We start from the raw sequence: 57671 nt of genomic DNA, 5'->3' as shown, positions 1-57671 counted from the left end.
ATCAGTGTCTATGCTTGCTAATCCTTAAAGTGTCATCCCCATCCTATGGCTAGTTGATCTGAGGGTTGGGGATTGCACTTTAGGAAGTTGTTAACCTATGTGTTCCTACAAAACTATCTTCTATTTCGATTCACCAATTTATCACGAAGAATATTTAGTTGACTCATTATTTGCTCATATTCGGCTAATTCGATATTGCATGAATTTACTTCAGTTGCGATAGATTGATTGATGGCATCTTTTCCTTCAAAAGCTTTTGGCAGTAAGAAAACGCAAACTTTCCGTTCATCTATAGTGTTACGCTCCTTTTTAACCCATCCATTTGCTTCCATTCTTTTGATCATGGGTGTTAATGTTCCAGTACCCAGATTTAATCGCTCGCCTAACTCTTTGACCGTAAGTCCGTCTTTTTCCCAAAGTGCCAATAAAACTAAGTATTGGGGATACGTAATACCAAAGGGATGAAGCACTTTTGCATATAGTTTAGTAAATTGACTACTAGCCTCATAAATGGCAAAACAAAGTTGATTATCTAGTGTTAAAAAATCCTTCAAAGAACTCATCCCCTTTGAATTTATAGTTGTTTCATAATATCTTTTTCTATTTTACTTGGTTTTGTTGTTGGTGCATAACGTTCCACTACGTTTCCATCTCGATCAATTAAAAATTTTGTGAAGTTCCATTTTATCTCTTTTGATAGGACGCCACCTTTTTCTGACTTTAAATAACTAAATAAGGGATCTTCATTTTTCCCATTTACATCAATCTTGCCAAACATAGGAAAGGTTACACCATAATTTAATTGACAGAACTCTGTCGTTTCCTCTATATTATCAAATTCCTGGTTGTTAAATTGACCGCATGGGAATCCCAAAATCATAAGATCATCATCCTTATGTTTATCATAGATTTCCTGGAGTTCCTTAAACTGATCTTTTAACCCACATTTACTAGCAGTATTCACAATTAGTAGCGGCTTGCCTTCAAAATCCTTAAGAGATTGCTCAGATCCATTTGGCTTTTTAACGGTAAAGTCATAAACAGTTGTCATCATGATTCCTCCTAGTTTCATTTAAATCGCTTACGATTTAATCATAAACGATTTAATAATGGTATGCAATTATTGACCCCCAAGGAGGCGAGAACTTTATTTCAAAGGACAGTTCATTTAGAAAAAACATGTATTTTTTCTCCTAAATTTAACAGAATGTAAAAAGTTTGTAAAAAAATGTATTATTTTACAATATTTAAAGAAATGCAATAGAAAGAATAGTATGATAATAGAGTGAATTTTATTCCAAAAGATATAAAATTTAACAAACTTAAAATAAGTGATGGGGGTGAAGGAGCATTAATTCACAATCCTCGTTTTGGGGACTAAGTAACGTAGAAGCCGTTATTTAAAAACAGTATTTGCTTGTTTATATCAAGGTGAATTACCAAACTAAAGAGACCAAAGAAACCTAGAAAATTCTAGAGGAGGAATTTTTTTGAAATTATTCAAGAAAAAATGGTTTATTCTTACAGCTATATTCTCATTACTAGTAGGATATATAACACCAGTTTCACAAGTTGTAAATGCAGCAGAAGAAGGTTACATATCAGTTGAGCAAGCAATCAACAATAATACTGGCACCGCTGTAGTAAAGGGGTATATTGTTGGTACTACTGAGTCAAAAACAAGCTTTACACATAATGCACCATTTGAGACAAGTACAAACCTTGCGATTGCAGATAGTGCAAGTGAAACAGATCCGTCTAAACTACTTCCAGTTCAACTACCGAAAGGATCGGTAAGAGACGCCCTAAACTTACAGGACAATCCAGATTTACTAGGAAAAGAAGTTTACCTCAAAGGTAGTCTAGAAGCTTACTTTACAATCCCAGGCCTTAAAAATGTTTCGGAATATAGTTTTGATGGCCCCATCCCAGATAATGAGCCAATCGAAGGGATAGAAGGGCTAAAAATTAACGAAATTCAAGGTGCTACCCACGAATCTCCGTATGATGGACAGAATGTAAAAAATGTGGGAGGTATTGTTACGTTTGTAGAAGATGCTAATAACTTTTACATGCAAGACCCAAGTCCTGATAACAACCCAAATACATCTGAAGGTATTCTCGTTTATAAAAATAACCACGGTGTAAACGTTGGCGATCAAGTTAGTGTAAGCGGACTAGTTAAAGAGTGGGTTATCGCAGGGTATGATGATAAGTTAGAAACAGATTTAGCTACTACAGAAATTAATGCAGATTCTAGTTCCGTTGAAGTGATTGCTAGCGGACAACCTGTTCCTGCTCCCCTTGTTATCGGCGAAGACATCACCCCACCAACTCAAATAGTGGATAATGACCAATTTGGAACATTTGATCCAGAAGAAGATGGCATCGACTTCTTTGAAAGTATCGAAGGAATGCATGTTGCGGTCAATGATCCAATTGCAGTTGGACCACAGAAATATGGTGAAGTTCCTGTCATTGCAGAAAGAGTACAAGGAAAGACATACACTACACCTGGTGGAGTTCCACTACAAGCAGATAATGCAAACCCAGAAAGATTACACCTATTATTTAATGACTATGATTTTGTTGCAAAAATAGGTGATCGGTTTGACGGAACAATTAATGGTGTCGTCACATACACTTATCAAAATTTTAAAATTTTAACGGACGTTGACGCACTTCCTCAACTTATCGAAAGCGAATATAACCAAGAAGTAACAGATATAGTAAAAGAAAACGATGAGTTAACGATTGCTACCTACAATATGGAAAACTATCATGCTGGTGAAACAGAAAAGACAGAAAAGATCTCTGAATCTATCGTTACTAGCTTACACTCTCCCGATATTCTTGGGTTAGTGGAAGTACAAGATAATGATGGACCTACTGATAGCGGTACAGTAGATGCTTCTCAAAGCTATGAAGCTCTTATTCAAGCAATTGAAGCTAATGGTGGTCCTACTTATCAATGGACAGACATTGCTCCAGAAAATAAAGCCGATGGTGGACAGCCTGGCGGAAACATCCGTGTAGGATTCCTGTACAACCCTGAACGAGTTACCCTGGCTGAGGGGGATAAAGGTAGTGCAACAGAAGCAGTTGGTTATGAAAATGGATCTTTAACTTTGAACCCTGGAAGAATTGACCCAACTAATGGTGCATTTGATAGTAGTCGTAAACCACTTGCAGCTCAGTTTGAGTTTAATGGTGAGGATGTTATTGTCATCAACAATCATTTCAACTCTAAAGGTGGAGATCAACCAATCTTTGGGAAAAATCAACCACCAGTTCTTGGAAGTGAAGCTCAACGTTTGGATATTGCTAATGTTGTGAATGGATTTATCCAAGACGTACAAAATGAAAATCCGCAAGCAAATGTAGTGGTAATGGGAGATTTGAATGACTTTGAATTTTCAAAACCCCTTCAAACATTAAAAGGTGATATCCTTACTAGTTTAATTGAAACGGTACCTAATGCTGAAAGATTTACTTATAACTATCAAGGTAATTCTCAAGTGTTGGACCACGTGTTAGTAACGAATAATCTAGCTGCAGAAGCTGAAGTGGATATTGTTCATATTAATTCAGCCTTTATGGAAGAGCATGGCCGTGCAAGTGACCATGATCCTGTATTAGCCCAACTTGATTTAACTACTGAAACGGATAACTTTGATTTAACGGTTCTTCATACAAATGATGTACACGGATCTTTAGACGATATGCCTAAGACAGTAACGGCAGTAAAAGAGGAAAGAACAAAAGATCCGGAAGCACTTCTGCTGCATGCAGGGGATGAATTTACTGGAACATTATATTTTAATGAATTCCAAGGTGCAGCTGATCTATCTATGATGAATTTAATGGATTTTGATGCAATGACATTTGGTAACCATGAATTTGATTTAGGTTCTTCGGGTGAAGGACATAAGAAGTTAGTAGATTTTATCGAAGGTGCGGAGTTCCCATTTGTTAGTGCAAACGTTGATTTTTCAAAAGATCAGCAATTCGCTGGGGTATTTAATGACTTAATTAAAGCGAATGCTGAAGATGGACAAATTTACAATGGGATCATTAAAGAAGTAAAAGGTGAAAAAGTAGGTATCTTCGGTTTAACCACGGAAGAAACAGTCGATATCTCTAGCCCAGGTTCAATTGCTTTTGAAAACTATCTTCAAGAAGCTGAAAAGGCTGTTGAAGCTTTCGAAGCACAAGGTGTTAATAAGATTATTGCTTTAACACATATCGGATATGATGATAATGCAGCAGTCGATAATGATTTAACTCTTGCCAAGCAAGTAGAAGGTATAGATATTATCGTTGGTGGACATAGCCATACAGCGTTAGCAGAACCTACAGTAGTGGCAGAAGACGAAACGCCAACCGTTATCGTGCAAACGGGTAGTGGTAATAGCAACTTGGGTGTACTAGATGTAGAATTCGATAATAATGGCATAGTTCTAACGCAAACTGGTAAATTAATTGAGATCGGCGATCAGGAAGCAGATCCAGAAGCAATAAAGGTCCTTGCTCCATATAAGGAGAAAGTAGATCAAGTGGCGCAAGAAGAAATTGGGGTAGAACTTGAAGAAGAATTGAAAAATCCACGTACAAATGGAGATGATGCGAACCCAAGTGTACGTAAAAATGAAACGATTCTAGGTAACTTGATCACAGATGGAATGCTTGAGAAAGCAAGAGCCTTCACTGGTGAAAATGTTGTGATGGCATTCCAAAATGGTGGAGGTATCCGAGCGGCAATTGATGCTGGCCCAATTACAGTTGGTGAGGTAATTACTGTTCTTCCATTTGGTAATACTTTAGCAACAATGGATTTAACTGGTGCTGAGTTAAAACAAGCTTTTGAAACAAGCTTCAGTAAATATCCGGGAGAAAATGGTGGGTTCCTACACGTGGCTGGTGGTAGGGTGAAATTTGATTCAACGAAACCAGTAGGGGAACGTGTTATATCGATCGAATATCTAGATCAAGATGGTAAATACGTTGAAGTTCAAGACGAAGAAATGTACACAATTGCAACAAATGCATTCACAGCGAAAGGTGGAGACGGCTATGATGTCTTCGCAAAAGCATATGAAGAAGGGCGTGTAACAGACTTAGGTCTATCAGATTGGGAAAATTTTAGAGAATACCTAGTAAGCTTAGATTCTATTCCAACAGAAGTGGAAGGCAGAATTTTAGATATAAGTGAAAATAATGAGGAAGATCCAGGAGAAACTCCAGAAACCCCAGGAGACAATTCAGGGGAAACTCCAGAAAACCCGGGAGATAATTCAGGAGAAGGATCAGGAACTCCAGGAAACTCGGGAAATAATACCGGAGAAAGCTCAGATGGAAAAACTGAAAATAACTCTGGTAATTCGGAGCATGAACTTCCAACTACAGCTACAAACACCTTTAACATGATGATTATAGGATTGATGTTACTTCTAGCTGGTGGGATTTTTTACTTGGTTAAGAGAAAGAACTATTTTAAAGTAAAATAAGGTTCATTAAAAAGTTAAACAAGAGATCTCATAACTAGAGGTCTCTTGTTTTATTACTCTTAAATAAAATTAAGTAAGAGAATAGCTATCTATTGTTATAGTGTAAATCAATTTTCCCACTTTAAATTATGTCTAGGTGGATCATTATTCGAACAAACAAATCAGTAATTTAACATAATCTATTTTATTTGGTCTGATTCAAAAAAGTGATATAGTTTATATAGAATCATAGAAAGTGGGGAAAATTAATGGATACATCTTTCTTCAAGAACAATCGCAAGCGGTTTTTAGATACGTTAGAAGACAAGTCACTTGCTCTATTTTTTGCAGGTGAAGCACCACAGTCTTCTGCAGATCAGCTTCATCCTTTTGTACCGAATCGAAACTTTTATTATTTAACTGGGATTGATGAGCCTAAGATCATTTTAGTTTTTACGAAATACAATGGGAAGGTGACAGAGCATCTGTTTGTCGAGAAGCCTGATCCAGTTATGGCGAAATGGATTGGCGAAAGCATGTCCAAAGAACAAGCGACATCTGCTTCTGGTATTGAAACAATTCACTATCTCGATGAATTAACATCCTTTATCCAAATGCAACTTCTCAATAGGTCTTATCAACATGTGTATTTTGATTTGGAAAAAAGAGCATGGGATGCGCCAGAGAGACCTGCTGCGAGCTTTGCAAGGGAACTTACAAAGCGCTTTCCGTCGCTTCAGATACATAATGCTTATCACACCATCTGTGATTTACGACTTATCAAAACACAAGAAGAGGTGGATGAAATAAAAGAGGCAGGTCGCATTACATCTGAAGGAATTAAGCATCTGATGCGTCATGCAAAACCTGGAATGAAGGAATATGAGTTGGAAGCTTATTTCGATTTTGTGCTGAAATCAAATGGTGTTAAACATCATGCTTTCCATACGATTACAGCTAGTGGGAAAAATGCAACGGTGCTACATTATGAAGATAATGATGATGTTGTTAATGATGGAGAGCTTGTCCTTCTTGATCTTGGGGCACAATGGAATTATTATAGTGGTGATATTTCCTTTACTTTTCCTGTAAATGGTAAGTTTACAGAGCGTCAAAAAACAATATACAATATTGTACTTAGTGCGCTTCATAAAGTTAGCGACATGGTTAAACCAGGCGTTCCATACAGACAACTACAAGAAGAAACTCGTAAATTCCTTGCAGATGAATGTATCAAGATTGGCTTAATTGAGGAAGCAGAAGAAATTTCAAAGTATTACTTCCATGGCGTAAGTCACTCACTCGGGCTTGATACGCATGACGTGGGTGCAATATGGGACAGAGACTTAGAACATGGTATGGTTATTACGATTGAGCCTGGCCTTTATATTCCGGAAGAAGGTATTGGTGTTCGGATTGAAGATGATGTGTTAGTAACAGAATCGGGTAATGAGAATTTAACACCAGACCTTCCACGCACCGTTGAGGAAATCGAAGCCTTTTTAGCGGAAAATAAGAAATAAAACAGAATGTCTATAATTGCTAGACGGTCATCCCCTTTTTTAAAAGGCTTATGATCGTCTAACTTTTTGATTTTAAATTAAAGCAAGTTATACTTTCTTTTCTAATTTCCGAATAAGGTCGGGTAACCAGTCCATTAGATTAGAGAAGGAATAGCCAAGCTTAGTTGCCTTAGATGCGCTCATTGTCCAAGGTTCTTCTACATTATAAGGGGAGTAGGAAGGCTCACTTGTATAATTTACTTTTTGATTAGTGGCATCTTCTATTAAATCCATTAGGTCCTGTAATGTAATTGATCCAATGGAGCAAGCATTGATTGGTCCGGTAAAGTCAGCTGTTCCCATCCAGGCTAGAAAGTGTCCAGCCTCTTGTTCGGAAATAAAATTTAATTCAGCGGATTGAGGATTTGTTAGAAAAATATCTTCGTTATATTTTACTTTTTTAATATAGGTTAATAATCTTTCCGTATAATCCTTCTCCCCTAGTACAATTGGAATCCGAACTGCCGTTACAGGGAATGGAGCTTGTTGGAATAGGACGGCCTCTGTTTGCTGCTTTCCCTCCTCATAGGAAAGGTCCTCACGGCTAGCATAAACAATCCTTTTCCGATAGGGATTATAATCTTCTTCTACCAAAGGTTCTGTTTTCGTCTCCACGTACACGGATTGAGAGGAAGTAACTATATAGCGATCCGTTTTTCCTTCAAAAGCTTTGATGGCAATCCGTGCATCCTCAGAAGAATAACAAATTTGATCAAAAACGATGTCCCACTGTGTATTTTCAAAACAGTTTATTAGGCTTTGCTCGACGGAACGATCGCAAATGACACGTTTCACTGAATCCCCTAATGAGTCTTTTGTTAGCCCTCTTGTTGCTACAGTTACCTCGAACCCCTTGTCTAGTAAGGATTGTACCAAAAAAGTTCCGAAAAACTTAGTACCACCTAATACTAAAGCTTTTTTCATAACTTACACTCTCCTTAAAATATCTATTTTAATAAAAGATACTATTAATAATTCTATATGGGCATTGTATTTTCCTTGATATAATGGCTGAAAATAGTTGATTAAGTCTTCCTAAGGGTAAAAATCAATTCTATTTAATATACTAAAATGGATATAAACTTATTGGAGGGATAGTAATGCATATCGAAATGTGGACTGACTTTGCTTGACCGTTTTGCTATATTGGCAAAAAGCGTCTGGAGGACGCTATTCAGAAGATTGACTACCCAATTGAGGTAACATATAGATGCTTCGAGTTGGATCCAACGATGGAACGAGATGTCAACGTAAAAATGGATGAGGCTCTAGCTAAAAAATATGGCATGAGCATAGAGCAAGCGAAAGAAAATAATCAACGCATGGTTCAAATGGCGAAGGAAACAGGCTTGGATTATAATCTAGACACGCTTATCTTAACCAATACTTTCGACGCTCATCGCCTGACTATGTTAGCTAAAAAACATGGTTTGATGATAGAAATGACAGAAAGAATACTATATGCTTATTTCACGGAATCGAAGCATATTGGTGATCATCAAACATTAACAGAGCTTGCAGTAGAAGTTGGATTGGAACGAGAAGAAGTAGAGAAAATGCTAGCTAGTGATGAAATGGCGGAAGAAGTACGTGCTGATCAACAGCAAGCTATTCAGTACGGTATTACTGGTGTTCCATTCTTCCTCATTAATAAGAAATACGCGCTAAATGGCGCACAACCAACAGATGTTTTTATACAAGCGTTGGAAAAAGTTATAGCAGAGGAACAATCATAAAAGATTCTTATTTTGTTATGTAGTGTCAGGAGCCGAAGTGGTACCTGGCACTACTTTTTTCTTTGTTGAATGAATAGGCCCTCTTTCACAAACACTATTTTCATTAGGAAAAGGTAGGTGGGAGTCAAACTATGATACTCAGATTCGGTTACGTCTCAACGGCACTTTCTTTGTGGGAAGCTTCGCCATCGAGAACATTGACATACACGAATTGGAAAAAATTAGATCAGGATAGTAGAAAGGAAAAGCTGTACCAACTCACAGAACAAAATTTAAAAAGTACCATTCGTATCCTTCATTACAATATTGCACATGGCATTGATGTATATCGAATGTCCTCATCGATTGTCCCACTTGCTACACATCCAGAGGTGGCGTGGGAGTTTGTTACACCTTTTAACAAACTGTTCAAAGAGATTGGAGCTTTAGTTCAAGGACATAAGTTGCGTGTTAGCTTTCATCCAAATCAATTTACGCTGTTCACTAGTCCACAGGAACATGTCACAGCAAATGCTATAACAGACATGACTTATCATTATCAAATGTTGGAAGCAATGGGATTACATAAGGATGCTTCTATGAACATTCATGTTGGAGGGGCTTATGGGAATAAGGAAGAGGCACTAAATAGATTTAATCAGAACTTTATCAAGCTTGATGAACAGATTCGTGGTCAAACTACGTTAGAGAATGATGATAAAACGTACACAGCAGAAGAAACTCTTCAAGTTTGTGAGAAGCATGGTGTTCCTTGTGTGTTCGATTATCACCATCATTGGGCAAATCCTGGTGATGAGAATTTTGAGGAATTACTGCCTAGAATTTTTGCTACATGGGAAGGGACTGGGAGGCTACCGAAGTTTCACTTGTCCTCTCCAAAGTCAGAGAAATTAAAGCGGGCACACGCTGATTATGTTGCGTTTGATTTTGCGTTTCCATTTATAAAGGCATTGAAAGATTACGGGCAGTCTGCTGATATCATGATAGAAGCAAAAGCGAAGGATAAAGCTGCGTTAGCGCTTGTAGAAGAATTAGGCAAGCAAAGAGGGTATAAACGGATTAATGGAGGAGCGATAGAAATCTAAAGCCAAATCTCCATTATTTTCGTTAATTATAGTGTTTATGATTTTATAATTTTTTAAATTATTCGTACATGATTATTAATTACCGTTTTTCACACACTTGGAGAACGGCATATTTGTGTTAATTCGACAAAAAACGGGTGGTGACAGGCACCCTATTATGTTTCTTTATGTACTATTTGAGGTATGGTATAGGGGAATGGGTTAACGATAAATTCCCAGAGGCAAAGGAGATTATGATGATTACATTCGAGAATGTGACGAAAATATTTGCAGATGGCACGACTGCTGTTGATTCTATTAGTTTTAATGTGGAAAAGGGTGAATTCTTTGTTTTGATCGGACCAAGTGGTTGCGGAAAGACTACTACATTGAAAATGATGAATCGTTTAATTCCACTTTCAAATGGTACTATTTCTATTGATGATAAAAGAATAAGTGAGTATAACATTCATGAGCTAAGGTGGAATATTGGGTATGTATTACAGCAGATTGCGCTTTTTCCTCATATGACAATTGAGGAAAATATAGCCATTGTCCCTGAAATGAAGCGGTGGAACAAAGATAAGATAAGTGATCGAGTTACTGAGCTATTGGATATGGTTGGGTTAGACCCTTCCATCTACCGTGATCGTACACCTAGTGAACTTTCAGGCGGAGAACAGCAACGAATAGGGGTTGTTAGGGCATTAGCAGCAGATCCGGACATTATCCTAATGGACGAGCCCTTTAGTGCGTTAGATCCGATTAGCCGTGAGAAATTACAGGATGACATTATATCCTTACAGAAGCGAATAAACAAAACAATCGTGTTTGTTACACACGATATGCAGGAAGCAATGAAGTTGGCTGATAGAATTTGTTTGATGCGAAACGGAGAAGTTGTTCAGTTAGGTGCACCTGACGAGCTTATTAACGCACCAAAAAATGATTTTGTTCAGGAATTTGTAGGATCATCCAAGAAACTTGGTTCAGATTTCGATTTGAAGCAATACACGGAGTCATTGCTGGATGGGGATCCAGTACCTATAGCTGCAATCGATATATCAGCGACATTAGAAGAAGTGCTAGAAATGTTGTCAAAAGAAGATGAAATAAGTGTGTTTGCTGACGGCAAAATTTATGGCAAGGTAAACCGTCAGATGATTATCCACTATTTTTCGCAGAATATTGCAAAAGGTGGGGTAAAAAGTGTCTAATATATATCAAGCTTTTCAAAGTAGGCAAGATCAATTGTTTCAATCACTGTTTGAACATATTCAAATTTCATTTATCGCTTTGTTATTAGCTGTGATTATCTCTATTCCTCTTGGTATCTTTTTAACGAAGAAAGAGAGAATAGCAGAAGGTATAATTGGAATGTCTGCTGTATTCCAAACGATTCCTTCCTTAGCACTTCTAGGTTTGTTTATTCCTTTATTTGGAATTGGGAAGGTCCCAGCTATTATTGCTTTGGTTATTTACGCGTTACTTCCTATTCTACGTAATACATATACAGGGATAAAAGAGGTGGATTCCTCTCTAATTGAAGCTTCAACGGCGATGGGGATGAATACCAAGCAAAGACTTATAAAAATAGAGATACCGTTAGCGATGCCGGTGATTATGGCTGGTATCAGAACAGCTATGGTGCTTATTGTTGGAACTGCCACACTTGCCTCCCTAATAGGCGCAGGTGGGTTAGGTGATATTATATTACTCGGAATTGACCGAAATAATACGGCATTAATTGTGTTGGGTGCAATACCGGCGGCACTTCTAGCTATTATCTTTGATGTATTATTAAGGAAAATGGAAAAGCTTAGTTACAAACAATCTATTATTACTATTTTTGTTATTGGGCTAATTTCTGTCATGTTAATCGTAGTTCCAAACATGATGAAGGGTGATGATGAAACACTTGTTATTGGTGGAAAGCTGGGAACAGAACCAGAGATTTTAATAAATATGTACAAAATTTTAATCGAAGAAGAGACTGACATACAGGTTGAGTTAGAACCATCACTTGGAAAAACTTCCTTTCTATTTAATGCGCTGCAGTCTGGTGATATTGATATATATCCTGAATTTACAGGAACGGCAATTTCTCAATTTTTAAAGGAAACAGCTTCTAGTAACAACAAACAAGAAGTTTACCAAATGGCTCATGATGGATTAATAGAGAAATTTGATTTAAAAATGTTGAAGCCTATGAAATATAATAATACGTATGCCTTGGCAGTACCGAATAGCTTCGCGGAAGAATATAATCTAGAAAATATTTCTGATTTACAAGCAGTGGAAGATCAAGTGAAAGCTGGTTTTACTTTGGAATTTACTGATCGAGAGGACGGTTATTTAGGAATTCAAGAGCATTATAACTTAACGTTCCCTAACCTGATAACAATGGAACCTCAATTACGGTATGCGGCCATTGAACAAGGAGATGTTAATTTAATTGATGCTTACTCTACTGATAGTGAGTTAAGAAGGTATAATTTGAAAGTGTTACATGATAATAAGGAACTATTCCCTCCGTATCAAGGAGCACCCTTACTAAAGGTAAAAACACTAGAGAAATACCCTGAGCTAGAGGAGATTTTAAATCAGTTAGCAGGAAAGATCACAGATGATCAAATGAGACAGATGAATTATGAAGTAGCTGTAGAGGAAAAAACAGCATACAGTGTGGCAAAAGAGTATCTAAAAGAAAATAATATACTAAAGTAGAGCCAAAACAAAAAGGGTCTGCCGAGGCAGACCCTTTAACAACAAATCATTCGACAAATATCGGGTGGTGACAGGCACCTTCATTACGCTGTTTTTTGAGCTAGGTCTGTTACGTAGTGTTTTTCGCTTCGCATGATTAGTGCGCCAACTAGTACGAAGGCGACAATAATAAAGGATAGTATCACATACGAATTTTGGAATCCTACTGCACCATATAGAAAACCCATTACGGATGAGAAGATCGTGATACCAACTTGCTTTGCAAAGTTAAATCCAAGCATGTATACAGTTGCGGAAAGACGAACATCAAACACACCTGTAATATATTTCATAATCGCAACTAGCATTAGAGGCATTTCGATTGCTGCTAGTAATCTCCAGAATGCGAGCATCCAGATTTCTGTTAAAAAGGCAGATCCTAGAACACGAATAAACAGAACGATACCGGCTATGATTAAACCATTCTTAGCACCAATTTTGTTAATGAACCACGGTGCTAATACCATAAAACCAGCTTCTAAAAATACTTGGACAGAGGCTATACGACTAAACACTAGCTCTCCTCTAGAAGTATCATTGAAAAAGCTAGCAAAGTAATTAGGGAATTGTTGGTCAAAAACATCAAACATGGTCGCAATACCAATCATAATCAGACAGAATCCCCAGAAGCTTCTGTTTCTAAATACTTTAAAAATATTCTCTTTTGTAACAGGAGATTCTTCCTCAGTCTTGCCAGAAGTGCTTGGTTCGTCGACATATTCTTTTTTAACACGAAGCGCCCATAAGAGCACCCCAAGAATAATTGCGGAAACTGTACAAGCCCAGAATATACTATAAGGATTACGAACGAACATAATTCCGCCAACAAATGCAGCAGTACCACCGGCTAGTGAACCGAATAATCGAACGTGACCATATTCATAATTGCTAGCACGTGTAGAGCGTTCCATGTATGCTTCCACAACTCCAACACCACCGTTTAAACAAAGGCTTAGGAATGCGCCACCAACCACGGCACCAAAGATTGCGTTCATTTTAAGCAATGGTATAAAAGCAAACTGGACAAATGGGCCAATAAATAATAGACATAATACAACAAAACCAAATAGGTATTTTTTCAATCCTAGTTTATCTTGTACTATACCATATATTGGTTCTAAAATAAGTGCTGTAACAGCCATCGCAGAAAAGACTAGCCCGGAAACACTTGTATCTAAATTTGCAGTTTTATCTAACCAAAATGGCAAAAAGGCAAATATTAATGCCCAAATCATAAAGTAAAAGTAATAGATTCCTCCAAAGTTCCAAAACTTAAGTTGTTTTAAATTATTCAAAATAGATTTCCCCTAACATTTTAAAAAATTACTTTAAAACCTCTGGTGTTTTTGGTGTCCATCTTTTATCTGGTACTGGCTTACCAAAAACAGGGTTCCCTTGATCGTCCCATTCAATCTTTTGTGCACGTGCTTGGCGATTTGGCTCATAAAGTGGATCGCCAACCAATTCTGTATAGTTTCGTGCATGATAGATAAGGATGGTATCGTTACCATCTTCAGACTCTGTGAAACTGTTATGTCCTGGGCCATACTGTCCGTTTTCTGGGCAGCTTTGGAAAACTGGTTCTTGACTCTTAGTCCATGAGTCGGGATTTAATAAATCGCTTTCAGCATCGGCCGTTAAAAGTCCCATGCAGTAATCAACACCAGTAGCACTACCTGAATAAGTGATGAATACTTTTCCGTTTTTAACTAAAACAGCTGGTCCTTCATTAACCCAGAATCCCTTTATTTCCCATGATAGTTCAGGCTTGGTCAGCATAACTGGTTTCGATGCGAGTGACCATGGATTTTTCATTTTTGCAATGTACAAGTTGGAGTGTCCCTTAATTTCTAAATCCTGCTGCGCCCAAACGTAATATTGTACTCCTTTATGATTAAAGGTTGTAGCATCTAGTGAGAACGTTGACATTTCTGTCTTGAATTCACCCTTTTCAACCCAAGTTCCTTCCATCGGATTATCGGATGCGTTTTCAAGAACGTACATTCTGTGATTAAACGTATTATCATCGATGTTTGTATCAGGTGCTGCAGCAAAATAGATATACCACTTTCCATCCACTCGATGAATTTCTGGAGCCCAAATCAATTCACTCAAAGGACCGCTATCATGTTTCCACCAAATAGCAACTTCCTCTGCATCGTGGAGATCATTGAGCTTTTTTGCTCTCCTTAGTACAATGCGATCATAAAGAGGATAGGATCCTGTAAAGTAGTAATACCCATCTGTATGCTTATAGACGAAGGGATCCGCCCGTTGTAACACAATTGGATTCAATATTTCTTCTGCCATATCTATACACTCTCCCTTAAAAATATTTTGAAAAAGATTGCCCATTTATTAATCAGCAGCCATGGTTCCTTGATAGTAAGGCCAGGCTTACCTCTTAAACTATCACTATCAATCTCTTCCGCAGAACGATTTCTATAATTTACCTAGAGACCGTTTCCTATAGTGAGAAATAGTAACACTCATACGTACGTGTGTCAATTGATAAGAGTTTTTCATAAAAACGTTCGTATGTATATTGTGTTAAGTTGCATATTTATAGATGAAAACACCTATATTGTCTATAAATACACTTATTTAAAGTTATTGATTCTTAGTCCGTTATATGATTTGTTTTTGAAAATAAAATATATACGTATAAGGTAGATTCAGTAGTATTGTGAAAAAAACAGATAATAAATGTTCAAATCATTAATGCTGTCAGTTATATCTTTCCCTATTTATTTAATTATATAGAAAATAAATTCTTAGAAATCATAAATTAATTACTTTCATGAATAGCATTGACGGAAAAGATTTCCATACTTATAATTTAAACTAATGGAAACGCTGTCACAATTATTTTTTCCACTAACAGTTACCTCTAAGAAGCCCTAACAAACTTCCAACTATTAAACACCATCCGAGAGTGATTACATTTGTTCATAACTTCTATATAGAGGGGGGATGCATTTGTTCAAAAGGATAAAGACCGTTTATTCTAATCTGCGTCTTAAGCACAAAATGTTTTTATTAATTTCCTTTATTTTGTTAGCTTTTAGTATTGGTGGTTTAGCAATTTTGCAACATGCGTTCCATGTTTACAACAAGGAGATATTTCGGCAAACCGCCCAATCCTTACGAGTGTCATCTAATTCGATTGAGAATGAGCTTAAAAAGATGGAGCAATTATCCTATCAGGTAGCAACAGATTTTTATGTACAAAACTATCTAGTACAGCTAGCAAACAGCGAGAGCAACTTCTTTCAAGAATATGTAATTGGAATGGAGCTGAGGAAGAGATTACTGGATATTGGCGCCTTAAAAAGTTATGTGGAATCCATACAGGTGTATGATTTGAATGATAAGGAGTATGCATCAGGTAATGATATCGATATGTTGCGTGAAGATCGATTACTGGACATAAAAGAAGAAACTGCAGCGAGGCAAGGTGGGCTTAAATGGGTTTTTCCGGATGAGTCTGATTCGGCTTTTGTCGTGGCAAGACAGGTTCGTTATTATTTTGACTTATCATTAGAGCCACTTGGTATGGTTGCTGTCCGAATGAATGTACCTGAGATTGTGAATGATTTTTCCAACACGTTGAACGAGAAAAACGCGCAGCTAGCTATTTTCGATGAACATAACCGTCAAGTGTTTCCTATTGAAGAGCAATTATCTCCTGTCTATTCAGCTAGTATGAAAGGTGAAAAAGGATATAACATCATCAAAGATAAAGACGAAAGATATTTTATTACGTACAGTCCAGCCAAGCATACAAAATGGACCTATATGATTGTGACACCCTATAACAGTATGTTTCATGCCATTACAACCGTGCAAGTAGCCGTTATGATCGTTTATATTTTACTATTTATTATTTTAATGTTTTTAGGCATCAGGTTTGTTAACGGTATAATTAGACCTATTGAAGGGTTAAATAAAAAAATGGAAAAGGTACAAACGGGTAATCTTCAATTAGATGATGAAGATGATGAGATTGCCATGCCACTTGATGAGACGGGGCAAATGCATAATAACTTCAAAAAGATGATGAATCAAATTAATCAACTAATTGCGGAAAATTATAAAAAACAACTCGTTATTAAAGATTCTGAATTTAAGACACTTCAAGCACAAGTTAATCCTCATTTCTTATACAACACCTTAGAATCTATTAATTGGTCAGCTAAAGTAGAAGGTCATCATAAAATATCAAGTATGGCAGAATCACTTGGATTTATATTACATGCTTCTATTAGCATGAGAGACTCGTTAATAACATTAGAAAAAGAACTCTCTGTTGTAAAAAGTTATATAACCATTCAATCTTATCGCTTTGAAGAAAGATTAGAGTTTCATACAGATATTCCGTCCTCTTTTTTAACATGCATTGTACCCAAGTTTATCATTCAACCATTAGTAGAAAATTCGATTCGTTATGGTTTACAAAAAATGATCGGTACATGCAAGATTTCTATAACAGCCAAACAGCTTGGGGATAACATTCAAATTACAGTGGAAGATAATGGACCAGGAATGGATGAAGCATTCATATCAAAAATATTTAAAGGGGATTTTGAGCCACAAGGTACTGGTATTGGCATAAACAATATCAATGATCGAATTAACCTTTTGTTAGGGAGTCATTATGGAATAGAAATTGAGAGTAAAGTCAATGTGGGAACGAAGGTACACATTACATTGCCTTATGAAAGTGAGGGAGAATATGTACAGGGTGCTATTAGTTGATGATGAACGAATGATTCTGGATGGAATTTCCACCATAATTGATTGGGAGAACCAGGGGGTTGTATTGGCTGGTACGGCAATGAATGGACTAGAGGCCATGAAGTTTATTGAGGAAAATGAACCGGACATCGTCATTAGTGATATAACGATGCCAGGCTTAGATGGGATTCAACTAATAGAAAAAGTACAAGAAAATTATCCAACAATTAAATGGATCTATTTATCAGGGTACAGTGAGTTTGAGTATGCGCAAAAAGCGATGCGATTTGGTGTGAAACATTATTTATTAAAACCTTCTAATGAAACGTCAATAAAACAAGCATTGATGGAACTTGTTCAAGAACTAGATGAACAAAAGCAGAAGTCTATTTATATGCAAGAAATAGAAAAAAAAGCTGATGAATTTAGTTATCAAGAGCAAGAAGTGATGTTTAAGGAACTACTAACAAATGGAGTTGCGCCCCTTTCTAAAGTAGAACAATTTCAGACTTTATTGCAGGCTAGTCTGGGAGACACAAGAAATGTCAGATTACTACTTTGTCATCTAGAGAGTCCCTATGAATTTCAAAGAATAGCCCTATTAAAAGAATTGATAGTAGAAGTTCTAGGCGAAAGCTTATTTGTCACTTATACGGGAATTGGAAATGACCTGATTGTATTATTGAATAACGACATTTCAGAAGATAGGCTTACTATGTTACTCAATCAAGTTCAAAGCAAGTTTAAGGATCCGGATAAAAAGGGTGTAGCAATAATAGTAAGTCGTATTGGAGATATCTCCAGCATGAATGAGATGTATTATTCTATTTTGAAGCAAGTAGAACAGCTCTTTTATCTAGGGACAGGAAGTGTTATCTCACCAACTAATCAATTAGAACTGAATAATAATGATAAGGTCTTGTACCAATATGATAGGAACCGAATCATTTTGCTGATCAAGTCTTCACACTATGAGGAATTGAAAGTTGAATTGAATGACTTTTTTAAGGAAATTGAACACTTGAGGATAAAGCCTAGTTTAGTAAAGTCCTATTTCATTCAGTTATACCTGGCTATCGCAAAAAAAAGTGTCCGTAATTATCAGGAGGATTATTTAACAGAAATTTCTAGATTAGAAGATATGAAGACACTTCAAGAATTTAAAAAGTTTTTTGTAGAAGTTTGCTTATACATTATTCAAATTAATGAACGGGAAAAAGGGTCTAAATATTCGGCTGTTGTGATTAGAATGATGGAAGAAATAGAACGAAATTTAGAAAACCAATATTTATCTCTGCAATGGATCGCTAGTGAAAAGTTATTTATGAATGCTGATTATTTAGGAAAGCTTTTTAAAAAAGAAGTGGGGGAAAGATTCTCTTCTTATGTAACTAAAACAAGAATTGAGAAGGCAGTCAACATTATTGAAAAAGAAGACGATATAAAAGTTTTTGAATTAGCAGAGCGATTGGGATTTGGTGATAATGCCCAGTATTTCAGTCAGATCTTTAAGCGGATTACTGGATGTACACCATCTGATCTAATTAAATCAGGTTAAAACGGTAAGAAAGAATACAAGGTTTCCATATGGATGGGGGCCTATTTTTTTGCATTAAATACTTAATCAAACGCTTAAACTAGCCATTTCGAATAGATAAAGGAACGTTGTTTATAATATAAATAGATTTTAACTGATAAAGGAAAGTGGGGACGTATATGGGAGAACAAAAGGTAGCATTTGTTACCGGTGGTGGCTCTGGAATGGGACATGCAGCTACGATTCGTCTAGCTAAAAAGGGTGCAAAAGTCGCATTCATGACCTAGATCAGGAAGCGGTTAGACAGGTTGAGAAAATAGTCAAAAATGCAATGGGAATACCTTGTGATATAGCAAATCATGCTGATGTTGAAGCGGCTTACGATGCGGTTGATCAGTAATGGGGGCGTCTTGACATTGTTTTTGCTAATGCAGCAGGGATCGTTGGCGTACTTAATTCTATCGAGGCGATGGACGTGGAAGACTGGAAGAAAACGATAGATATTAATGTGACTGGGACGTTTCTTACCGTTAAACATGCTATTCCACTATTATTTAGCTTTCGTGGACGAATTTATTCTCTATGGTGACGCATTTGGTTAGTCAACAGGTGCATTTTTTTGTTCAAGGAAGCCGCATAATCCCACTAAGTAGACGCATTTGATTAATAGAAAGACGCATAATGGGGATGGAATAGTCAATTTTGAAAACGGATTGAATCAGCATATGAAATACTAAAGATATAAATAATTAACTCCTATAGTTTACAAAATGGATGTGACAAGTTCTTTCATTCTCTCTCTTCATTCGAGATAGCTAAACAAATACTGATAGAATTTGAATAATTAATAGGAATTCATGTCGAATATACCTCTGTTTTATACTTATATATGTCTGTTTTTCGTAGTATGTCAGAAATAAATCTATGCTAACATCTATTAATGAAAGCGCTTTAATAGATGAAGGGAGGAAGGAGGAAAGGAATATTTTTCTTCAGTATCACGGGGGGATGCTGAGGAATAACCCTGATAATCTATTAGAACAACTAATTTTGGGAGGTTTTAAGAGATGTCAAAAGGGTTTTTACCAGTCAAGCGGTGCGTCACTATTTTGCTTAGTCTTTTGTTAGTCGTGACAAGTATCCCATTTACAGCTATACCAGTCCTTGCAGAAGAGGAACCTGCTGGAATGAAATTTGACTTTGGCACAGAAGACAGTGCAGTTGAATCCGGTTATACAAAGGTTTCTGATCAAACTGGGTATAGTGAAGAACGGGGTTATGGATTTGCTGATATAAGTAAAGTGTCAGCAACAGTGCGAGATAGTGGAAGTGCTTTAGATAAGGATTTTGTATCTTATTCGGAAACAGCATTCCAGGTAGATTTACCTGCGGGGGATTATGCTGTCGATGTCATTCTAGGTGACAAACAAGAAGCTTCTAATGTAGGTGTGTTGGCAGAGCAGATACAGAAGGTTCAAGATGTAACATTAAATTCTGGTGAAACAACGACTCGCGATTTTGAAATAGCAGTTATTGATGGCCAGTTATCGATTGAACTTTCAGGAGATAATGCAAAAATGATAGCTATTTCGATTACACCATTACCATCGCGAACAGAAGCTGAGCATCCAACTGTTTTTGTGGCGAGTGACTCAACTGCTCAAACATATGATCCATACTGGAAGCCGCAGGCAGGGTGGGGGCAAATGTTAGAGCGCTATTTTAAGGATGAAGTAACCGTAGATAATCAAGCAATCGGTGGTAGGAGTTCGCGAACATTTTATTCAGAAGGGCGTTTGGACAATATCCTGCGAGAAATCAAACCGAACGATTATTTACTCATTCAATTTGGTCACAACGATGCGACAAAGAGTGTACCAGAGCGCTATACAAGTGTGGAAGATTACAAAGTTTACTTAGAGACCTATGTCACTGGCGTCCGTCAGCGCGGAGGAATCCCGATTCTAGTGACTCCTGTGAATAGACGTGACTATAATCCGGACACAGGTATTTTTAACGAAAGTTTTCCTGGATACGTGCAAGGGATGAAGGAAGTATCTGAGGAACTAGATGTGTTATTGGTTGATTTAAGTGCAAGCAGTCGTGCTTATTTTAATGAAATTGGACCACAGGGTACACTTTCTGTATTTATGCATTTAGATGCAGGGGTTTATGAAGCATATCCGGACGGAAGAGCAGACGATACTCATTTTCAGGAATATGGTGCAATTCAAATTGCTAGATTGCTATCTGGTGGCATCAAGGAATTAGACACTTCACTTGCGAGTTATGTAGCAGACATTGAGGCACCAGAAGCAGTTCCAGCTAAACCCAATGGCGTAACCGTTTCAGGTGTTAGTAACGCTGGAGCAGTATTAACTTGGGAAGCGGTAGAAAATGCAGATATTTATCGAATATATCGTAAGCTTACAAGTGAAACGGAATATGAAATGATTAGTACGTCTACTATTCCACAGCTTAACATTACTGGCATGGAAGAAGGTAATACGTACGATGTTGTGATTACAGCAGTTAATGGTAAAGGGGAATCTGAACAATCAGATCCTGTTCAAATTAATACAAAGGAGGCAACGTATAAGTACGACTTTGGTCCGGAGGGTACGCCAATACTGGAAGGCTATACAGAAGTTAATCCTACAACCGTTTATACAAAAGAACGCGGTTATGGTCTGGCAAGTAATGATGGTGTAATCTGGCGTGACCGTGGTGGTGATGACCTGTTACAGCGTGACTGGATTGGTTATTTCTCCGTTGGCTGGGATTTTAATGTGGATGTGCCGAACGGCTTATACGCTGTGAAAGTGTACGTTGCAGACTTTCTTGGAAGTGCGAGAACAGAAGTTAAGATTGAAGATAAAGATTATGGCAGTGTAAATGCACCACGCCAAGGCTCTACTAGTAAGGTAATCCCTGAAGTGGGTATAACAGATGGGCAAATGAATGTTCATTTCGGTGGCTCAACAGGAATCGCGAATGGATTAGAATTAACGCCAATTTTGTTAGCACCATCCGCGTTGAAACTTGATGACCAATCGTTTGATCAAGACAATGCTTCTGCAAGCCTATCCTGGCAAGGGGCAGAAGGAGCTGCAAAGTATAATGTCTATCGTAAGACGAAAGGTTCAGATCAAGTTGAATTAATTGATACTACTACTGAGACAAGCTATACGGATACAACTGTTGAGGTTGGGTTGGAGTATGAGTACACGGTTTCTACAATAGACAATATTGGAACAGAAACGGTACCATCTTTGCCGCTAGAGGTTAAAATGATTGACGACTCTCAACCGCTACCAGATGCACCAGAAAATTTAACATTAGGTGACGTAAATAAAAACGATATTACTCTAAGCTGGGATGCTGTTGATACAGCCGTTTCCTACAATGTATATAGATCTGAAAAAGAAGATGGAACCTATACACTTATTGGACAAACACGTGAGACAAGCTATACAGATAATACTGTACTTACGACAATTCCATATTTTTATAAAGTTGCAGCGGTAAATGCAGGTGGAATTTCGGAACAATCAGATGTCTTAGAAACACCGGCAGATACAGTATTACTAAAACAAATGGAAGATATAACTCGTGATCCTGTTGCAGTAAAGACAGAGGAGGGTGTGTTCGTAAGTTGGCGTATGCTAGGTACTGATCCAGCTAACATCGGGTTTAATTTGTATCGTGACGGCGAAAAAATAACTAGTGATCCAATTACAGAGCGAACTAATTTCGTTGATAAGGATGGAAAAAATGATTCTGTATATGAAATCCAACCATTAATCAATGGGCAAGAGCAAGGAACACGTAGTGAAACAGCTGTATTTGAAAATAATTATCTTGATATCCCACTGAACAAGCCAGAAGGTGGGGAAACACCAGTTGGAGATCCATATGAATACCGAGCAAATGATGCGAGTGTCGGGGATGTGGATGGTGACGGGGAATACGAATTAATCGTAAAATGGGATCCAACTAACTCGAAGGATAGCTCGCAATCAGGCTATACAGGAAATGTTTATGTGGATGCCTATGAGATGGACGGGACGCAGTTGTGGAGAATTGACTTAGGAGTAAACATTCGTGCAGGTGCACACTATACACAATTTATTGTCTATGACTTCGATGGAGATGGTAAAGCTGAGGTCGCGATGAAAACAGCGGATGGCACGATTGATGGTAAAGGCAATACTATTGGTAGAGCTGATGCTGATCATCGTTATACGAGTGGATATGTGCTTCAAGGTGATGAGTTTTTAACGATATTTAATGGAGAAACAGGAGCGGAAATAGACACGGTTGAATACGATCCACCACGTGGTGATGTTGGATCATGGGGGGATACTTACGGAAATCGTGTCGATCGATTTTTAGCGGGTGTTGCCTATCTAAATGGAGAAACACCAAGTCTAGTAATGGCACGTGGTTATTATACTAGAATGGTTGTCGTGACTTATAACTTTGTGGATGGCAAACTCGAAAAACAATGGAAATTTGATACGAATGATGAAGGTTACTCCGATTGGGTAGGACAAGGCTATCATTCTCTTAGTGTAGCGGATGTCGACCATGACCAGAAAGACGAGATCATCTATGGTCAAGTAACGATCGATGATGACGGTACAGGTTTATACAATTCAGGACTTGGACATGGTGATGCTTTGCATGTTAGTGACTTCATTCCAGATCGTAAAGGATTAGAAATCTATTCTGTTCAAGAGCACACTGATTCACCGTATGGCTATGATATGCGGGATGCGGAAACAGGTGAAGTGATTTGGGGTGTGGAAACAGGTCTAGATACGGGTCGTGGACTTGCGGCAGATGTGGATCCAAATCATAAAGGTGCGGAAGCGTGGGCAGTAGATGGTGCGTGGAACAGTACTACTGGAGGTTTGCACAGCGCCACTGGTGAGAAAATTGCAGGTTCAATCCCAAGTTCTAATTTTGCAATCTGGTGGGACGGCGACTTACAGCGAGAGCTACTTAACCATGATTGGGACGAGGCGTCAAGTACTGGTGTCGGTACGATTGAAAACTGGGACTATGAAAATAATCAAACGGAAGTAATCCTTCGAGCAGATGGTACGCTTTCTAATAACGGTACAAAAGGAACACCAGCTCTGCAAGCAGATCTATTTGGTGACTGGCGTGAAGAAGCGGTTTGGCGCTTAGAAGATAGTAGTGCTTTACGTGTGTATATGACGACTGATCCAACTGATGAAAAGATCTTTACACTTATGCATGACCCACAATACCGTGCAGCAATTGCTTGGCAAAATGTTGGGTATAATCAACCACCACATCCAAGCTTTTATATTGGGTCAGGTATGTCAACACCAAGTACACCACGAATTGATGTCGTAGAAACAGTAAATAAAGATACATCTGCACCAGAAACATCAGCTGAAATTGAGCAGACAGCAACAAATGATTGGTATAACGAAGATGTAACTGTTAATTTTACCACAACAGATGCCGGATCAAGCGTCGACGCAACGCATTATGTCGTTAATAACGGGAAAGAGCAAACTGGCAACAGCATTACGCTTGATAAGGAAGGCGAACATACGATTAATTATTGGAGTGTCGATGAAGCAGGGAATGTAGAGGAAGCGAAATCCGTTGTTATCAAAATTGATAAGACTGCGCCGACTGTTACATTTTCAGTTGATACAGGGAAAACCTATACTGTTGCTGATATGGTAACGATTACTTGTGAGGTTACCGATGAGCTTTCTGGTATGGATAGTTCTAACTGTAATGTTGTCGATAAACCTGCATATGAGCTTGGTGTCGGAACTCACTCGGTAAATAAAGAATATACAGATCTAGCAGGTAACAATACGACAAAATCATTAGACTATACTGTTACGGTTGACTTTACTAGTTTAGCAGAGTTGACAAAGCAATTTAATTCAGACGATGCTAATGGTCTTACAGCAAAATTAGATGCTGCAAAACAATCAGCAGAAAAAGGAAATACAAAAGCAGCTAATAACCAGCTAGATGCGTATATTAACCAAGTGAACGCAAGTATCGAAAAATCTCTTACAACAGATCAGGCTGCCATTCTAATAGAACTTGCTAAAAGTTTAAAGAATGGAGAAACAGGTGAGGATCCAAGTGGAAATGGAAAAATTGTGCTTGGTAAACCAGCAGAGGTTGAAGCTGGAAAAACGTATGGCATTGATGGTACGAAAGCTAAGATTACCATGCCGGACGATTTACCCAATGGTACAAAGGTGATTGTCGTGAGTGAAGAATCTATTGAGCATGATGGACTTGAACAATCTGGGGATATATTAACTGTTACATTTAAATTTCCAGAAGATTCTACACCGCCAACCGATGCCTACACACTTGTATTAGGTTATAAAGATAATGCTGATGCAGAAAAATTAGCAATCTACTATTTTAACGAAGAATCTGGTAAGTGGGAGCAAAAAGGTGGCGATGTAGACGAAACAAATCAAACCGTTTCATTAGAAGTGCCACACTTCTCAACTTATGGTGTGTTTGTTGAAGAAACAGCTACAGGTGAAGAGGATGGAGCAGATACAGACTCCGGTTCTAACACTGATACAGACTCTGATTCAGGTAACGATCCAGCGCCCAATTCCGGTTCTAATGCGGATGTTGCAGGCGATGGGGAGCTTCCTAGCACAGCAACAACTATGTTTAATTGGATGCTGATCGGTTTAATCGTTGTAGCATTGGGAATTGCCTTACTGATTGTACGGAAGCGTAGAGTAACTGAATAAGATACTAAAAAGGCAGCCGCTAAGAACGGCTGCCTTTTGTATGTGATATCTCAACTCAAAAATATTACTTTTTACTCCAAGACATTTCCAAATCACCTGGTAACGACCAATTTGTATAGCATTTTAAAAGATCTTCCTTTAAGCCATCAATCCAATACAACTTCTGATCCTCATCAAATTTAATCTTAGACCAAGGGAAACTAGGGACATCGTGAATCGACTGGTGTATGGCTTGAATACTTTGAACGTGGGTGGCAGCAGCTTCCGGACCACATAAGATATGTTTGTGCTGCTCCTTTATCGCATTTATACAAACTCGTAGTTTTGCTAAATGGTCCTGCTGAGGATCTTGATAAGTTTTTACTGATCCATCGGTGAACGTAGCAGTGATCGTGCCATTTCCATCATTAGAATCATACGTGATGGTCGCCTTTTCAAATTCAAAGTGAAACTGAGGCTCAACCGTTTCTTTTACAGTATGTGTGGCGTAATAATAAATATCTACATTTTCGTCCGTTTGGAAATGTAATGCACACGTATCAAATGTTTCGATTGCATTAGTTCGATATAGCTCAGCAGATAGATCACGAATATGCGCGCTGGATTCTATTGCGGAACCAAGTAAATAAAACATATTGTGTATAAAGTGTGCTGTTGCGTTATTGGCTACACTATCAAAAATCATGTCGCCAGATGGGCTATATTTTTTCCCTGCCCATGGCGAACGATTAAAGTAATCTTGGTTTCTAGGCCATAATGCGATGCTTTTCATTCGTAGCGGTTTTCCGAAAACATCATTTAAAATATCCTTCTTTAATGCTTGGATAGATTCTGTAAACGACCAATTAAAGCCAATCGCTAAAAATCTATCAGACAGATCTCTTGTTTGGATCATGGTATCTATATCAGAGGGGTTACCAGTCATTGGCTTTTCGCAAAGGACATGACTACCATGGTCCATGCAGTAACAGGATTGTTTAGCATGCAGTTGAATAGGAGTTGCGATAATAGCCAAATCTGCTGATGCTTTCTCATAAAATGCTTCTAAACTAGTATAGATTGGGATCCCCTGTTGGATGATTTCCTCGTAAAAATCGGAACGCTCTGGATAAATATCTACTACACCTATCAAGTGACTAGTATCGTTTTTCTGGTCAAGTATTTCCTTCAAGTAAACGTTTCCATAACCGCTCATGCCTACTAAGACGATAGATACTTGTTGCATCTGATTCTCCTCCTTGAACGCGTTTTCACTATGTTTATGGTAATATATGCAATATACCATAGTTCATAAAAAGTTAAAGTAAATAAACAGACTGTTTTATGTAATTTTTCGATGTGAAGAGGGAGAAGGGGAGAGTTGATGAGTAGGCAAATGCTTGGACTAGAGAAATATGGCATAAACCTTTATGAAAGTAGACATGGCGATGGTGGCATTATTGAGGAGCATCATCACACTGTCCATCAGATTTTGTACGCGCTTGAAGGAGAAGGTAAGATTAGATTAAATGGTAAAAGTTATCCATTTAAACAAGATTATGTAGCAGTTATCACTCCCCTTACAGAGCATTCCATTGTCTCAGAAACAAAATTAACGGTGTTGGTACTAGCTTTTGAAGAATCAATTTTGGAAACATCAATTCAAGATGAATTATTGCACTGCTTCTTTCCAGAAACAAGATTCATAGAGTTAAATCCTTTTGATAGTAGTAATGTGCGACAATTACTTAGAAAAATGTTATATGAGCAAAGTTATGGTGACTCCATTAATTTTGTGGCTATGAAAATATTTCTATCAGAGTTATTGTTAAAATTAGCGAGATCTCAGGAGCAACCGGAATCATTTGATGCCAACGTACTTCGGGCAGAGCGGTTAAGGAAATATATTGATACGCATTATTATGAAATGATAAGTGCAGAGGCATTATCAAGTAAATTAGGGATTAGCACCCGGCATATGAACAATATTTATAAAGAAAGATATCACGTTACACCAATTCAATATTTAACAGAGGTGCGGATAGGTTTGGCTAAGAAAATGTTGATTGAAACTGATAATGATATTGCTTCGATCTGCTTTGAAGTTGGATTCGAATCGCTATCCACCTTTTACCGAACGTTTAAAAACTCCACCGATGTCTCACCAAATAAATATCGCAAGGCTTATCGAAGTGAGCACTAATTTGTTCCATCTATTAATTCCAAATCCGTTGATTGAATATTGAGATGAAATAGATGCTAACTAATTTAAACACATGTCTTTTTTTATTTTATCGCTTTCGGAAAGACGCAGTTGAGATAAAATGCGACACACTGTAAATATTTGGCTGAAAAGGATGAGTGCAACGTTGATTTCCGCTCCGGGCAGTTGCTTTCCGTGGGCAACGCCTCAGCCTCCTCGGAAGAAAACCGATTCCTGTGGGGTCTTCACCTGTTGCTTTTTCCACAGGAGTCAACTGCCCTCCACTCCAATCACTTACTAATAGGAGCTGGATTTTATTTTCTTAATTGCAAACACTCCATAAACAGAGAGCGGAGGAAATTCACGTAGACTCCTGTGGGAAAGCGAAGACGTTGAGACCCCACAGGGAGCGTTCTTTGCGACCGAGGAGGCTCAGCGCGAGCCCACGGAAAGCGTAGTGAATTTCCGTAGCGGCACCTAATAAGTTACTTCGTATTTTATAGAAATTGTGACACAAGAAACGATAGTTGTTAGAAAAGCAAAAAGAATGATGCTATTGTTTCCTAGAAAACTTTACTATTTCTTGGAGGTTTCTCAAGTGGCCATTGTCCCTAAGGTGAATTGGAGAAGGGATATTTATTCTGATATATTTTATAAAGGGTTATGAAAAAACAATAAAAAACTTAATATAAATTCATTTCCGATAGTGAGAAATCCGTTCTTAGAATAGTAAGACGGATTTTTTTTATGCCCTTATTATGGAGGTAACGATTAGAAAGGGGAATAATCAAATGGCAGAACATAAACTAGGTATTATTATGAACGGTGTTACAGGTAGGATGGGGACGAATCAGCATTTAATTCGTTCGATAGTTGCGATTAGGAAGCAAGGGGGCGTTCAGCTACCGAATGGGGATACACTGATGCCGGATCCTATTTTAGTAGGACGTAACGAGAATAAATTGAAAGCGTTAGCAGAAACGCATGGAATTGAAAGATGGAGTACAGATTTAGAATCGGCACTTGAGGATAACCATAATATCATTTACTTCGATTCCCAAACAACGGTAAGGCGTGCTGAGGGGATAAGAAAAGCAATTGCAGCAGGAAAGCATATTTACTGTGAAAAGCCAACAGCGACAAGCCTTGAAGAATCATTGCAATTAGCTAAACTCGCTAAAGAAGCAGGAGTGAAAAACGGGGTTGTACAGGATAAGTTATTCCTGCCAGGCTTACTTAAATTGAAACGTCTGATTGATTCTGGATTTTTTGGCAAGATTTTATCAGTCCGTATGGAATTTGGTTATTGGGTATTCGAAGGGGACTGGCAAGAAGCGCAGCGTCCATCATGGAATTATCGTAAAGAAGATGGTGGTGGGATTATTGTTGATATGTTTGCGCACTGGCGTTATGTGATTGACAATTTATTTGGTCCAGTTCGTGCAGTTTCTTGTATAGGTGCGACCCACATCCCAGAAAGAATTGGTGAAAATGGAGAAAAGTACACTTGTACGGCAGATGACGCAGCATATGCAACATTTGAGCTAGATGGTGATGTAATCGTTCAAGCTAACTCATCATGGACAGTTCGTGTTAACCGGGATGATTTGTTAACGATTCAAGTAGATGGTACGGAGGGAAGTGCAGTAGCGGGTCTACGTGATTGTAAGTCACAACATCGCGTTAATACACCGAAGCCTACTTGGAATCCTGATATAGAAAATCCATTTGATTTTGAAGCGCAGTGGGAAGATGTACCTGGCAATCAAGAGTTTGACAACGGCTTTAAGGTACAATGGGAATTATTCTTAAAGCACGTATTTGCAAATGATCCATTTCCATGGGATTTATTAGAAGGTGCAAAAGGGACGCAGTTGTCTGAGCTTGGCCTTAAGTCATGGGCAGAACGTCGTTGGTTAGATGTTCCGGAATTAAAGGCGTAAGGAGGATATATGAAAATGGTTAACAGTTTAATACTTCCTGGGAAAAACCGAACATTATATACGTACCAACCAAAGCAAACGGCTATTAAGTTTGATATACCAGCTGGTAAACCGTTTGAAAAGCGAATTGCCTATTCAGCAGCACACGTTGTATGTGATCCTTTGGCAGATACTGACCCGTTGTCAAACGGGCAGATTGATTGGGAGCAAACGATGAAATATCGTCACTATTTATGGTCACTCGGTCTTTCAGTTGCAGAGGCGATGGATACGGCACAACGTGGGATGGGTTTAAATTGGGAACGTGCCAAGGAATTAATTAGCCGATCTACTAAAGAAGCAAAGTCTGTCGGCGGTAATATTGCTAGTGGTGTTGGTACGGACCAGTTAGTTCCTGGCCCAAATGTTACATTAGAAGATGTTGAAGCGGCTTATGAAGAGCAATGTGCTTTTGTAGAAGGGGAAGGCGGAAAAATTATTTTAATGGCTAGCCGTGCGTTAGCAGCTTGTGCTACAGGGCCAGATGATTATGTGCGTGTGTATCGAAAAATCTTAGATAATGTATCACAACCTGTTATCCTGCACTGGCTAGGGGATATGTTTGATCCAGCGTTATCAGGCTATTGGGGTTATAAAGATATCGATAAGGCGATGGACGTTTGTCTAAGGATTATTCAGGAAAATGAAGCGAAGGTAGACGGGATTAAAATTTCGTTACTTGATGAAAATAAAGAAATTAAGATGCGCCGACTATTACCTGAGAGCGTTAAAATGTACACTGGGGATGATTTTAATTACCCACAATTAATTAAAGGTGATGAGCAAGGATATAGTCATGCGCTACTCGGTATTTTTGATGCAATAGCACCTGCAGCAGCTGCTGCCATGCATGCATTAGATGAAGGGGACATGGCTCGTTACGATACCCTTTTGGAAAAAACCGTACCGTTGTCGAGGCATATTTTCCAAAAGCCGACGTTTTCCTATAAAACAGGTGTTGTATTTATGGCCTACTTAAATGGGCATCAAGATCATTTCCGGATGATCGGGGGATCGGAAAGCGCGCGCTCCATAACACATTTAGCCGATTTATTTGTGATGGCAGATGAAGCAGGACTAATTAGAAATCCAGAACTTGCAACGGAAAGAATGAGGCATGTTCTTAAACAAGCAGGTATCAGTTAAGGGGGATAGAAAATGGGAATCGAACCATCGTTAAGTAGACTTAGTTTGAATCAAATAACAACAGATCTATGGAGCTTACAGGAAGCAGTAGAAGGTTGCGTTCGTGCTGAAATTCCTTGGATTTCGATTTGGCGTCATAAAATTCAAGAAATAGGGCTAGCAGAAAGTAAGCGGATCGTTCAAGATTCTGGACTAAAGGTATCGAGCATATGTCGTGGTGGAATGTTTCCTGCTGCAACAGCATCGGAGAGAGAAAAGCGACTAGATGACAATAAGCGAGCAGTAGAAGAGGCGGCAGAACTAGGTACAGACACTTTAGTGCTTGTCTGTGGACCAGCACCGGATAGGGACATTGCTACGGCTAGAAAGTGGGTTGAGGAGGGGATTGAAAAGCTCGTCCCATTTGCCAAATCCCATGGTGTTAAGCTAGGGATTGAACCATTACATCCGATGTATGCGGCTGACCGATCTGTCATCGTAACATTGGGACAGGCGAACCAAATGGCTCAAAATTATGCACCAACAGAAGTAGGGGTTGTGGTAGATGTATTCCATGTTTGGTGGGACCCTGAATTATATGAGCAAATCAAACAAGCAAGTGGTAGAATTCTAGGATTCCACGTATCCGACTGGGTCGTTCCGATGCCAGATATGTTTAAAGGGCGAGGGATGATGGGGGACGGAGTGATCGAAATCCGCCGTATCCGTGAAGCCGCGGAAGCAGCAGGTTATACTGGTCCGATTGAAGTTGAGATTATTAATCAAGCAATCTGGGACCGACCAGGGGATGACGTTCTTAAAGAAATTAAAACTAGCTATGTTGAACATGTATAAATAGATTACAAATAAAGGGTGTTTGTGCACCCTTTATTTGTTCGTAATTCTTTAAAAATATCTTAATACAGGCTTATGTTTTTTTGCGTAGTTGAGAGAAAATACGTCATAGTGAAATGTTCAGCTAAAAAGGAGGAGTGCAACGTTGATTTCCGCTCCGGGCAGTTGCTTTCCGTGGGAAAGCGAAGACGTTGAGACCCCACAGGGAGCGTTCTTTGCGACCGAGGAGGCTCAGCGCGAGCCCACGGAAAGCGTAGTGAATTTCCGTAGCGGCACCAGTTACTTCGTATTTTATAGATATTGCGAAAAACACAAGACCTAAGAAAACAGCTTTTTTAAGAGGAATGCCTCAAATGAAATATGGAGGTAGGTAATAGGGAGGTATTTTATGATGGGCGAAGAAGAATTGAACTATGATCCAGTTGTTTTTCCTAAAAAGGTTGTAGAAGATAATGAATTTATATTTGCAGCAATTGGACTTGAACATGGGCATATATACGGGATGTGTAAGGGACTCATCGAAGCTGGCGCAACACTTAAGTGGGTATATGATAAGGACCAGAACAAGGTAATGGAATTTAAGAACGTTTTTCCTGCGGTAGAGATTGCTACGAACGAAACAGACATATTAACAGATACAGAGGTTCAATTAGTTGCAGCAGCAGCAATTCCTTCAGAGCGATGCGAATTGGGTGTTAGGGTAATGGAAAGTGGAAAAGATTACTTTACAGATAAAGCACCAGTTACATCCCTTGAACAGTTAGAAATAGCTAAACGGAAAGTAGAAGAAACTGGGAAGAAGTATATGGTTTATTACAGTGAGCGTCTTCACGTAGAAAGTGCAGTTTTTGCTGGAAAATTAATTAAAGAGGGAACAATAGGTAGAGTCGTGCAGGTGACTGGTTTCGGTCCTCACCGATTGTCAATAGGGTCCCGCCCAGAATGGTTTTTTAAAAAAGCTAGTTATGGTGGTATCCTTTGTGATATTGGTAGCCATCAGATTGAACAATTTCTATATTTTGCAGGGTGTAAGGATGCAAAAGTTGTGTCTAGTAAAGTGGCAAACTATCATAACAAAGATTACCCTGAAATAGAAGATTACGGCGATGCAACACTAATCGGAGATAATGGCGCAAATTGCTATTTTCGAGTCGACTGGTTTACGCCGGATGGATTGCGTACTTGGGGAGATGGTAGAACGTTTATCCTAGGAACAGACGGATATATTGAATTACGTAAATATATCGATGTAGCCAGGGAAGCTACAGAAGATCACTTATATTTGGTCAATCATGAGGGAGAAAAGCACTTTTCTTTGCATGGAAAAGTAGGGTTTCCCTTTTTTGGGGAACTCATCTTAGATTGTATCGAACGAACCGAAAATGCCATGACTCAGGAACATGCATTTAAAGCGGCTGAGCTATGTTTAATAGCCCAAGAAAAGGCGTTGGATATAGAATAAGCAACAGCATGAATCTCTACTTTTTGTGGTAGAGTTTTCTTTTTTTGAGACCACTTGTAAATCACTATTAATTAAACATTTATATCTGTTTTCTTTATATTCAAAATTATGGTTCATTTGGTAAACTAATAAATGTAAACGGTTTCAACTAATAGGGGAGGTTGAGAAAGTGAAAAAGGTCATGTATTTGCTATTCGGTATCATTTTTGTTTTGGTACTAGCCGCATGTAGTGGGGAAGACACTGCAGGAGACGGAGGAAGTGACTCCGACGACAAAAATGCTGAACAGGATGGATCAGGGGGAGAAAGTGATAGTGGTGGTGAAGAAGAAGTAACTCTAAGAATTGCCTGGTGGGGTTCCCAACCTAGACACGACTACACGAATGAAGTGATTGACATGTACATGGAAAAACATCCGAACGTTAAGATCGAGGCAGAATATGCAAGTTGGGATGATTATTGGCAAAAGCTAGCACCGCAAGCAGCAGCGAATGAGTTACCTGATATTATTCAAATGGATCTATCTTATTTAACACAGTATGCAGAAAATAATCAATTAGCTGATTTGAACAAGTATATAGGTAAACAAATTGATGTAAGTAACATTGCTGATTCCGTCGTTGATGGTGGTTCAGTAGGAGATGGAATATATGGCTTTAACTTAGGGGTTAACGCATTAGGCTTTCACTACGATCCAGCTACTTTAAAGAAAGCTGGCATTGATTCTATACCAGAAGATTGGACATGGGATGATTATAAAGAAATGTCTGATAAAGCTGTAGAAAGCGGACTGTTTTTTGATACTGGTTATAAAGCAGATGTATTTTTCAACTATTATTTACGTACAAAAGGTAGCAGACTTTATGCAGAAGATGGCAGTGGTTTAGGTTATGATGATGATCAGTTATTCGTTGATTTCTTTACGATGGTACAGGACCAAGTTGAAAAGAAAGCAACGCCTACTCCAGATTATTTGGCACAACGTACAGGTGTAGAGGATAATCCAGTCGTAACAGAGGAAGCCATCGGTATTTGGCAATGGTCAAACCAATTCGTTGGATTGGACGAAATAGCTAGTAACCCATTAGAAATGGCACCTATGCCAGGCCCGAATTCCTCTGATGGCTTGTTCTTAAAACCTAGTATGTTCTTCTCAGTTGCTGAAAACTCTGAACATAAAGAAGCGGCAGCAGAATTCATCGATTTCTTTATTAATGACGTAGAAGCGAACAAATTAATTAAAGGTGACCGTGGTGTTCCAGGATCATCTGAAGTAAAAGAAGCATTAAAACCAGTAATTTCGGAAGCACAAGCACAAGTATTTGAGTACGTTGAATGGGCTGAGCAAAATAGTTCTCCAATGGGTGCCCCAGACCCAGCTGGTGCGGGTGAAGTGATTGAACTATTTGATACGATAGCAGAACAGATTTCTTATGGTGAGGTTTCTCCTGAAGATGCTGCCAAATCATTTAGAAGCCAAGCGGAAAGTATCCTTGGTAACTAATTAAGAAATGAATCAAAAAATAGATGGATGTCTCATGTTGGATTAGGGTACCTAATACCTGCCTGGGGCATCCATTACGCTTAATACTGTCTGTATTAGATTGATAGAGAGGAGATGAGTTTGTTGAGCACACAGCTAAGTCATAACGAACTTGCACCAAAACAGCCTATAAAAAAGCCGAAATTAAAATCCCGGGTGCGAAGAAATCTAACAGGTTATTTTTTTATTGGTCCATTTGTAATCGGATTCTTGTCCTTTACGATTATTCCGATTATTGCTTCCTTATATTTTTCCTTTACCAAATATGATTTGTTTTCTTCTCCAGAATGGATCGGGTTAGACAACTTTCAAAAGATGTTCTCTGATGATCCTAGGTATCTACATTCATTGAAAATCACATTCATCTATGTATTTGGTGGGGTTCCATTACGATTGGGCTTCGCACTGTTAGTAGCGATGTTATTAAACACGGCATCCAGAGCTGTAGGTCTGTATCGTACGATGTATTATTTACCATCTTTAATTGGTGGTAGTGTAGCGGTTGCGATCATGTGGCGTAATATTTTTGGAGACGATGGAATTATCAATATCGCATTAATGGGTCTAGGTGCTGATGCAGTAAGATGGTTCGGTAACCCGACAGCAGCACTTTGGATGTTGATATTCCTATCAATCTGGCAGTTTGGTTCATCCATGTTAATTTTCCTAGCTGGTTTAAAGTCAATTCCAAAAACCTATTACGAGGCAGCGAGTGTGGATGGGGCAAATTTTTGGCAAAAGTTTGTGAAAATTACCGTTCCAATGCTAAGTCCAGTTATTCTATTTAATGCAATTATGCAAACCATTGCAGCATTTATGACATTTGTACCAGCATTCATTATTTCAAAGGGTACGGGTGGTCCGTTAGATGGGACACTACTTTATTCGCTATACCTCTTCAAACAAGGTTTTGAATATTTCAACATGGGTTATGCGTCAGCAATGGCTTGGATCATGTTGATAATTATTGCGATCCTAACATCTGTCATTTTCGCATCATCAAGATTTTGGGTTCACTATGAGTCGGAAGGAGGAAGATAATCGATGGGTAAATCTAAAGTTAGATATATTCTATATCATGTGCTAGTCGGCGGCTTTGCTATCCTATTGCTTTATCCTGTTATCTGGCTGTTAATGAGTTCATTCAAAGTTAGTAATGAAATTTTTATTACAGCAGAATCCTTAATACCAATGCCGTTCACATTTGAGAATTATCCGCAGGGTTGGAAAGGATTTGGTGGATATTCCTTTGGTGTTTTTATTAAAAATACAGTTATATTCGTGGCTTTTATGCTAATCGGTCACCTTATTTCTTGTTCGTTAATTGCCTTCGGTTTCGCTAGGTTGAAATTCATTGGACGTGGCTTTTGGTTTGCGATTATGATCGCAACATTAATGCTGCCTTATGAAGTGGTTATGATTCCTCAGTATATTATCTTTGCAAAACTAGAATGGTTGAATTCTCTAAAACCACTTGTTGTTCCAGCGTTCTTTGGACACCCATTTTTTATCTTCTTACTCGTCCAATTTATTCGAACCATTCCACGTGAATTAGATGAGGCAGCCACCATTGATGGGTGCAGTACATTTGGAATCTATCGTAGAATTATCTTGCCATTAATTACACCAGCACTTGCAACGACAGCTATATTCACGTTCTATTGGACATGGGATAACTTACTTGGACCTGTACTTTATTTAAATAGTCCAGAGAAATATACAGTATCGATGGCTTTAAATATGTTCTTAAGTAATGAAACTGTTTCAAACTGGGGTGCAATGTTTGCCATGTCTATTGTTACTTTAATTCCTGTGTTTGTTATCTTCTTTATTTTCCAACGTTACGTTGTGGAAGGAATTAGTACGAGTGGTTTGAAAGGATAAACAACGAAACGTAGCCATGTCTAATTCTTGGTGTCTCTTCAATTCTTCTGCGTCAGATGTTCAAAGACTATTTAGGCGCAGAGGCTTTGAATGGCACTGTTTCTCCTTTACGTTTTAAAAATTGGTGATCATGTAGAGAAAGGATGTCAAGAATGGTAGTGATTAATAAATGGTTAGATTGGATTACTAGGCTCGCTTATCTTAATGTACTATGGATCGTTTTTTCACTGCTTGGCTTAGTCATATTTGGATTATTCCCAGCAACTGCTGCAACCTTTTCCGTTGCTCGTAATTGGATCACAGGAAAAACGGATGTAGCTGTTTTTCCATCATTTTGGCAAGCGTATAAGCAAGAGTTTGTGAAAAGCAATCTACTAGGCTATGTATTAACAGTTCTTGGGTATATCTTATATCTGGACTTTGTTTTTATTACTGTATCACCGGGTCGTTATGTTGGGTTACTGGCGATTCCGTTTCTATTAATCACATTTCTATTTATTTTAACTGCCTTCTATGCATTTCCGACATTTGTCTATTATGAGATGAAGACATTCCAAGTTATCAAAAATGCTTTCTTTATCATGATCATGAATCCACTTCCTACGTTAACAATGGTTATTGGTTCTGGTGGAATCATTTTTATTTTATGGACATTCCAAGGTTTAGCAATATTTTTTAGTATTAGTTTACTTGCTGTTGTCATTATGATGCCTGCGCACCGAGCGTTTACAAAAGTCAGCGAAAAACAACATACTTATTTACAGAATCAAACGTAAATATAAATAAAAGATGGAAGTAACAGAATGTAGGGAATATCGCAATAGAAGTAGGAAATCTGTATTTCTATTGCGGTATTTTTACTGTGTTATAGTACTGTAACTCGTATTAATTTGAGGGGGATTTTAAGTTGAGAAGAATTGTTGTTTGTGGCATTAGCAACCGGGCGTTAGGAATGTTTATCGAACCGGTCATACATGACTTTGATGCAGAGAATCGAATTGTTGGGCTACTTGATGTAGATGACAGAAGACTTGAATTATGTAAGGAAACCTATCCGGAGCTTCAAGACGTCCCTGTCTATCAGCCAGATCAATTTGAACAAATGATTTCGGAAACGAATCCAAATACAGTTATTGTTGCGAGTAGAGATGATACGCATATTGACTATATTTTAAGAGGATTAGCTCTTGATTTAAATATTATAACGGAAAAGCCAATGGTTACAAATGCAGATGATGCTGTGAAAGTAATGGAAGCAGAAACGAAAAGTAAGGGGACTGTTACCGTAACGTTTAATTACCGTTACAATCCATACCATAGAAAAATTAAGGAAATGATTATTGCTGGAAAAATTGGCCGTATTACATCGGTTGATTTAAATTGGTACATTGATACGTATCATGGTGCTAGTTATTTTAAACGTTGGAATCGAAAGCGAGAGCATTCAGGTGGCCTTTCTGTTCATAAGTCTACGCACCATTTTGACTTAGTAAATTGGTGGATAGATCAGCTTCCAGTAGAAGTGTTTGCCTATGGAGCCCTTAATTATTATGGTAAAGATGGGGAGCTTAATCCTAGTCCGCAAGATAATCGTTTTTGTGGTACTTGTGCAGAACAGTTAAATTGTGATTATTATACACGTTGGTCTAATCGACGAAACTCTCAATCAGTGAAGGATGATCACATTCAGTCTAGTATAAGTCAATCAAACGAGCCTGATTATACTGGATATCGACCAGATGCCTGTATTTTTGACCACGAGATTGAAATTGAAGATACGTATGTGGCAACGGTGAAATATGACAAAGGCGCATTTCTTAGCTATTCGATTAATTTTTCCTTGCCGTATGAAGGGTACCGATTAGCTATTAATGGAACAAAAGGAAGAATTGAGACGGCTGAGTACCATGAGCCGAGTCGTGTTCCATTTCCGATTCCAGAACAAACGATTGATTACTTTCCACTATTTGGTTCGAAGGAAACGATTCATGTTGTAAAGGGAGAAGGGGGTCACGGTGGCGGTGATCCAGTAATACAGGAGGACCTGTTTCTCGGGATCGATCCAACAAGGCAATATGAAATCTTAGCTGGTGCTGAAGCTGGTGCGTATTCGATTGCGGTTGGAGAAGGTGTCTGGCGATCTAGCAAATCAAATCAACCAATTAAGATAGCTGATTTATTAAAAGTACCAACTTTACATGAGAATCAATGAAGTTTTTAAGAACTGGAGGTGAGGGGATGTATATTTCCCTCTATGAACCAAGCAAACAATTAGAATCAGTAAATGAAAATATTCCTAGTCTAACCCCGTATTTACTAGATGGGGAATCCCCATCTCCTATAGTCATCGTTTGTCCGGGTGGGGCGTACATGAATCGAGCAGATCATGAAGGAGAGCCAGTAGCAAAATGGTTGAATGAAATTGGTATTTCTGCAGTTGTTTTACATTACAGAGTATATCCACATCAATATCCTGCCGCACTGCATGATGCACTGCGGGCGATCCGATTAGTTAGACATCATGCAACAGAGTGGAATATTGATCCAGATCGGGTAGGTATTCTAGGTTTTTCTGCTGGAGGGCATTTAGCTGCAACTGCAAGTATTCATAACAGCGCAGAAGCTTTTGAAATAAAGGATTCAATTGATCAGTGTAGTAGCAAGCCAGATTTAACGATCCTATGTTATCCAGTCATTACGATGGGGCTCTTTACACATAAGGGGAGTAAACAGGCTTTACTAGGTGAAGACCCGGACGAATCGTTGGTGGAACACCTATCAATGGAAAAGCAGGTTATTCCGAATACCCCACCAACCTTTATTTGGCATACAGCAGATGACGAGGCAGTACCAGTGGAAAATAGTTTACAGTTTGCGAGTTCACTAAGTATCAATCGGGTTCCTTATGCATGTCATCTATTTGAAAATGGTAGGCATGGGTTAGGTCTTGCAGAAGATAACATGGAAGTAAAACAGTGGACAGAACTTTGCGAGCAGTGGTTAAGAAAGAAAGGCTTTTAATAGGGTTAGGGGGGGAACAGAATGAAAATTGTAATCGCTCCAGATTCGTTCAAGGGTTCTATCTCAGCAGAACATGTGTGTCACTCTGTTGCAGAAGGGATTCGCCACGTGTTACCTGAAGTAAATATTGCTAGTTTTCCACTAGCGGATGGTGGAGAGGGAACTTTATACAGCATTATTCAGGCAACTAACGGAAATCTGATGCACGCTCATGTAACGGATCCACTCGGTAGGACGATCATTGCGGATTACGGGATACTGGGTGATCAAGAAACGGCTTTTATTGAAATGGCACAAGCATCTGGATATGCGCTGTTAACCAATGAAGAAAGAAACCCTTTAATGGCAACAAGTTATGGAACCGGAGAGTTAATTAAACATGCTCTAGATGCAGGATTTCGTAAATTTATTATCGGGCTCGGTGGAAGTGCAACAAATGACGCAGGGATCGGGATGCTTCAAGCCTTAGGTGTCCGATTTCTTACAAAACAAGGTGATCCCATACCTGAGGGTGTACTAGGTTTAAATGAGTTGGCTACTATTGATGAAAACAGTCTAGATAAGCGCCTATTGGATTCAACGTTTACCATTGCGTCAGATGTTACGAATGTGCTCTGTGGTCCAAAGGGTGCTTCAGCAGTATTCGGTCCACAAAAAGGAGCAACACCTGAAATGGTTAAAAAGCTAGATCGAGCACTTACCCAGTTTGCTGAGGTGGTAACAAAGCAAAAAGGACTAGATATTAAAAACATAGCAGGTGGCGGAGCAGCAGGAGGAATGGGGGCAGGACTAATTGCCTTTTTACATGCAACTGTCCAATCTGGTATCAATGTGATTATAGAGGCAACAGGAATTGACTCCGTAATAAATGGCGCAGATTTAGTTATTACAGGTGAAGGAAAATTAGATGAGCAAACCTTATCAGGAAAAGTGATTGCAGGGATTACACAGATATCTAACAAGTATAGGGTACCTACGATTGCGTTGTGTGGGGGAGTGAATATGGAACTGGAGCACATCAAACAATTAGGTTTGATGGCAGCATTCTCGATTGTTCCTGGTCCATGTTCGTTGCAACAGGCAATTGATCATGCGCCGAGTTGGATTACGAATAGAACAGAAGCAATTATGTCTATCGTCAAACAGTATCACTATTAAGGGAGGATTTCGTATGGGAAAAGGAAAAACACATTGGATCATTCCAGATGGTTACATTCCACCAGAAAGTTCAGGTAATTTAACGAGTCATGAATCTATTTGTGTTCTAAATTGCAATTCAGAAGCTGCAGAGCTGTCGGTAACCATTTATTTTGAGGATCGTGCGCCAATTGAAGCAATTGCAGTTACAGTTGAAGGAAAGCGGACTAATCATATTCGTACTAGTAGCCTACAAAAGAACGGGGAGTCTATACCTGTCGGGGTCCCGTACGCGATTGAGGTAGACAGTAGCATTCCGATAATTGTACAGTATAGCCGGTTAGATTCAACCCAACCTGAGTTAGCGTTAATGTCGACGATGGCTTATCCAATTGATTAAAAGTGAGAAATTCAGGTGACGCATAACCGATGCTGTTAAACGCATTTCACCTGTGGAGCGATGCATAAGTAAGGCTGTTTGAAGCATATCTCAAGAAGAAACACGCATTTCCTATATAAAAAGACGCAAACGCATAATTAACCCGAACGAAACGATATGAAAAGGCTTACTCCATTTATCCAAAGTATCTGAAAGAGTTATAGACTATTGATTAGTGAAATAAGGCTATATCTAAGATATAAAGGGGTTGAAATGATTGGAAATCTTGAAACCGGTGTGGAGTGCGTTACAACAGGGAATAGAAGTGGAATCTGATAGTAACGTAAAGGTTTATGAAAAGTCTCTAACAATATTTGATAATACGAAACTAGTCATAGTTAAAGCGGAAGGTAGGAAGGTACTTCTAGCGATAGGTGGAGGTAACTTATTTAATGAACTTTTTGGGGAGACGGTTTCTGGTTTTGGAAAAATATGTCCATTAAACCATGAAAATCGGCTAGTCTTGAATCGGTATTTTGACTACACCGTTCCGCAAGCTTTTGGAACAGATGTTGCCACAATTGGGTTGGGGGATCGACTCGGGCTTGCATCACCAGGACATATTGAAACCGTCCGAAGTCGGAACGTGAAGCCAATTTTAGCACAACAAAGCATCCGCGAGCTAACGTTAACAAATCGAACGATGACAGATATTTTAGACGCCACTGCTTTTGCTGTATTTCAAGAAGGATATAAGGACGGTTATGGGGCAGATGGTGATCATATTAAAAAAGAAAAAGACATAAGGTATGCGCTATCTTTAGGTATTTCTTTCTTAACATTAGACTGTTCAGATAAGATTAGAAATGATATGGAAGCTGCTACAAACGAAGAGATCCGCGTAGCGTTTGAACAACTTCCTACTGAGATAAAGGAATACTATAAGTCCTATTATTTAGAGCAAGTGTTTCGTGTTAACGACCTGGCGATTGTTTACAACGAACATACGTTAATGAAAAATACATTACTATATCGCGAGGCGCTTCAGTATATGGAGCACGTCTATAACACATATATTGCTAATGCTGAAAAAGCAGTTGACTTTGAAATTTCAATTGATGAAACAGAAACGGTTACATCACCAGAGGCCCATTACTTTGTTGCGAATGAATTAAAAAGACGTGGAGTGTCGGTTACTAGCTTAGCTCCTCGATTCTGTGGCGAGTTTCAAAAAGGGATCGACTATATTGGAGATCTGGAACAGTTTGAGAAAGAGCTCAGTGAACATGCACGAATTGCAGAATCTTTTGGTTACAAGTTAAGCATACATTCAGGTAGTGACAAGTTCAGTGTGTTTCCGATTATAGGGAAGTACACAAAAGGAGTTTTACATGTGAAAACAGCTGGTACGAATTGGTTAGAGGCTGTTCGTGTCATTGCGGAAACTAATCCTGACCTTTATAGAAACATGCACAAATATGCAACTGAACATCTTGAAGAAGCACTGCGGTACTATCACATCACTGCTGACTTTGCTAGTATAACTCCCCTAGATAATACCCCTGATGAGCAACTATCTAATTATATGGACGAGGATGCTGCTCGCCAGTTAATCCATATTACGTATGGCATTTTGTTAACAGCGAAGGATGAAAATGGTGAGTACTTATTTAAAGATGAATTTTATAAAACGTTAGTGGAACATGAGGAAACTTATCGTGCTTCATTAGTGAAACATATCGGAAAACATTTAGATTTATTAGGGGTGTGAGGTTGGAATTGGGGTTTTGACGCATATGTTATTTGAGTTGGCGCATTTGATTGGTAGATGGGCGGATACTAGACTCGGGTAAGACGCATTTGCTTGGAAAGTAGACGCATTCGATCGGGGAAGTGACGCATTCTGCTAGGAGGGTTCGGGTAGACGCAATTTAATGGTAAACTGACGGATATTGTTTCCGGTAAGACGCATTTGCTTGGGAAGTAGACGCATTCGATCGGGAAAGGGACGCATTCTGCATTGAGATAGACGCATTTATTTTTGGACTTCTAACGCTTTACTATTTTAATAGGAAAGTTGGGTAATGATGAAAAAATTTATGGATGAGAATTTTTTGCTGGATAACGATGTGGCAAAGAAATTGTACATGAACTATGCAAAAGATTTACCAATCATCGATTACCACTGTCATTTAATTCCTAAAGAAATCTATGAAAATAAAGAATATAAAAATATAACCGAAATATGGCTGTATGGTGATCACTACAAATGGCGTGCGATGAGGACAATGGGGATTGGAGAAGAATATATTACAGGTGATGCTAGTGACTATGATAAATTTCTAGCATGGGCTAGAACTGTACCGATGCTAATCGGTAATCCACTCTATAGTTGGACCCACTTAGAATTGCAGCGTTATTTTGACATCTATGAAGTATTAAATGAGGAAACAGCCCCTTCCATTTGGGAAAAAGTAAATAGGAAACTAGTAAGTGGTCAATACCGTGCACGAAATTTAATAGAAAAATCAAATGTAGAGGTTGTTGTGACAACCGATGATCCGACTGATAACTTAGAGTATCATGTGAAACTGGTTGAGGAGAACAACTTTAGAGTAAAAGTATTACCAGGCTTCCGGCCGGATAAAGGGCTTGAAATTAACCGCGATGGATTCCAAGAATGGATCAAAAAACTCCAAGATGTATCCAACATATATATTAGTTCATACGATGATTTTCTCACAGCGTTACAGTCCCGTGTTGAGTTTTTCCATTCCTGTGGTGGAAGAATCTCCGACCACGCCATAGACACGATGATGTATGCAGAGGCGAGTAAAGAGGAAGTAGAGGGAGTATTTAAAAAGGCTTTTGCTGGTAATAAAGTTTCCATAGAGGAAGAAAAGAAATTTAAAACATTTACATTGACGTTTTTAGGTAAGCTATATGCTGGGTACGACTGGGTGATGCAGTACCATATTAATGCATCCCGTAACAATAACGAGATAATGTTTGAAGAGTTAGGTCCAGACACGGGGTATGATTCCATTAATGATCAAGTTATCGCTAAACCGCTAGTGAGCTTACTAAATTCCATGGCAAAAGATAAGGCATTACCAAAAACGATTCTTTATTCGTTGAACCCAACTGATAATAGCACTATTGCAAGTATAATTGGTAGTTTTCAGGGTGGGGGTATTCCTGGGAAAGTTCAGTTTGGTACTGCTTGGTGGTTCAATGATTCCAAACCAGGTATGTTGAACCAAATGGAGGCACTAGCAAGCATTGGTGTGTTTAGTCAGTTTATTGGTATGCTGACAGATTCCAGGAGTTTTTTGTCCTATCCAAGGCATGAATATTTTCGTAGACTAGTATGCTCTTTCATTGGGAAATGGGTAGAAAATGGTGAAGTACCTGAAGACTATAATCTACTCGGTAAAATCGTAGCGGACATTTCCTATTATAATGCAAAAGAATATTTTAATTTTAAAGATTAAAACAGGATTTTCATGATTTTTACTTTTTTACCCTCGATTTGATGTAAAATAGACGATAGATAGAAAAACTATCGTAGCCCCATTTGATAGAGCAGACATTAAACACGAGGTGAACAGTGTGCCAAAGCTAAGAGAACAACTTCAAAATATGACTTTTAAACAAAAAGTAGAACATATATGGGAATATTATAAATTTCCTATTATTGGAACAATTGTTGGAATCGTAATGATTGTATCGTTGGTTACTTCTATTATGGGTAATGAAGAAAGTTTTCAAATTACTGTCATCAATGAAGAACCGTCAACGATCGATGAATTTACTTTAGCGGATAACTTAAATAACAATTTTAATGATTTTAATATTATCGTGGATATGATTAATGCGGAAGGTTCTTTTGCGAATATTTCTTTTGAGGAGTCACAGAAATTACTAGTAAGAGCAGCTTCTGGTGATATTGATTTGTTAATGTTAGATGAAAACGTGTTTAAAGAACTGTTGGCACAAGAAGCATTTGCGCCATTAGACCAATTTCTATCGTTGGATGAGTTAGAAATAAAGAAGCAATCACTCTTTTATGGGAAATCAAACATCATTTATGGGATAAGTACGTCAGACATTCCTAATTTAGAGCAATTTAGTAGTTTACAGGATAAAGTATTGTGTGTGTTTGGTAAAGTTAGTGACAAAGAAGATGTGAAACAATTTTTAAGTGTTTTGTTTAAAAATTAATAGTAATTTGAAAAAGATGTCTTCTTTCAGCTTTTGGGAGAGGACATCTTTTTTTAGATGAAAGAGGATAATGGCGATATACGACGAATAATAAATTACTAGATTATCTAGGGGGGCTTTTATGGAGATTTATAGATTTGATAAAGATAGTGGAGTACCGGTTTCAAAATTCAATTCTAACTTTACAATGGCTCGTATTATGCAGACGAACAAGTCAGCACATATTGGATGTATGTACTTAGAAGAGCGAGGAATAATTGGATACCATCAAGCAGTAATTCCGCAACTACTGTTGATTATGAATGGAGAAGGTTATGTTCGAGGTCAACAGGAAAACTATGTAAAAGTACAATCCGGTGATGCTGTATTTTGGAACAAAGGGGAATGGCATGAAACAAAAACTGATAATGGTTTAACCGCTATTGTTATAGAAAGTGAAGCATTAAATCCATCCTCGTTCATGTCTAGAAACTAAATTTAAAATATTTTAAGCTGAATAATATTTTTATAAAGTAAGTTAGAAAAAAGGGATAAATTATTCTTTCCAGAGTTCAATTTATCCCATGATCTTATTCTTAAAATTCCTCATATACAGCAGGATCTTGATTATTAACTCTACCATCTGGACGCGTTAACTTATTTATCTGGTCCATGTCGGTCTGCTCTAAAGTAAAGTCAAAAATAGATATGTTTTCATGCTGTCTTGTTGGAGTGGAAGATTTCGGGATTGCGATGGTGCCAAGTTGATAATGCCACCTTAAAACTATTTGTGCTGTTGTTTTATTATGTTTATCAGCAATTTGTTGGATCGTAGTGTGTTGCAACATATCTGTTCCCCGACCAATCGGAGTCCAAGATTGGGTCTGTATATTATTCTCTTCATGCCACTTTCTTTGGGTTGCTTGGTTAAAATATGGGTGAAGCTCGATTTGATTTATAGTTGGTTTAACGCCAGTCTCTTTTTCTAATCGTTCAAGGTGTTCTGGTAAAAAGTTACATACTCCGATAGAACGAATTAGTCCTTGTTTTTTAGCATCAATTAACGCTTGCCATGCTTCAACATAGTTGTCTTGTATCGGGTTAGGCCAATGGATTAAATATAAGTCATAATAATCTAGATTGGCACGATATAAGGATTCTTGCACAGTAGGAATTGCTTTGTCGACGGTTTGATAGCGTCCAGGTAATTTTGAGGTAATAAATAATTCTTCCCTTGGAACAGAGCTACGTCTTATAGCTTCACCAACAGTTCCTTCGTTTTCGTAATTGTAGGCTGAATCAATAAGTCTGTACCCATTAGTATCAATAGCAGCTTGAATTGCATTAACGCCTTCTTCACCCTTCATTTTGTATGTACCCAATCCGAAAGCTGGTATCTCTATCCCATCGTTTAATATTATTTTTTTAACTGTTTCTCCCATTATCCTCACTCCCTTTGTAAGATATTTCAAGATTATCACACTTCATGAATATCTTCATTTATTTAGAATGGCGGCTTTAAATCTCCATCTCAGGTCTGAGATCTATTCAACCCACTGCCTGAAGCAATTTAGACTATAAAGCTATATGATTATATTCATTGAGACATATCGGACGGGTAACATTTGTGAAGGTTATATTAGCTAGTAAGGTAGATATAACAATTGTTTTTGCCCTAGATAAAAAGAGTGGGGGAAGAGAAAGTGAGATTTAGAGATTTTCATCCAAACATAAAATTAAGAATAATATTTGGATTTTTTAGTGAAATTATTGGAAGTATGATCTTTCCGTTTATGGCAATTTATTTTGCCGTACACTTCGGAGCAAAGTTAACGGGTATTCTATTGATTGTGAATATCGTGATCGGTTCTTTAGTCGGATTTTACGGTGGTTATTTATCAGACATTATGGGTCGGAAGAAGTTGATGGTCATAGCGGAAGTGTTACGAGCTGTGTCACTAATCGTTATGACGCTGGCCAACTCTCCATGGTTTGAATCCCCGATTTTAACATTTGTGATGTTTGTAGTCGGAAGTATTTGTTGGGGAATCGAAGGGCCTGCCACAGATGCGATGCTTATCGATGTTAGTAAACCAGCTGAAAGAAAGCTGATGTATGCGATTATGTATTGGTCTGCTAACCTATCCATTGCATTAGGTGGAGCTGTTGGAGCTTTCCTATTTGAGGACTTCTTGTTTCATTTATTTATTGGGATGACGATCATGTCAATTATCATGGTTTTCGTATTAGTTTTCTTTATAGAGGAAAGTTATGTTCCAAAGCAAACGTCTAAAGAACTCAAAAGTACTAGTAAACTTCAAGTGTTTACAGATATTTTCAAAAGTTATAAAACAGTAGCTACAGATAAGGTATTTATCTTGTTTGTTATTGCAGGGCTATTCATCCAGTCATTAGAATTTCAATTGTCTAACTATATTGCTGTAAGGCTTCATGAACAAATGCCAGCTCAGGACATTTTTCATTGGTCAATCAATGGACTGCAAATGTCAGGGATTTTGAGAACAGAGAATACGGTTCTTGTTGTACTATTCGCCGCATTGATAACAAGGTTGATCCAAAAGTATAAAGATAAGAATGTTTATTTAATTTCTATTGTGCTATTTACGATTGGTTACACTTCAATAAGCTACTTTGATTCTATTTGGATTCTAGTTATCGCAATGGTTATCGCAACTTTAGGAGAGTTAATGAGAGTTCCAGTTTCTCAGAGCTACATGGCTGCACTTCCACCAGATGATAAAAGAAGTAGTTACATGGCGGTAAATGCATTCACCTATCAGGGCTCGATGATTCTCGCTTCCCTTTCTGTTACATTAGGGGCTTATCTTTCTAAAGAAGTGATGAGTATGCTTTTATTAGTTACAGGGCTTATTGGGTTCCTCATTATTAATAAAATTATTCCTAGCTTGGAGCAAAGAGTGAAGAACCAGGAGCAAGCGGAGGAAGAAACGAAAGATACAGACTATGTGTTAAAAGAACAATTGGATGTATAATAGGCACACGACTCACTTCACCTGTTAAAATCCACGCCGTAATAGTAACAACTATTACGAAAATAATTTTTCAATTGAACTCGAATCCTATTTAATGGGATTCGAGTTTTTGCGATCCTATTTAACTTGGCTAAACGGGGATTGGAGAAAATTAATATGGGGAACAATAGAACTTAGCTCTGTGTCTTAATTGCGGTTTAATTATTTGTATTTGGTGGTAAAGTGATAATTAATCTTAAAAGTTCTTTTCTTGAGACAAATGTCGTTTTTTGGCGAAAATTGAATCGGTAACTACATACAAACGGTAGTTTCGATAGTAAAATATATATAAAGTTAAAAAAATAGGAGAAGCCAATGAACAAATATGTCCAGACGTTAGTGAAGAATGTAAGAAAAAAATTAGACGAATGGTTGAATAAACAAGATAAGATCGAACACGAAGATTTATATCGTTTTTTACATTCGATTGCAGGTACTGCCTTAACGATTGGGTTTAATCAAGCTGGCGAGATCGCGAAAACGTTAATGGAACAATTAGATAAAGAAAATAATAAACAGCGATCGCAAGAGGAAGTGAAAGAGTTTCTATTCCCCTTAATTACCGTCTTTTACCAACAAGAGGTTAACGTCGATATAGAAGATCAACTAGAAGTTGGGAAAAAGAAATTCACCAAGGATAATGACCTCATTTTATTAATAGATGATGATGTGAGTTTGCTAATGTTCCTAAAAGAAGAGCTTGAGAAATATGGGTGGATTGTAATTGCCGTTGCAGAACCTAAGCGTGCCATTCAATCGTATTATGATTTAAATCCACAGTGTGTGATCATAGATATTAATATGAAAGGTACTAATGGTTTAGATGTGTTACTACAACTGAAGGATAGGATGAAAAAACAGGTAACACCTACGATTATGATTAGCATGGATGGATCAAAGGAAACACGGTTGAAAAGCTATCAATTTGGTGCAGACGATTTTATTCAAAAGCCGTTGGAAATAGATGAGCTCACTGTAAGGATTGCGAGGCAGTTAGAAAGAAAAAAAGTGATTGAAGAGTTAATACGGATAGATGAATTAACGAGAGTATATAATGCCAATCATTTGCCGCATATCTATGATCAATTAGTCAGTAATTTTAATCGTGATCAAGAGAGACTATCCATTGCGATAATTGATCTGGATCATTTCAGAAAAATTAATGATGCTTATGGCCATGTAATTGGGGACAAGGTTTTGGTGACGTTTGCTGAACATATGAAAAACAAACTCAGACCAAATGATACGATTATTCGCTATGGTGGGGAAGAGTTTATTGTCCTTCTTCCAGAGACAAATGCGGACGAAGCAAAAGTAGTGTTGGAGAGATTGCTGAAAAAATTTGCTGATATTTCTTTTACAGATGTAGAAGAGCTTGAAGAATTCAATTGTACTTTTTCAGCAGGAATAAAAGAGGTTGAGGCTGATGAATTGAGCTTATTAACAAACATTGGCATGGCCGAGGGTGCGCTTATGGAGGCGAAAAACAGTGGAAGAAACCAGGTGATAGTTGTTCCGCATAAACATATATCTCGACCACAAAAAGTCCTCCATGTCGGCATTGTTGATGATGATCCCATCATACGAACAATGCTTGAGGAGTTGATTAGTAAAAGTAAAGTGACAGAAGGGTTAACGGTTGATATCCAATCGTTTACTAATGGAATGGACTTTTACGAATCAGAATGGCGTACAAAGACGAATGAGCGTTACCTCATTGTCTTAGACGGCATGATGCCGAGAATGGATGGAATTGAGGTCCTTCAAAAAATTAGAGAATCAGACAACCAACACAACTTTACTGTCATCATGCTAACTTCTAGAAAGAGTGATCAGGATATTGCTCTCGCTTTAACGCTTGGTGCTGATGATTATCTTACTAAGCCTTTCAAGTTGTTAGAGTTAGAAACTAGAATTGGTCACCTGATTAAGAGGATGAAATCATAATGGTTGAAATTAGTCTTTTATCGCTTCTGGTTGTTTTAGTAGTGATGTTATTTACTTTACTATGCTTATTTTTGTACCTTTTGACAAATAAGATTGCCAAGAATCAATCAAGAAAACAGATTGATTTGTACAAGGATGAGTACCGTTTAGACATGTTTCATTTCTTACAAAACGGCACGGGAACATCCTTTGAATTTGGTAATGGGGACGAACGATTTGTAGCATGGACGGAATTAATGCAGGAGTATTCTAATGTGCTTGCTAGTGAAGATGTTAAAGCCAGAATGAAACAATTTGCAGAGGTGTATTTAACTGATTTTATTGTAAAAGAATTAACGAAGAAGCGATGGAGTCTGAGAATGAACGCTTTGTATGTAATCGAGGAATTTGAGATGGATCATTTAAGCAGTCAACTACATACTCTTTATCAGAATAAAAAGGTAACTGTCGTAGAAAGATCGCAGTTATTGAAGTTATTTGCCTTATTTCATGATGAAAAGGTTGTTGACTATATTATAAACAAAGCGGAGGATTTATCAGATTTTGCACTAATAGATATCTTATCTAAGATGGATGAAGAAGAGTTCGATAAGCTAATAGATGTTTTCGATGAGCTGTCGGATCGGTTGAAATTAATTGTTGTTGAGGTGATTGGCAGAAAGCAGTTTATCAGGCATCATTCTTTTCTGCATAACCTTATCAATGCCAAAGGTCAGGAAATGGAATTAACAATTAGGTCGCTTAAGGCAATCATCAATATAGGCGTTCCGATAGATACAAGCCTAATAGACAAGCTGTTTGACTCAAATTATTGGCAGCTGCGGATGATGACTACTAAATTAGTCGGTGTTCACCGTTTAGAGCTGTTCAAAGTAAGGTTAGTCCCTTTACTCTCTGATCAGGAATATGCTGTTCGGAATGAAGCTGCAAAAGCAATTTTCAATTACAAAGACGGTGCTGAGGTATTAAAAAAAATTACAGAAGAATCCGAGGATCTGTTTGCTAAGGACATGGCAACGGAGTGGCTTGAGAAGGGGAGAACGAATGATTAACTGGTCCAATGTGCTAGTAGTCGGTAGTTGGTTCATTTTAGTCTATATGCTTGTCATTATTGTCGTTTACGGCGGTATGTTAATTCTTTCCCTTTTTCAAATTCGAAAAAGCTACCAACTCGATGATTATGAGCCTTACGAGGAATTACTAACCTCTGAATATACAAAACCAGTATCCATTCTCGTACCAGCTTACAACGAATCGGTTGGTATATATAGTAGTGTTCGTTCCCTTTTAAGCATTGAGTACCCAGAGTATGAAGTAATTATTATTAATGATGGTTCAAAGGATGACACCCTTGAGAAATTACTATCTAAATTTAACTGTAAGAAAATAAGTCGGGTCATTCGCAAACAACTAGACACGAAACAGGTAAAAGGCGTATACCAATCTTCCATTTATCCTAATTTACTCGTAATTGATAAAGAGAATGGTGGTAAAGCGGATGCGCTTAATGCCGGGATTAATTGCTCAAGGTATTCCTACTTCTGTTCACTTGATGGCGATTCTATTATTGAGCGGAATGCATTTTTGAAGGTTTTGAAACCAATTATTGAGTCGGATGATGAAGTGATTGCTTCAGGTGGAAGTGTGCGGATAGCAAACGGTTGTGTCATTGAAAATGGGGAAATTATCGATACAGGATTATCCAAGAAACCATTAGTTATCATGCAGGTTATTGAATATTTACGTGCTTTTTTAACAGGACGTGTTGGACTAAGTCATAACAACCTATTGCTAATTGTTTCTGGAGCATTTGGCGTGTTTTCGAAAAAATGGGTAATTGAAGCGGGAGGCTACGCTCATACTGTAGGAGAAGACATGGAGCTTGTCGTCAGGCTTCATCGACTAATAAAGGAAAAGAAGCTCAACAAAAGGATTGTCTATGTACCAGATCCGGTCTGTTGGACAGAGGCACCAGAATCCATTAAGTTTTTAAGGCGACAACGAAAAAGATGGCATCGTGGCTTATTTGATAGTTTATGGAAACATAGAAAGCTTATGTTTAATCCTAAATACGGATCAATTGGCTTAATCTCGATGCCGTACTTCTTCTTTATTGAATTTCTTGGACCTCTGATTGAATTGATTGGTTATATACTGCTTATCGTTTCGATAATAGCGGATAGCATCTATATGGAATATGCGATTATCTTTTTCCTCCTGTCCTTAATATATGGCTCTATTTACTCGATGGCTGCTGTTTTATTAGAGGAGTGGAGTATGGAAAGGTATAAAAAAGTACGTCATTTTGTCTTATTATTTTTCATTTCTCTGACAGAAACACTTTGGTTTCGACCTATGACTGTACTTTGGCGCGTGGAGGGTATGATCGAAATGATTTTTGGTAAAAAGGGTTGGGGAGAAATGGTTAGAAAAGGTGTATCAAATGATTAAAAAGCGTGGATTTATTATCGGTATTTTTCTTCTTATATTCCTATTTACCTCACCAGTATGGTCTTGGCAATTAAAAGGAAAGGAAGAATTAAATGTATTAATTTTCGATAAAACCGTTCCAGATCAAACATACCGAGAACATAAAGGATTAGTATGGTTGTTAAACCATTTAAAACTAAAGCAAACGGATGGATCAGCCTATGACTTGAAAGAGGATTATGTTGGATTTGTTCCATCAAGCAATCCTCCTGAATTCTCAATTAGAGAGCTTCCAGAAGATTTATCTAGCTACGATGTTCTCTATATGGCAGATGGATATGGTGTCTATCAGGACGAGTATGTTGAAAAGAGCGTAGCGGGAAACCGGTCCGAATTGTTATATGGTGGGATGACAGCGGACGAGGTGAACAAATTACGTGCTTCACTAATCGAAAACAATCAAACACTTATAGCAGAATTTAATACATTTGGCTCACCAACCAAGCAGGATGTTAGAGAAGGGTTTTATGATTTATTAAATGTACAGTGGACAGGGTGGATGGGCCGTTACTTTGTTGACCTACAGAGTAACGAGGTTCCTGGCTGGCTCAAACAAAATTATGAAGAACAGTACCAGAAGGACTTTGATCTGAAAGGCAGTGGATTAGTTTTCGTAAATGAGGCAGATGAAGTAATCGTTCTTCCAGGGGAAAACCTTCCATCCAAACCAGTTACCTTTCATGTTACAGATGTAGCCTTAGAACAGTATGATGTTAAAAGAGAAATTGCTTACAACTATTGGTTTGATGTTGTAGATGCCTACAACCCAGAAGAAATACAAGCTTCCTTTAAACTGAACCTATCTGAAGAGGGAGAGAAGATAGTAGCTGAAAATGGGATCCCACTAACTTTTCCAGCAATGGTTCACCATGAAAATTCATCCTATCGAAGCTACTATTTCGCAGGAGATTTCGCCGATCAGGAAAAGGTACCTGGTGTCCATCAGATATCAGGTATTCCTTGGGTACACAAGTTGTTTGCTTTTGAAAAAGAAGGGAGAACGGATACTTTTTTCTGGGAAGCCTATGTACCAATTATGAAGGAAATTTTAACTAACATGGAAAAGCCTATAGATAATAAGAAGCATGTTGATATAGAAGTGAAAACAGAAGACGATATTCAATACACCGGGAAGACTGGGGAACAATATATCCAGGTTTATGAAAATGGGGAATGGGAAGATCTCCTGATTAAAGGTGTTAATATGGGGATCGCGAAGCCAGGTTCATTTCCAGGTGAGACGAGCATCACTAGGGCAGAGTATGCAAGATGGTTTGAACAAATAGGGAATATGAATGCAAACGCGATCCGTGTTTATACGATACATCCACCAGCATTTTACCAAGCCCTGTATGAATATAATCTGAACAATGAAACCCCAATTTATCTATTCCATGGTGTTTGGGTAAAGGAAGAGGTGTTTGTAGATAAACAAAATGCCTATGATCCTGAGGTGATGGAAGATTTCCAAGCGGAGATCAAAAAGACTGTTGATATTATCCATGGAAATGCTGATATTGAAGAAAGGGCGGGGCATGCGAGTGGAGCGTATGTGCATGACATTTCGCCGTATGTGCTTGGTTGGATGCTTGGCATCGAGTGGGATCCAGGTGCTGTTGTTGGTACGAATGAGAAAAATAAGGGTATAACAGGATTTGATGGCAAATATTTTATGACTGAAAATGGCTCGCCATTTGAATCATGGCTTGCTGAAATGATGGATTATACCGCTACTTATGAAGCAAAAACATATGAGTGGCAGAGACTGATGAGCTTTACAAACTGGGTGACAACAGACTTACTCACACATCCGGCAGAACCGGATGAAGACGAGGATATGGTAAGTGTGAATCCAAACGTAATTAAGGCAAAGGAGTCATTTTATCCTGGACAATTTGCCTCCTATCACATTTACCCTTACTACCCGGATTTTCTAAACTATGAAGAAGAATATGTGGAATATGTTGACCATCGTGGGGAAAAGAACAACTATGCAGGTTATATTCACGATATGAAGCAGAATCATGATATGCCATTACTTGTGGCGGAGTTTGGCATTCCAGCGTCAAGAGGACTAACACATGAGAACGTCTATGGATTTGATCAGGGGAATCATTCGGAACAAGAGCAGGGACAACAATTAAGTCAGCTTTTTGAAGATATTGTGGAAGAAGACCTTGCAGGTGGCCTTGTTTTCTCCTGGCAGGATGAGTGGTTTAAACGGACTTGGAATACTATGGACTATGATAACCCTGACCGCAGACCATTTTGGGACAACATTCAAACGAATGAGCAGCATTTTGGTTTGCTAAGCTTTGATCCAGGTAAGAAAGGAAAAACATTCAGAGTTGATGGAGATACTGCCGATTGGGAGGCAAATGATAAGGTACCCTTGAATCAAGTTACAGCAGAAGATAGTCCGATAGAGAAAGTCTTTCTGGCTAGTGATGAGAAAGCACTGTATGTTCGAATTGATTATGACGAATCTAAGTGGAACCCAGACAATATGCAAACTTCGATTTTATTAAACACGATTCAAAATCAAGGTCAATCGACTATTCCAGGGGTATCGGGGCTAACTGAAAAGGGTATTGATTTTCTAGTTAACCTAAATGGAAAAAAGAATTCTAGTGTTTTAGTGGATAGTTATTATGATACGTTCTATTATCACTATGGTGAAAAGTTAAGTATGATCCAAACGAAGGATTATGCAGATGAAAAAAACAATGGGGTTTATCATCCAATTCGATTAACCTTGAATAAAGCATTAGAAATTAATAAAGCGGAAGGTACGCAAACTATTCCATTTTCAGCTTATGAAACAGGTGAGCTACACTATGGAAATGGCAATCCAGAGTCAGAGGAATTTAATTCACTAGCAGATTTCTACATGAAGGATGGGGTACTTGAACTTCGTTTACCATGGTTATTAATTAATGTAAAAGATCCAAGTCAAAAACAGATCATGGGTAATATTTGGTCTGAAGAAGGTCTAGCTAGTAGTGAAACAATTGATCATTTGTCGGCTAAGGTCGTCATGACGAATAAAGAGAATGGTGTGATTCAGAAGCTTCCTTCTGGTGAGGATGAATGGTTTGAGTACGGGTGGGATACCTGGCAGGAACCGGTGTATCATGAGCGTTTAAAGCAATCGTATAAAATTTTAAAAAATACATTTGGGGAGTACAGTTTAGAAAACTAAACTGGTTTCACCTATTTGTTAGGGTGGTGTGCATGATGCACACCATCTTTTTTTCATTTGCTACGGAACGGTACAATATTGACCCAAGTGGGATAAGAAGCAAGGATTGGGGGAAAATTAGACTGTTATAACCTAGAAGGAGTGAAGATATTGGAAATTTTACAAAAGGAAGTTCAAGTAGGAAATTATAAATTATCTTATCGAACAGCAGGTTCTGGTGAAGAAACTATTGTGTTATTACATGGGATACCAACTAATTCTTTTTTATGGATACACGTGATTCCACAACTAGCACAACACTATACCGTTATCGCGCCGGATATGCTAGGCTTTGGTCATTCCGACAGAGCGTCACATGAGGAGCTGACACTTCCAAAGCAAGCGGAGCATGTGATCTCACTTTTAGATGCGTTAAATGTAGGGGAAGTACATGTAGCCGGACATGATTTAGGTGGAGGAGTAGCACAGCTTCTGGCTGTTAATTTTCCAACTCGAATTACTAGTTTTATGGTTATTGATGGGGTTACGTTTAGTAACTGGCCATTACCAAAAGTAGTCGCCCTACGTTATCCTACAGCATCTGAATTCGAACCGTCTATATTTTTTATCGAAAGAATGATAAGGGAAGGGTTATATCATCAAGAATTATTTACACCTGAATTAATACAAGCATTTACGCTACCATTTAGTCATCCAAACGGACCTAATGAACTAAAAGAAGCGTCACTGGCATTGAATCATCACCAAACAGAGGATATTGTACCTGATTTAGCTAAGCTAAATATGCCTGCAACTTTTCTGTATGGGGAATATGATCGTTATCTTCCAGCATACTGGGGGCTGCGATTACAAGAAACAGTACCAAACTCTACTTTCAAAGTGTTACCTGAGTGTAGTCATTATTCTATGCTGGACAATCCTTTACTCGTTTCAAAAGAAATTTTACAGCATTTGAAATCTAGCCAAGCATGAGGTTTGGGGTGATTAACTAATTTTATGGAAAAAGGACTTTAACCGATTACTGATAGAAGTTGGTTAAGGTTCTTTTTTATTCGCTCTTTTTTGGGAAGTATTGTTTGTTGCTTATGTCATATTATCTATAGAATCTGCAGTAAGTAATTCTCTATTAACCTATAATGGGTGCGATCACTCGCTTCGGCAGAATACTCCCCTTTTCGTGGGCACGGCCTCAGCCTCCTCATCAGCAAAGAACGCTTCTTCCGGGGTCTTCGGACGCGTGCTGTTCCCACAGAAGTCTCCGTATTCTGCCTACGCTAGATTTGTGTTATCTAGCCATGTTTGGTTTAATACTTGAAATGAATTAATTAAAACGATCTCTCTTTTTAGGAATGTTATGCTAGTGGAGGAAATATACGGAGACTCCTCGAAAATAAAACCCGATTTTCTTCGTGCGATGTATCGCTTCCGTAGCATCCCGTGTCCTGCGGGAACAGCGAAGACGGTGAGACCCCACAGGGAGCGAGGGGGCTACTTGAGTAACCATCTTGCTCCCTTGCACCGAGGAAGCCTGCT

General features: G+C 38.2%; 39 protein-coding genes and 1 pseudogene. 33 read left to right on the top strand and 7 right to left on the bottom strand.

Annotated elements, in window-relative coordinates; genetic code table 11:
- Window positions 1-113 precede the first annotated feature (113 nt).
- Together H7K77_RS17360 and H7K77_RS17355 are read right to left on the bottom strand one after the other, a co-directional pair.
- A complete protein-coding gene (locus tag H7K77_RS17360) occupies window positions 114-554 on the bottom strand; it encodes a MarR family winged helix-turn-helix transcriptional regulator (protein WP_186579677.1) in 441 nt (146 codons plus the stop codon).
- A gap of 20 nt (window positions 555-574) precedes the next feature.
- Entirely contained in the window at window positions 575-1051 is a 477-nt protein-coding gene (locus H7K77_RS17355) for a glutathione peroxidase (protein ID WP_186579675.1), read from the bottom strand.
- A 439-nt stretch (window positions 1052-1490) separates the two neighbouring features.
- Here H7K77_RS17355 and H7K77_RS17350 point away from each other — a divergent pair, with 439 nt between their 5' ends.
- Window positions 1491-5507, top strand: a complete 4017-nt coding sequence (locus tag H7K77_RS17350; RefSeq protein WP_186579673.1) for a 5'-nucleotidase C-terminal domain-containing protein — start codon at window positions 1491-1493, stop codon at window positions 5505-5507.
- Between the two features lie 248 nt (window positions 5508-5755).
- Window positions 5756-7009, top strand: coding sequence for an aminopeptidase P family protein (locus H7K77_RS17345; RefSeq protein WP_186579671.1), 1254 nt, complete (start codon window positions 5756-5758; stop codon window positions 7007-7009).
- 87 nt (window positions 7010-7096) lie between these two features.
- Here H7K77_RS17345 and H7K77_RS17340 read toward each other — a convergent pair whose 3' ends face one another.
- Window positions 7097-7972 carry an NAD-dependent epimerase/dehydratase family protein gene (locus H7K77_RS17340; RefSeq protein ID WP_186579669.1) on the bottom strand — a complete coding sequence of 292 codons (876 nt, stop codon included), beginning with the start codon at window positions 7970-7972 and terminating at the stop codon, window positions 7097-7099.
- A 221-nt stretch (window positions 7973-8193) separates the two neighbouring features.
- Between H7K77_RS17340 and H7K77_RS17335 the strand changes: the two genes are divergently transcribed.
- From H7K77_RS17335 to H7K77_RS17320, 4 genes are all read left to right on the top strand, one after another.
- Window positions 8194-8784 carry a DsbA family oxidoreductase gene (locus tag H7K77_RS17335; protein WP_186579709.1) on the top strand — a complete coding sequence of 197 codons (591 nt, stop codon included), beginning with the start codon at window positions 8194-8196 and terminating at the stop codon, window positions 8782-8784.
- A 131-nt stretch (window positions 8785-8915) separates the two neighbouring features.
- A complete protein-coding gene (uvsE, locus tag H7K77_RS17330) occupies window positions 8916-9869 on the top strand; it encodes a UV DNA damage repair endonuclease UvsE (RefSeq protein WP_186579667.1) in 954 nt (317 codons plus the stop codon).
- Window positions 9870-10105: 236 nt separating this feature from the next.
- Window positions 10106-11065, top strand: a complete 960-nt coding sequence (locus H7K77_RS17325; protein ID WP_186579665.1) for an ABC transporter ATP-binding protein — start codon at window positions 10106-10108, stop codon at window positions 11063-11065.
- Entirely contained in the window at window positions 11058-12575 is a 1518-nt protein-coding gene (locus H7K77_RS17320) for an ABC transporter permease/substrate-binding protein (protein WP_186579663.1), read from the top strand. Before H7K77_RS17325 ends, H7K77_RS17320 begins: the two co-directional genes overlap by 8 nt.
- Window positions 12576-12658: 83 nt before the next feature.
- On the opposite strand, the gene H7K77_RS17315 is transcribed toward H7K77_RS17320, so the two are convergent.
- Window positions 12659-13909, bottom strand: a complete 1251-nt coding sequence (locus H7K77_RS17315) for an oligosaccharide MFS transporter (protein ID WP_186579661.1) — start codon at window positions 13907-13909, stop codon at window positions 12659-12661.
- 28 nt (window positions 13910-13937) lie between these two features.
- Complete coding sequence (locus H7K77_RS17310; RefSeq protein ID WP_186579659.1) at window positions 13938-14924, bottom strand: glycoside hydrolase family 43 protein; 987 nt, start codon at window positions 14922-14924, stop codon at window positions 13938-13940.
- 663 nt (window positions 14925-15587) lie between these two features.
- Between H7K77_RS17310 and H7K77_RS17305 the strand changes: the two genes are divergently transcribed.
- From H7K77_RS17305 to H7K77_RS21750, 4 genes and pseudogenes are all read left to right on the top strand, one after another.
- A complete protein-coding gene (locus H7K77_RS17305; RefSeq protein WP_235988979.1) occupies window positions 15588-17372 on the top strand; it encodes a cache domain-containing sensor histidine kinase in 1785 nt (594 codons plus the stop codon).
- Window positions 17332-18909 carry a response regulator transcription factor gene (locus H7K77_RS17300; RefSeq protein WP_222599429.1) on the top strand — a complete coding sequence of 526 codons (1578 nt, stop codon included), beginning with the start codon at window positions 17332-17334 and terminating at the stop codon, window positions 18907-18909. The genes H7K77_RS17305 and H7K77_RS17300 overlap by 41 nt, the downstream gene beginning before the upstream one ends.
- A 391-nt stretch (window positions 18910-19300) precedes the next feature.
- A pseudogene (locus tag H7K77_RS21835) lies at window positions 19301-19477 on the top strand (SDR family NAD(P)-dependent oxidoreductase); the annotation flags it as partial.
- Window positions 19478-19955: 478 nt separating this feature from the next.
- Window positions 19956-25673 carry a rhamnogalacturonan lyase family protein gene (locus tag H7K77_RS21750; protein WP_186579653.1) on the top strand — a complete coding sequence of 1906 codons (5718 nt, stop codon included), beginning with the start codon at window positions 19956-19958 and terminating at the stop codon, window positions 25671-25673.
- Between the two features lie 64 nt (window positions 25674-25737).
- Here H7K77_RS21750 and H7K77_RS17285 read toward each other — a convergent pair whose 3' ends face one another.
- Window positions 25738-26898 carry a Gfo/Idh/MocA family protein gene (locus H7K77_RS17285; RefSeq protein WP_186579651.1) on the bottom strand — a complete coding sequence of 387 codons (1161 nt, stop codon included), beginning with the start codon at window positions 26896-26898 and terminating at the stop codon, window positions 25738-25740.
- 138 nt (window positions 26899-27036) lie between these two features.
- On the opposite strand from H7K77_RS17285, the gene H7K77_RS17280 reads away from it, so the two are divergent.
- The 17 genes from H7K77_RS17280 (at window position 27037) to H7K77_RS17200 (ending at window position 45942) form a co-directional block, all read left to right on the top strand.
- Complete coding sequence (locus tag H7K77_RS17280) at window positions 27037-27855, top strand: AraC family transcriptional regulator (RefSeq protein WP_186579649.1); 819 nt, start codon at window positions 27037-27039, stop codon at window positions 27853-27855.
- 791 nt (window positions 27856-28646) lie between these two features.
- On the top strand, window positions 28647-29798 hold the full coding sequence (locus H7K77_RS17275; RefSeq protein ID WP_186579647.1) for a Gfo/Idh/MocA family protein: 1152 nt from the start codon (window positions 28647-28649) through the stop codon (window positions 29796-29798).
- Between the two features lie 15 nt (window positions 29799-29813).
- Window positions 29814-30983 (top strand): dihydrodipicolinate synthase family protein, encoded by a 1170-nt coding sequence (locus tag H7K77_RS17270; protein ID WP_186579645.1) that lies wholly within the window; start codon window positions 29814-29816, stop codon window positions 30981-30983.
- Between the two features lie 12 nt (window positions 30984-30995).
- A complete protein-coding gene (locus H7K77_RS17265) occupies window positions 30996-31817 on the top strand; it encodes a sugar phosphate isomerase/epimerase family protein (protein WP_186579643.1) in 822 nt (273 codons plus the stop codon).
- Window positions 31818-32205: 388 nt separating this feature from the next.
- Window positions 32206-33279, top strand: a complete 1074-nt coding sequence (locus H7K77_RS17260) for a Gfo/Idh/MocA family protein (RefSeq protein WP_186579641.1) — start codon at window positions 32206-32208, stop codon at window positions 33277-33279.
- Window positions 33280-33448: 169 nt separating this feature from the next.
- On the top strand, window positions 33449-34783 hold the full coding sequence (locus tag H7K77_RS17255; protein ID WP_328701153.1) for an ABC transporter substrate-binding protein: 1335 nt from the start codon (window positions 33449-33451) through the stop codon (window positions 34781-34783).
- A gap of 123 nt (window positions 34784-34906) precedes the next feature.
- On the top strand, window positions 34907-35863 hold the full coding sequence (locus tag H7K77_RS17250) for a carbohydrate ABC transporter permease (RefSeq protein ID WP_235988978.1): 957 nt from the start codon (window positions 34907-34909) through the stop codon (window positions 35861-35863).
- Window positions 35864-35866: 3 nt separating this feature from the next.
- On the top strand, window positions 35867-36706 hold the full coding sequence (locus tag H7K77_RS17245) for a carbohydrate ABC transporter permease (protein WP_186579638.1): 840 nt from the start codon (window positions 35867-35869) through the stop codon (window positions 36704-36706).
- 152 nt (window positions 36707-36858) lie between these two features.
- Complete coding sequence (locus tag H7K77_RS17240; RefSeq protein ID WP_186579637.1) at window positions 36859-37482, top strand: YesL family protein; 624 nt, start codon at window positions 36859-36861, stop codon at window positions 37480-37482.
- Window positions 37483-37613: 131 nt separating this feature from the next.
- Window positions 37614-38918 (top strand): Gfo/Idh/MocA family protein, encoded by a 1305-nt coding sequence (locus tag H7K77_RS17235; RefSeq protein ID WP_186579635.1) that lies wholly within the window; start codon window positions 37614-37616, stop codon window positions 38916-38918.
- 26 nt (window positions 38919-38944) lie between these two features.
- Window positions 38945-39727 carry an alpha/beta hydrolase gene (locus H7K77_RS17230; protein ID WP_186579633.1) on the top strand — a complete coding sequence of 261 codons (783 nt, stop codon included), beginning with the start codon at window positions 38945-38947 and terminating at the stop codon, window positions 39725-39727.
- A gap of 21 nt (window positions 39728-39748) precedes the next feature.
- Window positions 39749-40885, top strand: a complete 1137-nt coding sequence (locus tag H7K77_RS17225; RefSeq protein ID WP_186579631.1) for a glycerate kinase — start codon at window positions 39749-39751, stop codon at window positions 40883-40885.
- A 13-nt stretch (window positions 40886-40898) separates the two neighbouring features.
- The gene (locus H7K77_RS17220) at window positions 40899-41264 is read left to right on the top strand and encodes a sensory rhodopsin transducer (protein WP_186579629.1); all 366 of its coding nucleotides are present in this window, start codon (window positions 40899-40901) and stop codon (window positions 41262-41264) included.
- 262 nt (window positions 41265-41526) lie between these two features.
- Window positions 41527-43014 carry a tagaturonate epimerase family protein gene (locus H7K77_RS17215; RefSeq protein WP_328701154.1) on the top strand — a complete coding sequence of 496 codons (1488 nt, stop codon included), beginning with the start codon at window positions 41527-41529 and terminating at the stop codon, window positions 43012-43014.
- Window positions 43015-43330: 316 nt separating this feature from the next.
- Window positions 43331-44737, top strand: a complete 1407-nt coding sequence (gene uxaC / locus H7K77_RS17210) for a glucuronate isomerase (protein ID WP_186579703.1) — start codon at window positions 43331-43333, stop codon at window positions 44735-44737.
- Window positions 44738-44855: 118 nt separating this feature from the next.
- A complete protein-coding gene (locus tag H7K77_RS17205) occupies window positions 44856-45467 on the top strand; it encodes a hypothetical protein (RefSeq protein WP_186579625.1) in 612 nt (203 codons plus the stop codon).
- A gap of 121 nt (window positions 45468-45588) precedes the next feature.
- Window positions 45589-45942: a cupin gene (locus H7K77_RS17200; protein WP_186579623.1), complete on the top strand. Its 354-nt coding sequence runs from the start codon at window positions 45589-45591 to the stop codon at window positions 45940-45942.
- A gap of 100 nt (window positions 45943-46042) precedes the next feature.
- On the opposite strand, the gene H7K77_RS17195 is transcribed toward H7K77_RS17200, so the two are convergent.
- Window positions 46043-46888: an aldo/keto reductase gene (locus H7K77_RS17195; RefSeq protein ID WP_186579621.1), complete on the bottom strand. Its 846-nt coding sequence runs from the start codon at window positions 46886-46888 to the stop codon at window positions 46043-46045.
- Between the two features lie 261 nt (window positions 46889-47149).
- Here H7K77_RS17195 and H7K77_RS17190 point away from each other — a divergent pair, with 261 nt between their 5' ends.
- From H7K77_RS17190 to H7K77_RS17165, 6 genes are all read left to right on the top strand, one after another.
- Window positions 47150-48460 carry an MDR family MFS transporter gene (locus H7K77_RS17190; RefSeq protein ID WP_186579619.1) on the top strand — a complete coding sequence of 437 codons (1311 nt, stop codon included), beginning with the start codon at window positions 47150-47152 and terminating at the stop codon, window positions 48458-48460.
- A gap of 354 nt (window positions 48461-48814) precedes the next feature.
- Window positions 48815-50446 (top strand): response regulator, encoded by a 1632-nt coding sequence (locus tag H7K77_RS17185; RefSeq protein ID WP_186579617.1) that lies wholly within the window; start codon window positions 48815-48817, stop codon window positions 50444-50446.
- Window positions 50446-51498, top strand: a complete 1053-nt coding sequence (locus H7K77_RS17180) for a hypothetical protein (RefSeq protein ID WP_186579615.1) — start codon at window positions 50446-50448, stop codon at window positions 51496-51498. Before H7K77_RS17185 ends, H7K77_RS17180 begins: the two co-directional genes overlap by 1 nt.
- Window positions 51491-52897: a glycosyltransferase family 2 protein gene (locus H7K77_RS17175; protein WP_186579613.1), complete on the top strand. Its 1407-nt coding sequence runs from the start codon at window positions 51491-51493 to the stop codon at window positions 52895-52897. Before H7K77_RS17180 ends, H7K77_RS17175 begins: the two co-directional genes overlap by 8 nt.
- Complete coding sequence (locus H7K77_RS17170) at window positions 52890-56138, top strand: hypothetical protein (protein ID WP_186579611.1); 3249 nt, start codon at window positions 52890-52892, stop codon at window positions 56136-56138. Before H7K77_RS17175 ends, H7K77_RS17170 begins: the two co-directional genes overlap by 8 nt.
- A 150-nt stretch (window positions 56139-56288) precedes the next feature.
- On the top strand, window positions 56289-57110 hold the full coding sequence (locus tag H7K77_RS17165; protein WP_186579609.1) for an alpha/beta fold hydrolase: 822 nt from the start codon (window positions 56289-56291) through the stop codon (window positions 57108-57110).
- Window positions 57111-57671: the final 561 nt, after the last annotated feature.

Source organism: Aquibacillus kalidii, from assembly GCF_014280935.1.
In the GTDB taxonomy this organism is placed as follows: domain Bacteria; phylum Bacillota; class Bacilli; order Bacillales; family Amphibacillaceae; genus Aquibacillus_D; species Aquibacillus_D kalidii.
The sequence above is the reverse complement of the archived record's forward strand: the minus strand, read 5'-3'. Positions and strand labels throughout refer to the sequence as shown.

Coding starts and splice junctions, on each gene's coding strand:
- uvsE (WP_186579667.1), top strand. CDS start 8,916: ATGATACTCAGATTCGGTTACGTCTCAACGGCACTTTCTTTGTGGGAA.
- H7K77_RS17325 (WP_186579665.1), top strand. CDS start 10,106: ATGATTACATTCGAGAATGTGACGAAAATATTTGCAGATGGCACGACT.
- H7K77_RS17265 (WP_186579643.1), top strand. CDS start 30,996: ATGGGAATCGAACCATCGTTAAGTAGACTTAGTTTGAATCAAATAACA.
- H7K77_RS17185 (WP_186579617.1), top strand. CDS start 48,815: ATGAACAAATATGTCCAGACGTTAGTGAAGAATGTAAGAAAAAAATTA.
- H7K77_RS17275 (WP_186579647.1), top strand. CDS start 28,647: ATGGCAGAACATAAACTAGGTATTATTATGAACGGTGTTACAGGTAGG.
- H7K77_RS17305 (WP_235988979.1), top strand. CDS start 15,588: ATGCATTTGTTCAAAAGGATAAAGACCGTTTATTCTAATCTGCGTCTT.
- H7K77_RS17225 (WP_186579631.1), top strand. CDS start 39,749: ATGAAAATTGTAATCGCTCCAGATTCGTTCAAGGGTTCTATCTCAGCA.
- H7K77_RS17230 (WP_186579633.1), top strand. CDS start 38,945: ATGTATATTTCCCTCTATGAACCAAGCAAACAATTAGAATCAGTAAAT.
- H7K77_RS17285 (WP_186579651.1), bottom strand. CDS start 26,898: ATGCAACAAGTATCTATCGTCTTAGTAGGCATGAGCGGTTATGGAAAC.
- H7K77_RS21750 (WP_186579653.1), top strand. CDS start 19,956: ATGTCAAAAGGGTTTTTACCAGTCAAGCGGTGCGTCACTATTTTGCTT.
- uxaC (WP_186579703.1), top strand. CDS start 43,331: ATGAAAAAATTTATGGATGAGAATTTTTTGCTGGATAACGATGTGGCA.
- H7K77_RS17340 (WP_186579669.1), bottom strand. CDS start 7,972: ATGAAAAAAGCTTTAGTATTAGGTGGTACTAAGTTTTTCGGAACTTTT.
- H7K77_RS17180 (WP_186579615.1), top strand. CDS start 50,446: ATGGTTGAAATTAGTCTTTTATCGCTTCTGGTTGTTTTAGTAGTGATG.
- H7K77_RS17220 (WP_186579629.1), top strand. CDS start 40,899: ATGGGAAAAGGAAAAACACATTGGATCATTCCAGATGGTTACATTCCA.
- H7K77_RS17245 (WP_186579638.1), top strand. CDS start 35,867: ATGGGTAAATCTAAAGTTAGATATATTCTATATCATGTGCTAGTCGGC.
- H7K77_RS17280 (WP_186579649.1), top strand. CDS start 27,037: ATGAGTAGGCAAATGCTTGGACTAGAGAAATATGGCATAAACCTTTAT.
- H7K77_RS17300 (WP_222599429.1), top strand. CDS start 17,332: ATGAAAGTGAGGGAGAATATGTACAGGGTGCTATTAGTTGATGATGAA.
- H7K77_RS17175 (WP_186579613.1), top strand. CDS start 51,491: ATGATTAACTGGTCCAATGTGCTAGTAGTCGGTAGTTGGTTCATTTTA.
- H7K77_RS17170 (WP_186579611.1), top strand. CDS start 52,890: ATGATTAAAAAGCGTGGATTTATTATCGGTATTTTTCTTCTTATATTC.
- H7K77_RS17240 (WP_186579637.1), top strand. CDS start 36,859: ATGGTAGTGATTAATAAATGGTTAGATTGGATTACTAGGCTCGCTTAT.
- H7K77_RS17270 (WP_186579645.1), top strand. CDS start 29,814: ATGGTTAACAGTTTAATACTTCCTGGGAAAAACCGAACATTATATACG.
- H7K77_RS17200 (WP_186579623.1), top strand. CDS start 45,589: ATGGAGATTTATAGATTTGATAAAGATAGTGGAGTACCGGTTTCAAAA.
- H7K77_RS17345 (WP_186579671.1), top strand. CDS start 5,756: ATGGATACATCTTTCTTCAAGAACAATCGCAAGCGGTTTTTAGATACG.
- H7K77_RS17355 (WP_186579675.1), bottom strand. CDS start 1,051: ATGACAACTGTTTATGACTTTACCGTTAAAAAGCCAAATGGATCTGAG.
- H7K77_RS17195 (WP_186579621.1), bottom strand. CDS start 46,888: ATGGGAGAAACAGTTAAAAAAATAATATTAAACGATGGGATAGAGATA.
- H7K77_RS17260 (WP_186579641.1), top strand. CDS start 32,206: ATGATGGGCGAAGAAGAATTGAACTATGATCCAGTTGTTTTTCCTAAA.
- H7K77_RS17310 (WP_186579659.1), bottom strand. CDS start 14,924: ATGGCAGAAGAAATATTGAATCCAATTGTGTTACAACGGGCGGATCCC.